Here is a 57,494-nt window from a genome sequence, read left to right as displayed (position 1 = left end):
ACGCCTGGCCGGCGACCCCCGCGCTGGTGCTCGGGCGCGCCCTGGACGTGCTGGCGGCCAACGCCCTGGCCGAGGAGCTGTTCTGCGCCTTCCCGACGACCCGCAACCTCGTCGAGCTCGTCCTCCTCGATCCGCTGGCGCGCTCGCTGTACCCCGAGCGCGACGTCGTGGCGCGCGACACCGTCGCCGCGCTGCGCCTGGCCGACGGCGCGCACCCCGGCGACGCGCGCATCCGCGCGGTCCGGGAGCGGCTGGGCGACGACCCGCGGTTCGCCCGGGCGTGGGACCGCCACGACGCGCGCGGCAAGACCGCCGAGCGCAAGAGGTTCGCGCACCCCCAGGCGGGCGAGCTGACGCTGCACGTGCAGGCGTTCGACGTGCGCGGGTCGGTCGGGCAGCAGCTCGTGGTCTACCACGCCGCCGCGGGCTCCCCCAGCGCGGACGGGCTGGCGCTGCTGGGTATCCTGGCAGCCCAGCGCACCGCCGCGCGCGCGCCCTCGGACGCGGGTCCGGCGTAGCGGCGCGCCGACGCCGCTGCGCAGGCCCGACTCAGGCCCCGCTCAGAGACCGCTCAAACACCGGCCAGGCCCCGGCGGCGCAGCAGCGGCTCGATGCGCGCGTCGCGGCCGCGGAAGTCGCGGTACGCCTGCAGCGGGTCCACGCTGCCGCCGCGCGAGAGCAGCGCGGCGCGGAACCGCTCGCCGTTCTCGCGGCGCAGCCCGCCGTTCTCGGCGAACCACTCCACGGTGTCGGCGTCGAGGACCTCGCTCCACACGTAGGAGTAGTACGCCGCCGCGTACCCGCCGCCGAAGACGTGGTGGAAGTACGTGCTGCGGTAGCGCGGGGGCACCGCCTCCAGCGCCACCCCGGCCTCGGCCAGCGCCGCGGCCTCGAAGCGCTCGACGTCCTCGGGCACCGCTGCGTCGAGCGCCCCGGGGGCGATCCGGTGCCAGGCGGTGTCCAGCAGGGCGGCCGCCAGGTACTCCAGCGTGGAGAAGCCCTGCCCGTGGGCGCGCGCGGCGCGCAGGCGCTCCGCCGCGCCCTCCGGCAACGGTTCACCGGTGGCGTGGTGGCGCGCGTAGCGCTGCAGCACCTCGGGCTCGAAGCCCCAGAACTCGTTGACCTGGGAGGGGAACTCCACGAAGTCGCGCGGCACGTTCGTGCCGGAGAAGCGCGGGTAGCGCACGTCGGAGAGCAGCCCGTGCAGCGCGTGGCCGAACTCGTGGAAGAGGGTCTCGACCTCGTCGACGGTGAGCAGGGTCGGCTCCCCGGCCGCCGGGCGCGGCACGTTCAGGCAGTTCACCACCACCGGCGCGGTGCCCAGCAGCCGGGACTGGTCGCTGAACGAGCTCATCCACGCCCCGCCGCGCTTGGACTCGCGCGCGTACGGGTCGAACAGGTACAGCCCGAACGGGCCGTCCTCGCCGGAGACCTCGAACACGCGCACGTGCCCGGAGTAGACGGGCAGGTCGGTGCGCTCGGCGAAGGAGAGCCCGTACAGCGCCGAGGCCGTGGCGAACACCCCGTCGAGGAGGACCCGTTCCAGCTCGAACCAGGGGCGCAGCGCCTCGGCGTCCACGGCGAAGCGCTCGCGGCGCTGGCGGGCGGCGTAGTGCGCCCAGTCCCACGCGCGCAGCGGCGCCGCCTCGCCGTCCGCGACGAGCAGCTCGGTCAGCTCCGCCTGCTCCGCGCGGGCGTTGGCGACGGCGGCCGGGGCCAGCCGGCGCAGCATCGCCTCGGCGGCCGCGGCGTCGCCGGCGGTCTCGTCGGCCACCACCCAGGAGGCGTGGTCGGCGAAGCCCAGCAGCCGCGCCCGCTCCGCGCGCAGCGCGGCGATCCGCTGCAGCAGGGCGCGGGTGTCGTGGGCGCCGCCGCGGCCGCCGCGCGAGACCGAGGCGCGGTGCACGCGCTCGCGCGAGGAGCGCCGGCGCAGCAGCTCCAGCACGGGCTGGCCGGTGGGCAGGGACAGCGCCAGCAGGTACCCCTGCACGCCGCGGGAGCGGGCGGCCTCGGCGGCGCGGGCCAGCTCCGCGGCCGGCAGGCCCTCCAGCTCGGCGGCGTCCTCGAAGCGCACCGCCAGGTCGTTGGTGTCGGCCAGCAGCTCCACGTCGAAGCGGGTGGCCAGCGCGCTCAGCTGCGCGTTCAGCTCCCGCAGCCGCTGCGCGCCCGCCCCCTCCAGCAGGGCCCCGGAGCGGGCGGCGTCGGAGTGCAGCCGCTCCAGCAGCCGGCGCGCCTCGGCGTCCAGGTCCGCCGGCGGGTCCTCGCGCAGCGCGCGCACCCGCGCCAGCACGCGCGGGTCCAGGCGCACCGCGTCGTGGTGGGCGGCCAGCCGCGGCGCCCACTCCTCCTGCACCGCGCGCAGGGCGTCGTCGGCGTCGGTGCCCGTGAGGTTCCAGAACACCGCCTCGGCGCGCGCCAGGCGCTGCCCCGCCGACTCCAGCGCGTCGAGGAACGCGGCGGCGGGCGGGTCCGCGGCGATCAGCTCGTCGAGCTCGGCCAGGTGGGCGGCCACGCCCGCCTCGAAGGCGGGCGCGAAGTGCTCCGGGCGCACGCGGTCGAACGGCGGCAGCCCGAACGGCAGGTCGCTCGCGGTGGCGAAGGGGTCCTCGCCGTCCGGCGCCGCGGGGCCGGCGGATCGCTCGTTCGCAGCGTTCGGCGTCATGCGGTGATCCTGCCGCAACCCCCCGTGGAGCGGCGAGGAAGGCAAGGCTCACCGTGCTCGCGACTGGTCATCGACGGTTCACCCGCCGGTCACCCGCTGGTGGTCTTCGACGGGCTTCGTCGTCCCTACCGTGCGCCGCGCACGGCCGCCGCTCGGCGGCCCGCGGCCGGGGTCCCCGGCCGATCGCGATGCCCCGAGGAGAACACCCCCGTGACGACGGACGCCTGCCGCCCGACGCTGGACCTGCTGCCCTACGCCCCCGCCGGGCGCCGCAGCCCGATGACGTGCCACTACCGCTGCGGCACCGCGTGCGCCAAGCCCGTGGCGAACACGACGGCCAACGCCTACTTCGGCGACGTCGTCCGCGCGGCCGTCTCCCGCCGCGGGGTGCTCGCCGGCCTGGTGGGCCTGGGCGTGGCCGGTGCGGCCGTGGCGCGCGCCCCGCACGCCAGCGCCGGCGCGCCCGGCGCGCCCGGACGCGGCCCGCACGGCGAGCCGGGCCACCAGATCGAGTTCTCCCCCATCGCGCCGGTGCCGGGCGAGTCCGACACCTTCGACGTGCCCGAGGGTTTCACCTGGAGCACCGTCATCTCCTGGGGCGACCCCATCCTGCCGGGCGCGCCGGAGTTCGACATCGACGCGCAGACCCCCGAGGCGCAGGCCGGGCAGTTCGGCTACAACAACGACTACACCGACGTGCTGCCGCTGGGCGGGAACCTCAACCGCGCGGTCCTCGTGTGCAACAACGAGTACAGCAACGAGGAGATCATGTTCCGCGGCTGGGCGGAGCAGGACGGGCCCACCGACGAGCAGCTGCGCACCGCCATGGCCGCGCACGGCATGTCGATCGTCGAGCTGCGCCGTCGCGGTCCCCGCGCGCCGTGGACCTACCTGCGCGACGGCCGCGTCAACCGCCGCATCACCCCGCACACCCCCATGCGGTTCACCGGCCCGGCCGCCGGCTCGCCGCTGCTGCGCACCTCCACCGACCCGCAGGGCCGCACCCCGGTGGGCACCTTCAACAACTGCGCCGGCGGGACCACCCCGTGGGGCACCGTCCTCTCGGGCGAGGAGAACTTCAACGGGTACTTCCGCGCCCCCGCCACCGCGACCGACCCGGCATACAAGCGCTACGGCATCGGCGGCGCCGGCCGCGGCTGGGACCGCGTCGACGCGCGCTTCGACACCGCCCGCGAGCCCAACGAGCCCAACCGCCACGGCTGGATCGTCGAGGTCGACCCGTACGACCCCACCTCGACCCCGCGCAAGCACACCGCCCTGGGCCGCCTGAAGCACGAGGGCGCCACCATCAGCATCGCCGCCGACGGGCGCGCGGTGGCGTACATGGGCGACGACGAGCGCTTCGACTACGTCTACAAGTTCGTCTCCAAGCGCAGGTACCGCGAGGGCGACCGCGAGAACAACCTGCGCCTGCTGGAGGAGGGTGACCTGTTCGTCGCCCGCTTCACCGGCGACGGCACCGGCGACGGCCGCTACGACGGCACCGGCGAGTGGGTCCCGCTCGTGCAGGGCGGCGTCTCGCGCGTGCCCGGCTTCTCCGTCGAGCGGGTGCTCGTGCACACCCGCCTGGCCGCCGACGTCGTGGGCGCCACCAAGATGGACCGCCCCGAGGACGTGCAGCGCAACCCGGTCAACGGCCGCGTCTACGTCGCCTGCACCAACAACACCCGCCGCGGCACCGGGACGAACCCGGGCGTGGACGAGGCGAACCCCCGCCCGGCCAACAAGGACGGTCACGTCGTGGAGATCACCGAGGAGCGCGACGACGCCGCGGCGACGCGCTTCTCGTGGAACCTCGTGCTGGTGTGCGGGGACCCGGTCGACGCCTCCACGTACTTCGGCGACGTGGACCGCTCGCTGGTCTCGCCGATCTCGTGCCCGGACAACCTGGCGTTCGACACCGCCGGGAACCTGTGGATCTCCACGGACGGCAGCACCCTGGGCACCAACGACGGTCTCTACGAGGTCGTCGTCGACGGCCCGGACCGCGGCCTGGTGCGGCAGTTCCTCTCCGTGCCCACCGGCGCGGAGACCTGCGGCCCCGTCATCCACCGCGACGGCACCGTGTTCGTCGCGGTGCAGCACCCCGGCGAGGTGGAGGGCGCCAGCGTCGACGCGCCGGCGTCGTTCTTCCCGTACGACGGCACGGGCCAGCCGCGCCCGTCGGTCGTGCAGGTGCACCGGGTCTGAGACCGGCCCGCCCGCGGGCGGGGGCGCCCCCGGGGGGCGGTCGGCGGAGCGAGCGCTCCGGCGGCCGCCCCCGCGCGCGTCAGGGGCCGGTGACCAGCGCGCGCACCAGCCGCTCGAGCTCGGCGGCCGGGTCGGCGGTCAGCCCGCAGTGCACGGGGGACGTCTGCAGCACCGTGCTGCGCGGCGCCGTCAGCCAGCGGAAGCGCGCCCCGCGCGCCTCGGCGACGGCGGCGCCGGCGGCGGGGTCCCCCGCGCACACGCCCTCCAGCGCGGCCAGGTGCCGCCCGACGGCGGCGGCGTCCACGTCCGGGGCCAGGGCGCGCAGGCGCGCCCCGTCCAGCGCGGTGCGCGCCGCGAGGTGCTCGCGCGCGCGGCACCACAGCACCACCCCGGCGTTGAGGAACTCCGCGCGTTCCACGCGCGGCACCACCCGCACCACGGCGTACTCGTAGACGTCCAGGCCCTCAGCCACGGCGCGCCCCCCGCTGCGCCCGCTGCACCTCGGCCAGCTGCGCCACCCAGGGCCGCGGCGGGGCCAGCCGGGCGGTGAACCACTCCAGGTACGCGGCGCGCACCTGCGCGACCGAGGCGAACCCCGGCTCGCCCTCCAGCCACACCTGCGGCACCTCCTCGACCGCTGCGCGCAGCACGGCGGGCGTCAGCGCCGCGGCGCAGTCGCCGTCCACGTCGCCGACGCCGGCGGCCGCACCCAGCAGCAGGTGGTCCTCCGCGTGGCGCAGCGGCCGGGCGGTGCCGGCCGCCGCGCGCGCCCAGTCGTGGTGGAAGTACAGCGCCGCGCCGTGGTCGATCAGCCACGGGCGCCCGCCCCACCACAGGGCGTTGGGGTTGCGCCAGGAGCGGTCCACGTTGAGCACGAGCGCGTCGAACCACAGCACCCGCGCCGCCCAGAGCGGGTCCACGGGGTCCACCGCCGGGTCGAAGGACAGCGCCCCGGGCAGGAAGTCCATCCCCAGGTTCGCGCCCGGCGAGCGCAGCAGCAGGTCCTGCACCTCCTCGTCGGGCTCGCCGCGGCCGATGACGGGGTCCACCTCGGCCAGCACCAGCTCGGGCACCTCCAGGCCCAGCGCCGCGGCCACGCGGGCGGCGAGCACCTCGGCGACGAGCACCCGCCGGCCCTGCCCGGCGCCGTGGAACTTCACCACGTAGGTGCCCAGGTCGTCGGCCTCGCACAGGCCCGGCATGCTGCCGCCCTCGCGCAGCGGCAGCACGTACCGGGTGGCGGTGACGGGGCGCAGCACGGCGGCGAGTCTGCCAGCCGCGCGCCGGTGCGGCGCCCGGCGGGTCCCCAGCGATCTCCCAGCCTCACGGAGCACACTCGCGGGGTGAGGAGCACGCACACCGCGCCCGAGGCGCGCCTGCTCGTCGTGGACGACGAGCCGAGCATCCGCGAGCTGCTGGCCACCAGCCTGCGCTTCGCCGGCTTCGACGTCACCTCCGCCGGCGACGGCGCGCAGGCGCTGGAGCTGGCAGAGAAGGTCCGCCCGGACCTGGTGGTCCTGGACGTGATGCTGCCGGACCTGGACGGCTTCACCGTCACCCGCAAGCTGCGCGAGCGCGGCCGCCCCGTGCCGGTGCTCTTCCTCACCGCCCGCGACGACACCGCCGACAAGGTCAACGGCCTGACGGTCGGCGGCGACGACTACGTCACCAAGCCGTTCAGCCTGGAGGAGGTCGTCGCGCGCATCCGCGCGGTGCTGCGCCGCACCGGCGGGCCCACCGGCCCCGACTCCGGCCGGCTGGTCCTGCACGACCTGGAGCTGGACGAGGACTCGCACGAGGTGCGCCGGGCCGGGCGCCCGGTGGAGCTGTCCCCCACCGAGTTCAAGCTGCTGCGCTACCTCATGCTCAACCCCAACCGGGTGCTGTCCAAGGCGCAGATCCTCGACCACGTGTGGGACTACGACTTCGCCGGCGAGGCCGGGATCGTGGAGTCCTACATCTCCTACCTGCGGCGCAAGCTGGACACCGAGGACGTGGTCCCGCTCATCCACACCAAGCGCGGCGTCGGCTACGTGCTGCGCGTGCCGGCGGCCGCAGGGTGAGCGCGCCGGGCGCCGCGCCGGCCCGGGCCGGCGCGGTGGAGGTCGTGCGGGCACGGGTGCGCGCGCTGGTGGACCGCCTCTCCCTGCAGGCGCGGCTGCTCGTCATCGCGGTGGCGCTGCTGCTGGTGGCGATGACCGCCTTCGGCGCGGCTTCCCTGGCGCTGCTGCGCGGCAACCTCATGGACCAGGTGGACGAGGAGCTGGCCAGACCCGGCTCCGAAGCGGCCGACTTCGCCCTGGGCGGGTCCAGGTGGGGCTGGGGCGGCTTCGATCCCAGGGGCGTCGACCCGGGCCGCTTCTCGTCCTTCTACGTCCTGCTGGCGGACGCGAGCGGCGCCACCGTCTACCAGGTGTGCCCGAGCGGGGTGCAGGACGGCACCTGCCCGGCGCGCCCGGAACTGCCGGCGCTGACCGCCGAGGTGGTGGGCGAGCGGGCTGGCGCGCCGTTCACCGCACCCGGGGTCGACGGGCAGCAGTGGCGCGTGCGGGTCTACGCCGTCCGCGGCTCCGACCAGGTCGAGGCAGTGGCCGTCGCGGAACCCCTGACCCGCGTGGAGCAGACGCTGGCGGACTACCGCACGGTCGCGCTGCTCGCGGGTGCGGGGGTGCTCCTGGTGGGCACCGGTCTGGCCGCGGTGGCCATCCGGCGATCCCTCCGGCCGCTGGGCGACATCGAGCGCACCGCCTCGGCCATCGCCTCCGGCGACCTCTCGCGCCGGGTGCCCCCGGCGGCGCCGAGCACCGAGATCGGCCGCCTGTCGCGGGCGCTGAACGCGATGCTCACCCAGATCGAGCAGTCCTTCCGCGCCCGGCAGCGCTCCGAGGAGCAGATGCGCCGCTTCGTCGCCGACGCCAGCCACGAGCTGCGCACGCCGCTGGCCGCGATCCGCGGCTTCGCCGAGCTGCACCGCCAGGGCGCGGTGCGCGAGCCCGGCGAGGTGACGCACGTCATGGGCCGCATCGAGGACGAGTCGACCCGGCTGGGGCGCCTCGTGGAGGACCTGCTGGCCCTGGCGCGCCTGGACGAGGCGCAGCACCGCGGCGAGCAGCGGCCCGCCGAGCCGGTGGACCTGGCGGTGGTCGCCTCCGACGCGGTGCACGACGCGCGCGCGCTGGCGCCGCAGCGCCGGGTGCGCCTGGACGGGGTCCTGCCCGGCACCGGCCCGTCCTCGGCGGTGGTGCTGGCGCAGGAGGCGGGCCTGCGCCAGGTGGTGACGAACCTGCTGGCCAACGCCCTGCACCACACGCCCGCCGGCACGCCGGTGGAGGTGGCCGTGGGCCTGGTGGCCGGCCCCTCGGGACCGGAGGCGGTGCTGGAGGTGCGCGACCACGGCCCGGGCCTGGACCCGGAGCAGGCCGAGCGCGTCTTCGAGCGCTTCTACCGGGTGGACGCCTCCCGCCGGCGCGGCACCGGCGGCGGCTCCGGGCTGGGCCTGGCCATCGTGGACACCATCGTGCGCGGGCACGGCGGCACCGTGGCGGTGGTGCCCACCCCCGGCGGCGGGGCGACCTTCCGGGTGCGCTTCCGCGCCGCTCCCCGTCAGCTGGCCGCCGAACCGGGCGACGAGCCCGTCGACGAGCCCGTCGACGAGGGCGTCGACAGGACGGGCGGGAGCGGACGGACCGGCGGGGCGGCGCACGGGATCCACAGCTGACACCCAGCGTCCTCCACGAGCACCCGCAGGTGCGCGGTGCCCAATGGTGGTGAGGGTCCGCACCTCCCGGGCGGGCCTCCACGACGCAGCAGAGGTGGACGAGGATGACCCGCTCCGACGAGCAGAACGGCACCACCGGCACCTGGTGGCCCGCCACGTCCGGCGGTTCCCCGGTCGGCGGGACCGGTGTCGAGGACCGCGAGCGCACCGCGCGCGACACCGGGCACGGGGACGGCCCCGGGTACGGCCCCGGGTACGGCCCCGGGTACGGCCCCGGGTACGGCGAGCCCGGCGAGGACGCCACGCAGCCGGTGCCCGGTGCGCACCGCGACCCGTGGGCCACCCCCGCCGGGCCGACGCCCCCCGACGCCCCCGGCGGGGGGCCGGGCGGCTCCGGCGGCGGGCGCGGCCGGCGGCGCGGACCGGGCTGGCTGGGCGTGGCGGGCGCGACGCTCGCCGGTGCCGTGGCCGCCAGCGCGCTGACCGCCGCCCTCCTCGGCGCTCCCGACCAGAGCGCGGGCTCGGCGACCGCCGGCCCCGCCGCGGTGCAGGGCGTCAGCGAGACGACGGTGAACTGGCAGGCGGTGGCCTCCGCGGTCTCCCCCAGCGTCGTCGCGGTCGCCGTCACCTCCTCCCAGGGCTCGGGCGAGGGCTCCGGCATCGTCTACGACGGGCAGGGCCGCGTCGTGACGAACAACCACGTCGTCGCCGGCGCCGGCTCCGGGGGGCGCATCACCGTGACCCTCAGCGACGGGCGCCAGTACGCCGCGAGCGTCGTGGGCACCGACCCGGCCACCGACCTGGCCGTCATCCAGCTGCAGGACCCCCCCTCGGACCTGCGCCCGGCCACGTTCGCGGACTCCGACGCGGTCGTGCCCGGGCAGGCCGTCATGGCGCTGGGCAACCCGCTGGGCCTGGCCGGCAGCGTCACCACGGGCATCGTCTCCGCGGTGGACCGGCCGGTGCTGACGACCGCCGAGAGCGAGGGCTCGCAGAGCCCGTTCGGGCAGCAGTCGACCGCGGAGACGGTGGCGACCAACGCCATCCAGACCGACGCGGCCATCAACCCCGGCAACTCCGGCGGCGCGCTGCTGGACGCCACCGGCGCGGTCGTCGGGGTGAACTCCTCCATCGCGTCGCTGAGCAGCTCCTCCAGCGGCCAGGCCGGCAGCATCGGGCTCGGCTTCGCCATCCCCTCGAACGAGGTCCGCATGATCGCCGACCAGCTCGTCGCCGACGGCACCGCCGAGCACGCCTGGCTGGGCGTGAGCCTGGCGCAGCAGGACGCCACGGTCACCGCCGACGGTGTCACGCGCACCGGCGCGGAGGTCGCCGCGGTCACCGACGGCACGCCGGCGGCCGAGGCGGGCGTGCGCGCCGGCGACGTCATCACCGCCGTCGACGGCGGTCGCACGGCCGGCTACGAGTCGCTGACGGCGACGATCCGCGAGAAGGCCGTGGGCAGCGAGGTGCAGCTGACCGTCGTGCGCGACGGCCGCGAGGAGACGCTGACGGCGACCCTGACCGCCCGGCCGGAGGAGTAAGCGCGAACCGCACCGCGCAGGGTCCGGCCGCACGGCGCGGCCGGGCCCTCGCGAGGCGCGGGCGGTCCACCGCGGGAGCCACCGCGGTGCGCCGCGGGCCGCGAGCGGCGGCGCTGTGGACGAGCGGGGCCCCCGGCGCGCACGGCGCCTAGCGTCAGGCACCGGCGGGGAGGGACGGCCCTCCCCACGGGGCGCGGGCGTGCCGCGCGGAGGAGGGGTCCATGAGCAGGTTCGAGGTCGACAGCGCGCGCGTGGAGCAGGCGAGCGCGGCGGTCTCCGCCTCGGCGGCCAACCTCGCCACCGAGGTCGACGGCATGATGCGCCACCTGCTCGACCTGGAGTCGTGCTGGAAGGGGCAGGCGGCGTCGGGCTTCCAGGCGCTGAGCGCGCAGTGGCGCGGCACCCAGGACCGCGTGCGGGCCTCGCTGGAGGACATCCAGCGCGCGCTGGCCCAGGCGGGGAGGCAGTACGCGGACGTGGAGGCGGCCAACGCCCGGATGTTCGCCGGCTGAGCCGCCGGCACCCCACCGGGGCTCCACCGCCGCCGGTCGCGGCCGCGGCCTGTGCCGCACGTGCGAGGAGGGGGTGCCCGGCCGCCGCTGGCCGGGCACCCCCTCCTCAGGACCGCTGAGCGACGCTCGTCAGGCGGCGCGACGCAGCGGGACCGGCCGCGGCACCGCGGCCGGCGCGCTCCAGCGCATCTCCATGCGGGTGCGCCCGCTCGCGTCGCGCACGGGCACCCACTGCGCCTGCAGCGCGCGGGGAGCTCCCACCTTCTTGGCCTGGATGTCGTTCATGTGGCACCTCCCGTTCATCTTTCGTTCACCTTGAACTTAGCTCTCTTCTCGGTCGAAAGCCAGTCACGATCGAGTCACAACCGCGTCAGCGGCAAAATCGTGACGGCTCCGTTACACGCAGTCAGAACCTGGGGCGACGAGGGGTCGCACGCGGCGGTGCCGCTTAGGGTGTGGAGGTGATGAGCGTGGACCTGGGGCTGCCCGCGGTGCGACCGGCCGGCGCTCCACCCGCCCGCGCCGCCGACGCCGCCGAGCGCTTCGCCTCCGGGCCCCTGCGCGACCGGCACGGGCGCACCGCGCGCGACCTGCGCGTGTCGCTGACCGACCGCTGCAACCTGCGCTGCCACTACTGCATGCCGCCGGAGGGCCTGCCCTGGCTGGAGCGGCCCGCCGTCCTCGACGACGGCGAGGTCGTGCGCCTGGTCACCCTGGCGGTGCGCGAGCTGGGCGTGCGCGAGGTGCGCTTCACCGGCGGTGAGCCGCTGCTGCGCCGGGGCCTGGAGGACGTCGTGGCCGCCACGGCCGCGCTGCGCACCCCCGAGGGCGAGCGCGTGCGCACCTCGCTGACCACCAACGGCATCGGCCTGGTCCGCCGCGCCCCCGCGCTGGCCACCGCCGGCCTGGACCGCGTCAACGTCTCCCTGGACACCCTGGACCCCGCCCGCTTCGCCGCCCTGACCCGCCGCGACCGGCACGCCGACGTCCTGGCCGGGGTGCGCGCGGCCGCCGACGCCGGCCTGGCCCCGGTGAAGGTCAACGCCGTGCTGCTGCGCGGCACCAACGACGACGAGGCGGTGCCGCTGCTGCGCTGGGCGCTGCGCGAGGGCTACCGCCTGCGCTTCATCGAGCAGATGCCCCTGGACCCGCACGGCACCTGGCAGCGCAGCGACATGGTCACCGCCGAGGAGATCCTCACCGCGCTGCGCGGCGAGTTCGAGCTGCGCGAGCGCCCCGGCACCAGCCGCGGCTCGGCCCCCGCCCAGACGTGGGACGTCACCGACCGCGAGGGGCGCACCGGCGACGTCGGCGTCATCGCCTCGGTCACGCGCCCCTTCTGCGGCGACTGCGACCGCACCCGGCTGACCGCCGACGGGCAGGTGCGCACCTGCCTGTTCTCCACCACCGAGACCGACCTGCGCGACGCCATGCGCGCCGGCGCCGGCGACGCCGAGCTGGCCGCGACCTGGCGCGCGGCGATGTGGGGCAAGCGCGCCGGCCACGACATCGACGACCCCGGGTTCCTGCACCCGGACCGTCCCATGAGCTCGATCGGGGGCTGAGCGTGACCACGGACGCGACGGGCACCACGGGCACCACGGGCACCACGGGCACCGGGGCGGGCGCGCCGGCGCAGCCGGTGGGGGTGCGCTACTTCGCCGGCGCCGCCGAGGCCGCCGGCGTGGAGGAGGAGCGCGTGGCGCTGCCCACCGGCGCCACCCTCGCCGACCTCCTCGCCGCCCTGGGCGCCGCCCGCGGCCCGGCCCTCGCCCGCGTGCTGGCCGCCTGCACCTTCCTGCTCGACGGCGTCGGCGCCGAGCGCGGCGACCCGCTGCCCGCCGGGGCCGTGGTGGACGTGCTGCCGCCCTTCGCCGGCGGCTGAGCGGCCGTGCTCCCCGACGGCACCGCGACGCGCGGCCAGCGTCGGCGCGCCCTGCGCGCGTGGCTGCTGGCCGAGAGCTCGTACGCGGACGGACACCTGGCTGACGAGGTGCTCACGCTGGTGCAGGACGCCACCGAGCAGGTCTTGGGCGTGAGCGGCACCGCGGCCGTCGGCGCGCACCTGGGGGCGACCGGCGTCACGTCCGGAGCGGCGCTGGACGCGGCGGCCGGTGACTCGGTGCGCGTCGACGAGCTCGTCGACGTCGGCGCACACCTGGCGTCCCGGCTCGACCGCGCCGCGCCCCGTCGAGGAGGCGCCGCTGCACTGGTCCGCCACCCCGCCGGACGGAGTGCGTCCCGCGCTCGACGTCCCGGCCGCGCCGCTGGCCACCGCGCCGCCGGCGCAGCTGGTGGTGCAGGCCGCCTGGACGGGCACCGGGGTGTGGGACGGCCCGGACGGGCCCTCGCGCGCCGGGGCCGTGGACGTCACCGCCCTGGGGGCGAGCGCCGCCCTGGCTGCGGACCTGCGCGCGTGGAACGGGCTGCTGAGCGGTCCCGACGGCCCCGAGCACGGCTGGAGCGACCCGGTGGCGCACGCCGAGTGGGGCACCCGCGGCTGGCAGCTGGCCCGGCGCCTGCGGCACGAGGTGGGGCGCTTGCCGGTGACCTACCACGCCGGGGCCCCGATGACCGTCCCGCCCGACGGCTGACGCGCCCCGCTCAGGCCGCGAACGCCGCCGGGTCGAAGGTGCCGTTGCGCTCGCGGAAGGCCGTGGCGGTGTCCGGCCACAGCAGGGTGAGCCGGCCGCTGCGCGGGTCCACGTACCAGTTCGAGCAGCCCCCGCGCAGCCACACCGTGCCCGCCGCGGCCTCGTCGATGCGCCGGGTGTAGCGCCGCTGCGCCTCCGCGCTGACCTCCAGGGGCGCGCCGGTGCGGGCCAGGTGGTCCAGCCCGCCGAGCAGGTACCCGATCTGGCTCTCGATGACGTGCACGGCGGAGTTGTGCCCCAGCGTGGCGTTCGGCCCGTCCAGCACGAACATGTTGGGGAAGCCGTGCACCACCGTCGAGGCGTGCGAGACCATCCCGTCCTCCCAGGCGCGCGCCAGGGTGCCGGTGCGGCCGGTGACCAGCTCGGCGTACGGCTGGGACGTCGTGGTGAAACCCGTGGCCAGCACCAGCGCGTCCAGCGGCGCGCGGGTGCCGTCGGCGGCCACCGCCGTGCGCCCCTCCAGGCGCCGCAGCGCCGAGGGCACCCACCGCACGCCGGGCCGCTGCAGCGCCGGGTAGAAGTCGTCCGAGAGCAGCACCCGCTTGCACCCGACCTCGTAGCCGGGCGTCAGCGCCGCGCGCAGCGCCGGGTCGGGCACCTGGGCGGCCAGGTGGCCCAGCGCCCGCGCGCGCAGCTCCTCCACCTCCGCCGGCACCCCGCGGCGGGCGGCGATGCCGCCCTCCATCCGCGCGAAGACCTCCTCGCGCAGCCGGCGCAGCGCGGCGGGGTCGGCGGCGAACGCGGCCCGCTCGGCCGGCGCGTAGGGACGGTCGCCGCGCGGCACCACCCACGGCGCGCTGCGGGCGAAGACCGTCAGCCGCGCCGCGCGCCGCGCCAGCTGCGGCACCAGCTGCACGGCGCTGGCGCCGGAGCCGACCACGCCCACGCGCGCGCCGTCCCAGGCGACGTCCTCGCGCCAGCGCGCCGAGTGCACCACCGGCCCGTCGAAGGAGTCCAGGCCCTCCACCCCGGGCGCGCGCGGCTCGGTCAGCCGGCCGGCCGCCAACACCAGCACGCGCGCGCGCAGCGGCCCGGCGGAGGTGAGCACCGCCCAGCGCTGCGCGGCGGCGTCCCAGCGCGCCGAGCGCACCTCGGTGCGCAGCCGCACCCGGTCGGCGACCTCGCCGGCGACCCGGCGCAGGTAGGCGTGCACCTCCGCGCCCGGGGCGAACACCCGCGTCCACGACGGGTCGGGCGCGAAGGAGAAGGAGTACAGGTGCGCCGGCACGTCGCACGCCACGCCCGGGTAGGTGTTGTCGCGCCAGGTGCCGCCGACGTCGCCGGCGCGCTCGAGCACGACGAACGACTCGCGCCCGCGCCGCGCCAGGCGCACCGCGGCGCCGATCCCGGCGATCCCGGCGCCCACGACCGCGACGTCGACCTCCTCGACACCGCCGCCGCCACCGACGCAGCCACCGGCGGGGCCGGGGGAGTGGCCCGTGCTCACCCCGCCCCCGCTGCGACGGGCGGGACGCCCGGCCCGAGGTCCTCGTAGCGGGTGCTGCGCCGGCGCAGCGGGCGCCCGGCGGCCGCGGCCAGGCGCGCGGCGTCCGCGACGCCCATCGTCACCCCCTGCTCCTGCCCGGCGGCCGGGTCCAGCAGCCCGTCCAGCAGCAGCCCGCCCAGGTCGTCCGCGCCGCCGCGCAGCAGCCGCACCACCAGCGCCGCGTCCAGCTTCGGCCACGGCGCCTGGACGTGGTCGACGCGGCCGGCCAGCAGCAGGCGCGCCACCGCCACCACGGCCCGCACCTCGCGCGCGTCCGGGCCCGGGCGGCAGCCCGCCGGCAGCACCGCCCCCGGCGGCGGCACGAACGGCATGGGGATGAACTCCGTGAAGCCGCCGGTGCGCTCGGCGATCGAGGCCAGCAGCCGCAGGTGCGCCACCTGCTGCGCGGGGCTCTCCACGTGCCCGTGCACCATCGTGGCCGTGGACGTCAGGCCCACCGCGTGGGCGGTGGTGACCAGCTCCACCCACCGCGCCACCGGCAGGTCCGGGCGGCCGGCCAGGCGCTCGCGCACCCCGTCGTCGAGGATCCGCGCGGCGGTGCCGGGCACGGAGCTGAGCCCGGCCGCGCGGGCGGCCTCGAGGAACGCGCGCACCGTGCTGCCCCGGCGCGCCGCGGCGTCGGCGACCTCCGGGGGGCGGAAGGCGTGCAGGTGGATCCCCGGCGCGCCGGCGGCCACGTCGCGCACCAGGTCCAGGTAGCCGTCGGCCGGTGCGCCGGCCGGCAGCGGGCCCTGCACGCACACCTCGGTGGCGCCCAGGCGCTGCGCCTCGGCGGCCAGCTCGCGCACCCGGGCGCGCGCGGCGGGCGTGCCCGCGCCGACGCGCTCGGTGTCGAGGTTGCGGTTGACGACGACGGTGACCGCCTCCCCGGCGCGCGCGGCGCGCACCGCGTCGGCGGTGGCGCACAGCTCCTCCAGGGCCGCGCCGTCGGCGCCCAGCAGCGCCTCGGCCTGCGCGTCGTCCAGCCGGTCGGGGTCGGAGGCCGCGGTCCGCAGCGCGGCGCGCAGGTCGGCGGGTGGCACGCGGCGAGGCTAACCCCCCGGGTGCCGCGCGACCTCAGGGGCGCTGACCTCAGAGGCGCTGACCTCGGCGGCGCGACCTCAGGGGCAGTCGACCCACTCGGCACCGCCGTCGGCGAAGCGCTGGTGCTTCCACACCGGCAGCTGCGCCTTGACCTCGTCCACCAGGCGCGCGCAGGCGGTGAACGCCTCGGCGCGGTGGGCGGCGGAGACCGCCACCGCCAGCGCCACCTCGCCCACTGCCAGGTCGCCCAGGCGGTGGCTGACGGCCACGGCGTCCACCGGGCACGCGGCGGCGACCTCGCCGGCCACCCGCTGCAGCACCGCCGCGGCGCTGGGGTGCGCCACGTAGCGCAGGTCGTGCACGCCGCGGCCGCCGTCGTGGTCGCGCACCACCCCGGCGAAGGTGACCACGGCCCCGGCGGCCGCGTCGCCCACCAGCGCGGCGTGCTCGGCCACGTCCAGCGCGGCGTCGGTGACCAGCGCGCGGGCCACCCGGCGGGCCGGGGCGCTGGTGCGGGAGGTGTCCGGTGCGGTCGCCACGGCACGAGGGTAGGCGCGGGCGCAGCCCGGGGGCCCGGCGGCGGCACCCGGGGCCCGTGGGGGAGACTCGCCGGGTGCACCCGGGCAGCTGGCGCGTCGTCGTGCCCGTCAAGGGCGGCGGCGACGCCAAGACGCGCCTGGCCCTGCCGCCGGGCCCGCGCCTGGCCCTGGCCGGCGCGATGGCCCTGGACTGCCTGGAGGCGGCGCTGCGCTGCCGCGCCGTGGCGCAGGTGGTGTGCGTCAGCGACGACGAGCGGGTGCGCGCGGCGGCGGAGGCCGTGGGCGCGCGGGCGGTGCCGGCCGGCGGGCCCGGCCTGGCCCGCGCCGTCGACGCCGGGCTGGCCGCGCTGGGGCCGGGCCCGAGCGCCGTGCTCGTGGCCGACCTGCCGGCCCTGCGCCCGGAGGACCTCGCCGCGGCGCTGGAGCAGGCCGCCGCCACCGCGGGCCCGGTGCTCGTGGCCGACGCCGACGGGGACGGCTCGGTCCTGGTCGCCGACCGCGACGGCGCCCCGCCGCACCGCTTCGGGCCCGGCTCGGCCGCCGCGCACCGCGCCGCCGGCGCGCGGGCGCTGAGCGCCGCCCTGCCCAGCCTGCGCCGCGACGTGGACACCCTGCAGGCCCTCCAGCGCGCCGCCGCCCTGGGCGTGGGCCCGCGCACCGCGGCCGCGCTGGGCGGTACCGGCGTCGTCGCGCCCCGCTCCCCCGGCTCGCCCGGCTCCCCCGTCCCGCACGCCCCCGCGCGCACCCCCGCAGCGCGCACGCCCTCCAGCCCCTCGACCCCCGGAGGCCCCCGATGACCAGCACCTCCCTGCCCGCGCCGCGCCGCCGCGCGGCGACCGGCACCGGGCCGACCGCCCCGGCCGCTGCGGCCCCCGGACCGGGCGCGCTGCGCTCGGCCCTGGGCGCCGCGGCCGCCGGGGAGCTGGACGCCGCCTCCGCCGAGGTGCTGCTGCACGCGCGCGGCGCCGAGCTGGGGCGGCTGTGCGCGCTGGCGGCGCCCGTGCGCGACGAGGCCGTCGAGCGCGCCGGGCGCGCCGGGGTGGTCACCTACTCCAAGAAGGTGTTCGTGCCGGTGACGCGGCTGTGCCGCGACCGCTGCCACTACTGCACCTTCGCCACCGTGCCCGGCCGGGTCCCGGCGGCGTACCTGAGCCCCGAGGACGTCCTGGCGATCGCGCGCTCGGGCGCGGCGGCCGGCTGCAAGGAGGCGCTGTTCACCCTCGGCGACGCCCCGGAGGACCGCTGGCCGGCCGCCCGGCGCTGGCTGGACGAGCGCGGCTTCGGCAGCACGCTGCAGTACGTGCAGCACCTGGCGCGGCTGGTGCTGGAGGAGACCGGGCTGCTGCCGCACCTGAACCCCGGCGTCATGACGTTCGAGGCGCTGCGCTCCTCGCGGGCCGTGGCGCCCTCGATGGGCATGATGCTGGAGACGACCGCGACGCGGCTGTGGAGCGAGCCGGGTCAGGTGCACTTCGGCTCCCCCGACAAGGACCCCGCGCTGCGCCTGCGGGTGCTGCACGACGCCGGCCGCGCCCGCGTGCCGTTCACCACCGGGATCCTCGTGGGCATCGGAGAGACGCCGGCGGAGCGGGTGGACTCGCTGCTGGCGATCCGCGACGTCGCCGCCGAGCACGGCGGGGTGCAGGAGGTGATCGTGCAGAACTTCCGCGCCAAGGACGACACCGCGATGCGCGGGGCCGACGACCTCGGCCACGAGGAGTACCTGGCGGCCATCGCCGTGGCCCGGCTGCTGCTGGGCGCGGGCGTGTCCCTGCAGGCGCCGCCGAACCTGTCCGACCCCGGGCAGCGCGCGCAGCTGCTGGCCGCCGGCGTCGACGACTGGGGCGGGGTCTCCCCGCTGACCCCCGACCACGTCAACCCCGAGCGGCCCTGGCCGCAGCTGGACGACCTGGCCGCCACCACCTCGAGCGCGGGCTTCCGCCTCGCCGAGCGCCTGACCGCCCACCCGCGCTTCGTGCTGGACGCGCTGGCCGGCGGCGAGGAGTGGGTCGACGCCGCCCTGCACGCGCCGCTGGCGGCGCTGGCCGACCCGGTCACCGGCCTGGCGGTGGAGTCGGCGCGGCCGGTGGGCGTGCGGGTGGCGCGGTGAGCACCGAGCCGCCCGCCCCCTCCGACGCCGAGGTGCGCATGGCGCGCTTCGCCGCGCGCGAGCTCGGCCCGCACGCCGCGCCGGAGTTCTCCGAGTTCTGCGACAGCACCGGCCGGCGCTGGCTGGACGTGCTGACGGTGCGCGGGGCCCCGCGCCCGGACCACGTGTCGGTCTCCACCCTCTCGATGCACCGCTGGGTCGACCTCGTCGGCTCCGGCGCCGACCGGCACGACGAGCGCGTGGAGCTGGTGACGGTGCTGGCCGGGGTGGACCCCGCCGACGCCGCGGCCCTGCTGGTGGCCAGCGCGTTCACCGCGGTCGCCGAGGGCTGGCCGGTGCGCGCCGGCGCGGTGCTGCCCGGCATCGCCGGGGAGGTGTTCGGCACGCCCACCGAGCACCTGCTGCTGACCGCCCCGGGCTCCTTCCCCCGGCTGGCGCGCTACCGGCTCGACGACGGCCCGCCGGTGCGCTGGCTGCAGGCGGTGCCCCTGCACGAGGCCGAGCGCGCGTTCCTCGACGCGCGCGGCCTGGAGGCGCTGGAGGACCGCTTCGTCGCCGGGGAGGTGGCCGTGGCCGACCCCGCGCGCCCGCCGGTCGCGCTGGGCTGAGGGGCCCGCGGGTCAGCCCGTCAGCCCGATCCGGTCGGTGAAGTCGTTGGCGAAGACGCGCTGCGGGTCGCGGCGGGCCACGAGGGCGCGCGCGTCGGCGAAGCGCGGGTACAGCCCGGCCAGCGCGCCGGCGCCGGCGACGAACAGCTTGCCCCAGTGCGGGCGCGCCCCCAGCGGCAGCAGCGCGTCCTCGACGCGCTGCAGCGCCGCCAGCACCTCCGGCTGGCGCTGGCGGAAGGTGAAGTGGAACGCCACCGCGTCGCGCTCGTGCGCGGAGGAGAGCCACAGGCCGTCGGCGGCGACGGTGCGCACCTCGCACATGTGCAGCAGCGGGGCGGTGGCCGGCCCCAGCGCGCGCAGCGCCTCGATCCCGGCGAGGGCGTGCTCGCGGGCGAGCAGGTACTCCGCCTGCAGCTCCTCGCCGTCGCTGGGCTGGAAGCTGTCGCGGAAGTGCGGCAGCCGCTCGTGCCAGGGCCCGGGCACGCCGAGCTGCTCGGTGGCGTTGCGCACGTCCACCTCCGGCAGCGGGTGCAGCGGCTCGCCCGCCCGCCGGGCGCCGAACAGCTCGGCGGGGGCGTCGGGCGAGTCCGCCGTGCGGGACTTCAGCCACACCTGCGCGGTCTCCTCGCCCACCCAGGTGGTGTAGACGCTGACGCTGTACGCGGCGGAGGTCACGGCGTCGAAGTGCTCGGTGAACGCGGCGAAGGACAGCCCCGAGTAGACGTCCTGGCGCACCTCGTAGGTGGGCACGACGTCCAGCTCCAAGGCGGTGACCACGCCCAGGGCGCCCAGGGCGACGACGCTGCCGTCGAACTCCTCCTCGCCGCGCTCGACGCGGCGCAGCGCGCCGTCCGGGCCGACGAGCTCCAGCGCGCGCACGTCGGCGGCGAGGTTCTGCGTGCGGTCGCCCGAGCCGTGGGTGGCGGTGGACACCGCGCCGGCGACGCTGATGTGCGGCAGCGACGCCATGGTGCGCAGCGCCCAGCCGGCCGCGTGCAGCCGCCGGGCGAGCGCGCCGTAGCTGGTGCCGGCGCTCACCCGGGCCACGGCGCGGGCGGCGTCGACGTCCACCTCGAGGGGCAGGTCGGCCACGCTCACGAGGTCGCCCGGGGAGTCGGCCACGTCGTTGAAGCAGTGCCGCGTGCCCAGGGCGCGCAGCCGCGTCGAGGTGGCGACGAGCTCCTGCAGCTGCTCCACGCTGCGCGGGCGGTGCAGCCGCGCGGCGCGGTAGCGCAGGTTCCGCGCCCAGTTCAGGCCGGGGTCGAGGGTGCCGCTGGACGTCGTCGTCGGGGTGCTCACCCGCGCACGGTAATCGATGCAAACACGATCCCGCAGCACTCCCCCGGATCCCGCGCCCGGCCCGGGACGCCGCCGGGGCGGCCCTCCTGGTGGAGGACCGCCCCGGTGGGTGGTGCAGGTGGTGCGGGTGGAGCAGCGGGACTCAGAAGTCCATGCCGCCCATGCCGCCGTCGCCGCCGCCGGCGGCCGGAGCGGCCTTCTCCGGCTTGTCGGCGATGACGGCCTCGGTGGTCAGGAACAGGCCCGCGATGGACGCGGCGTTCTGCAGCGCCGAGCGCGTCACCTTGACCGGGTCGTTGATGCCCGCCTCGAGCAGGTCCACGTACTCGCCGGTCGCGGCGTTCAGGCCGTGGCCGGTGGGCAGGTTGCGGACCTTCTCCGCCACGACGCCGCCCTCGAGGCCGGCGTTGACGGCGATCTGCTTCAGCGGGGCCTCGACGGCGACCTTGACGATGTTCGCGCCCGTGGCCTCGTCACCGCTCAGCTCGAGCTTCTCGAAGGCGATGGTGCCGGCCTGGATGAGGGCCACGCCACCACCGGCGACGATGCCCTCCTCGACGGCGGCCTTGGCGTTGCGCACCGCGTCCTCGATGCGGTGCTTGCGCTCCTTGAGCTCGACCTCGGTGGCCGCGCCCGCCTTGATCACGGCCACGCCGCCGGCGAGCTTGGCCAGGCGCTCCTGCAGCTTCTCGCGGTCGTAGTCGGAGTCGCTGCGCTCGATCTCGGAGCGGATCTGCGCCACGCGGCCGGCGATCGCGTCGGCGTCGCCGGCGCCCTCGACGATGGTGGTCTCGTCCTTGGTGACGACGACCTTGCGGGCGCGGCCCAGCAGGTCGAGGTCGGCGGTGTCGAGCTTGAGCCCGACCTCCTCGGAGATGACCTGGCCACCGGTGAGGATGGCGATGTCGCCGAGCATGGCCTTGCGGCGGTCGCCGAAGCCGGGGGCCTTGACGGCCACGGACTTGAAGGTGCCGCGGATCTTGTTGACGACCAGGGTCGCCAGGGCCTCGCCCTCGACGTCCTCGGCCACGATCACCAGCGGCTTGCCGGACTGCATGACCTTCTCCAGCAGCGGGAGCAGGTCCTTCACCGTGGAGATCTTAGAGTTGAGGATGAGGACGTACGGGTCCTCGAGCTCGGTCTCCTGACGCTCGGCGTCGGTGACGAAGTAGGGCGAGATGTAGCCCTTATCGAAGCGCATGCCCTCGGTGAGCTCGAGCTCGAGGCCGAAGGTGTTGCTCTCCTCGACGGTGATGACGCCTTCCTTGCCCACCTTGTCGAGGGCCTCGGCGATCAGCTCGCCGATGGAGGCGTCACCGGCGGAGATGCCGGCGGTCGCGGCGATCTGCTCCTTGGTGGTGACCTCCTTGGCGGCGCCGAGCAGCTGCTCGGTCACGGCCTCGACGGCCTTCTCGATGCCGCGCTTGAGGCCCATCGGGTTCGCACCCGCGGCCACGTTGCGCAGGCCCTCGCGCACCAGCGCCTGGGCCAGGACGGTCGCGGTCGTCGTGCCGTCGCCGGCGACGTCGTCCGTCTTCTTCGCGACCTCCTTGACGAGCTCGGCCCCGATCTTCTCGTACGGGTCCTCGAGCTCGATCTCCTTGGCGATGCTCACACCGTCGTTGGTGATGGTGGGGGCGCCCCACTTCTTCTCCAGGACGACGTTGCGGCCCTTGGGGCCGAGCGTCACCTTGACGGCGTCGGCGAGCTGGTTCATCCCGCGCTCGAGACCGCGACGGGCCTCTTCGTCGAAGGCGATGATCTTGCTCATGCCTGGTGTTCCTCCCAGAAGGCGGGCGGTGGTCGGCCGGAGCGGTGCCCGCGACGGACGACCGGCGGCGGCGGGGTCACGTCCCCCGCACCACCGGCCTCACCGGTCCGGCCCGGAGCTTTCGCTCCCGGGTCGAGGTGCTGCTGTGCTGTCACTCTCGACTCGAGAGTGCCAACGCCAATGTTGGCACTCACCCACCCCGAGTGCAAACCCCCCGGGTCCCCCGTCCCACCCGCCGCACCGGCGGCCGCCCCGCGCCCCGGAGGGGCGGGCGCCGGCGCGGGCGGCTCACAGGCCGCGCACGCTCTCGGCCTGCGGGCCCTTCTGCCCCTGCCCGACCTCGAACTCGACGCGCTGCCCCTCCTCGAGGGAGCGGTAGCCGTCCGCGACGATGGCCGAGTAGTGGACGAACACGTCCGCCCCGCCGTCGTCGACGGTGATGAAGCCGTACCCCTTCTCGGCGTTGAACCACTTCACGGTGCCCTGAGCCATTGCCTTCTCCTGTGGTGCAGCGAGCGGGACGCCCCCGGCATCGCCCGGGGACGGGTCTCACGCTGCCCGCGGCGGTGAGGCCGTGGGCGACCCCGGCGCGGCGCTCCCGAGGGGGGCGTGCCCGTCGAGCTGATCGACCGCTGCTCAGGCTAGTGCGGCGAGGGGCCCGCGGGGCAGGGTTCTCCCAGGCCGACGCACGGGACGCGCGGGGGCACCGGGGCGGCACCGCACCGGCACCGCAGTGGCGGGCGCCGGCGGGCGCAGCGGCGTGCGCACCTCCTCAGGGGACGCCGGGCAGCCCCTCCAGCAGCGGCCCGAGCAGCCGGCGCACCGCCAGCACGAGCGCGGCGAGGGCGGCGGCGGCGAGCAGCGCCCACACCAGCACGAGCAGCAGCACGCCGGCCGGGCCGCGGCGGGTGCGGTGCGCACCCCGGCGCGCGGCGAGCTGGCGCGGGCGCGCCGCCCGGCCGCTCAGGGCTGCACGCCCAGGCGGCGCGCGGAGCGGGCGCGCTGCCGGCTGGAGCGCATGCGTCGCAGCCGCTTGACGAGCACCGGGTCGTGCGCGAGCGCCTCGGGGGTGTCGATGAGGGCGTTGAGCACCTGGTAGTAGCGCGTGGGCGAGAGGTCGAACAGCTCGCGCACCGCCTGGTCCTTGGCGCCGGCGTAGCGCCACCAGCGCCGCTCGAAGGCGAGGACCTCGGCGTCGCGCGGGCTCAGCGCGGCGACCCGCCCGCCCTGCGCCTCGCCGCCGTCGGCGACCTCCGCGCGCACCGCGGCGCCGTCCTGCGCCTGCGGCCCGCCTGCGACCCGTCCCTCTCCCAGCACGCCACCCACTGTAGGAGGCGCCCCCGACACCGGCCCGTCGCGGCGCGCGGGCGCGCCCGCCCGGCGCTAGCGTCGCCGCGTGCCCGACGACGCGTCCCCCGCACCGCCGCCCGAGCCCGCCCAGCAGGCGCTGCCGCTGGGGCCCGCGGGCACCGGCGACGACCCGGCCGGGCTGGGGCTGGACGACCTCGAGGAGGGCTGGGCGCGCGCCCTGGCGCCCGTGCGCGGGCAGCTGTCGCAGGTCTCGGCGCGGCTGGCCGCCGAGCCGGGCCCGTGGCTGCCGCGCCCGGACCTGGTGCTGCGCGCCTTCCGCCAGCCCTTCGACGAGGTGCGCGTGCTGCTGGTGGGGCAGGACCCCTACCCCACGCCCGGTCACCCGATCGGGCTGGCCTTCGCCGTGGAGCCGCACGTGCGCCCGCTGCCGCGCAGCCTGGTCAACGTCTACCGCGAGCTGCGCGAGGACACCGGCGTGGTCCCGCCCGCCCACGGCGACCTGACGGCGTGGACGCGCTCGGGGGTGCTGCTGCTCAACAGGGCGCTGACCGTGCGCGCCGGCGACGCCGGCTCGCACCGCCGCCTGGGCTGGCAGGCGGTCACCGACGCGGCCGTGCGCGCCCTGGCCGCGCGCGGCGGGCCGCTCGTGGCGCTGCTGTGGGGCCGCGACGCGCAGTCGGTGCAGCCGCTGCTGGAGGGGGTGCCCACCGTCACCGGGGTGCACCCCAGCCCGCTGTCCGCCTCGCGGGGCTTCTTCGGCTCGCGCCCCTTCAGCCGCGTCGACGCCCTGCTGCGCGAGGCCGGCGGCGAGGGCGTCGACTGGCACCTGGACCCCGGGCCCCGCTGACGGCCGGGCCGGGCGGGCACGGCACGATGCTGCCGTGAGCGCACCGGGCACCGCCACCAGCACGCCGTTCGGCCGCACCCGCCGCGGGGAGCCCGTGGAGTGCTGGGAGCTGCGCCTGCCCTCCGGGGCGAGCGCGCAGGTGCTCACGTTCGGCGCCGTGCTGCACCGCCTGCGGGTGCCGGACGCCGCCGGTGCGCTCGGCGACGTCGTCGTGGCGCTGCCCGACGTCGCCGCCCGCGAGCGCGCCGAGGGCTACCCCGGGGCGGTCGTCGGGCGGGTGGCCAACCGCATCGCCGGCGGGCGCTTCAGCGTCGACGGCGTGGAGCACCGGGTGCCGCTCAACGACGGGCCCAACGCCCTGCACGGCGGCGAGGAGGGCTTCGACCGGCGCGTCTGGCGGGCCGAGGAGGTTCCCGGCGCCGAGGGGCCGGCGGTGCGCCTGACGCTGCGCAGCCTCGACGGCGACATGGGCTTCCCCGGGGAGCTGACCGCGCAGGTCACGTACACGCTCGCCGAGGACGGCGACGGGGTGCGCCTGCGCCTGGAGCACCGCGCCACCACCACCGCGCCCACGCCGGTGAACCTGACCAGCCACGCCTACTTCGCCCTGGACGGCACCGGCACCGTGGAGGACCACGTGCTGCGCCTGGCGGCCTCGCGCTACCTGCCGGTGGACGAGCACCTCGTGCCCACCGGCGAGCTGCGCGACGTCAGCGGCACGCCCTTCGACTTCCGCAGCGCCACCCGCGTCGGCGAGCGCCTGCGCGAGGCCGACGAGCAGCTGCTGCTCGCCGGCGGCTACGACCACTGCCTGGTGCTGGACGGGGCGGGCACCGGCGAGCGCGTGGTGGGCGAGCTGGCCGGCCCGCGCAGCGGCCGGCGCATGCAGCTGCGCACGGACGCGCCGGGGGTGCAGCTGTACACCGGCAACTTCCTCGACGGCTCCTGGCGCACGCCGGACGGGCGGCCGGTGCGCCAGGGCGACGCGCTGTGCCTGGAGACGCAGCTGCTGCCGGACGCCGTCAACCGCCCGGCCTTCACCGGCGGCGGGCTGGGCGAGGCGGTCCTGCGCCCGGGCGGGGTCTTCGCCACGACCACGACCTTCGCCTTCAGCGCCTGAGCGCCGCGCCCGGCGGTCCCGGGCGCGGCGATCCCGGGCGCGGCGGGCTCGGGCGCGGCGGGCTCGGGCGCGGCGGGCTCAGGCGCGCCGGACGGTGACCGTCGGCGGGTGCTGCAGGGTCTGCGCGATGACGCAGTAGCGCTCGGCGAGGGCGACCATCTTCGCCTCGGTGGCCTCGTCGGCGTCGGAGGTGAAGTCGAAGGTGACGGTGACGTCGGTGATGCCCACGGGCACCGAGCGGTCCACGCCGAGCGTGCCGCGCGCGTCCCAGGTGGCCTCGGCGGTCACGCTGGCCCCGCGCAGCTCCACGCCCATCGCGGTGGCCACGCTGCGCAGCGTGACCCCGGCGCAGGCCGCGACGGCCTCGCAGAGCATGTCCGCCGAGCAGGCCTCGGTGCCGTCGCCGCCGGCGGCCGGGTGCAGGCCGGCGCGGGTGGTGCCGGCGAAGCCGTCGACGGAGACGCCGATCGACTGCCCGTCCAGCACCGCCACGGCGCGGGCGGGCACGAGGGCCGCGGAGGGCTCCTCGCGGTACTTGTCCTTCAGGGGCTTCTGCAGGGCCCGGAGCTCGGTCGCGTCCACCGGGGCACCTTAGGCCCCGCCGGCGCCCGCCCCGAAACCACGGCGGGGCGGCGGTCGCGGGCGGGACGGCGGGTGGGGGCGCGGGCGCGGGCGGGGGCCGTGCGCAGGGGAGACTGGCGCGGTGAGGTGGACGACGGCGGTGCGCACCGCCGAGCAGGTGGCCGAGCGCTGCGCGCACGTGGCGGCGCAGCCGGCGGGCATCGTGCGGCTGCGGGTGGTGGAGGCCTGGCTGTGGGGGCCCCTGCTGGGCCCGCCGGCCGAGGAGGTGCCCGACGACGGCGGGGTGAACGTCGCCCTGGTGTGCGCGGTCGGGCCCGAGGAGTGCGCCTGGGGCACCACCCCGCCCGGCGGCGGGCAGTGGCTGGCCGCCTCCGGCCTGGCCAAGCGGCCGGTGCGCCTGGTCTTCCGCCCCGCCGGGCAGCCGGTGTGGAACCACGCCGTCACCGCGCCGGTGCTGCTGTGGAGCCTGGAGGCCGGCACCGCGGCGCCCGTCCTGCGGGCGCTGGCCGACGGGGAGGGCGAGCGGCTGCGGCCGGCGCCGCCGTCGCCGCAGCGGCTGCGCGAGCACCTGGCGCAGGAGCTGGCCGCCAGCCTGGCCGCGGTGCGCCGCACCAGCGCCGACTACGCCGCGCACCGCTGGGACCCGGGCTCGCCGGTGGCGCGCGCCGACGCCCTGGCCGCCGCCGTGGCCGGGCAGCTGGAGCTGCTCGACGCCGGGGCGGGCTGAGCGGCGTCAGGGGCAGACCGCCCGCCAGGCGTCGGCGTGCATCTCGAAGCGCTCGCGGCGCTGCGGGGGGTGCACCTCGCCGTCGGAGTTGAGCCGGAAGGTGCCCTCCAGGGCGGTGATCTCCACGATCCGGCCGCTGCTGAGGCTGACGTCCTGGCGCTCCACGTGCACCCCGCGGCGCAGCCCGGCGGCGAAGCCGGCGCGCGCCAGCGGCCCGGTGGAGGTGGAGACGACCACGTCGGCGACCCCGTCGTGCGGGGAGGCGCCGGGCACCAGGCGCGCACCGCCGCCGATGGTGCCGCCGATGCCGATGCCGACGACGAGCAGCGGGCGCTCCCCCGAGGCGACGACGCGCCCGTCGACCTCCACCCGCAGCCGGAAGCCGCGCCCGGCGCCGACGCCGGCCCACAGCGCGCCCACGGGGTACGCGGCGGCGCCCAGCACCCCCTTGAGCCGCTGGGCCTTGGCGGTCGCGGAAGCGCCGATGCCGGCGTGCACGGTGTTGACGGTGGTGCGCCCGTGCCCGTCGACCAGCAGCTCCAGGTCGCGCGGGCGGCCGCTCAGGGCGACGCGGGCGGCGGCCACGGGGTCCAGCGGCAGGCCCAGCGAGCGGGCCAGGTCGTTGCCGGTGCCCAGGGGCACCACGCCCAGCGGCCCCACCGAGCGCGCGGCGCCCGCGTCGTGCAGCAGCTGCAGGGCCGCGTGCAGGGTGCCGTCCCCGCCGACCAGCACCAGGCGGCGGCCGTCCGCCGACAGCAGCGCCTCGCGCAGGTCGTCCAGGTCGCGGGTGCGCCGCAGCTCCACGTCCGCCCCGCGGCCCAGCTCGCCCACGACCGCGTCGACGGTCGCCGCGCTCGCCGAGCCGGCGGCGGCGTTGACCACGGCCAGCACGCCCCCGACGCGCTCGCCGCCGGGGTCCCCCGGTCCCTGCGGCGCCCCGGTCCGCTCCACCTCCCGCTGCCCTCCCACGCCCGCCCAACGCGCGCCCGCCGCCGCGCGTGCCCGGGGTGCGCGAGGTCACCCCGACGGCGCCGCCCCGACGGCGCCGCCCCGACGACGCCGCGCGGGTGGCGTCAGGGCGCGGGGCGCGGGTCGGCCACCAGGCCGCGCCCGTCGGCCCAGCGGTAGACCCGCCGGCCGCGCACGAGCACGTGCAGGGCGCGCGAGGCCGCCTCGAGCGGTTCGCCGGACCACACGACGACGTCGCCGTCGAGGCCGGGCGCCAGCGAGCCGACGCGGTCGTCCAGCCCCAGCGCGCGCGCCGGGTTCACGGTCAGCGCCCGCAGCGCCTCGTCGGGGTCGAGGCCCTCGCGCACCGCCAGCGCCGCCGACAGCAGCAGGTGCTGCACCGGCACGACGGGGTGGTCGGTGGTCAGGGAGACCGCGACGCCGGCGCGGGCGAGGACCCCGGCGACGGCCGGGGTGCGGTGGCGCAGCTCCGGCTTGGAGCGCGAGGTCAGCAGCGGGCCGACGACGGCGGGCACGCCGTGCGCGGCGAGCACGTGCGCCACCAGGTGCCCCTCGGTGGCGTGGTTGAGCACGAGGCGGTAGCCGAACTCGGTGGCCAGGCGCACCGCGGTGGCGATGTCGTCGGCGCGGTGCGCGTGCTGCTGCCAGACGAGCTCCCCGGCGAGGACGCGCGCGAGCACCTCCGCGTCGCGCTCGTCGCCGACGGGCTCGTCCCACGGCTCCCCGGCGGCCAGGGCGCGCTCGCGCCGGGCGGCGTGGCGGCGGGCGGCGGCGAAGCCGTCGCGCAGGGCCGCGGCCACGCCCATCCTCGTGGTGGGCCCGCCGTTCTTCTTGGGGTTCTCCCCCAGGGCGCTCTTCACGCCCACGGGGGCGCGCACGAGCATCTCGTCCACCGTGGCGCCCCACGTCTTCAGCGCCGCGGTCTGCCCGCCGACGACGTTGGCCGAGCCGGGCAGGACGACGGCGGTGGTCACGCCCACCGACAGCGCGTCGGCGAAGCCGGCGTCGGCGGGGTCGACGCCGTCCAGGGCGCGCAGCCGGGCCCCGCGCGGGGCGCCCTTCTCGTTGACGTCGGCGCCGTGCCAGCCCTCCCCCTCGGCGTGCACGCCCAGGTGCGTGTGCGGCTCGACGAAGCCGGGCAGCACGAGGCAGCCGGTCGCGTCGAGCACGTCCGCGCCGGCCGGCACGGGCAGGTCGGGGCCGACGGCGGCCACGCGCCCGTCGCGCAGGAGCACGGTGGCGCGCTCGCGCTCACCGGCCCACCCGGGGGTCAGGCGCAGCACGGCGCCTCCGACGACCGCGACGTCGCGCGGTGCAGGGGTGTCCACGCGGGCAGTGTGGCCGGTGGCGCGGGGCGCGGGCGACGCGGGTCCGGCAGGGTCCGGACGGGGCCGGTCAGGGACCGGACGCCGCCTTCCGGAAGGGGTGGTGCGCCTTCCCGGGAACCGGTCGGGTGTTCCTGCAGCGCCGCGAGCCCGCGGAACGCTAGCGTGACCACCCTCACGCCCGGGCGCGACGGCCCGGGGAGGACGAGGAGGTTCTGGTGAGCACGACGGACCACGGCTCCAGCGGCCCGCCGAGCGGTGCGAGCCGCAGCGGCGCGAGCGCCGCGGGCGCGGGCACCGCCCGCACCCCGTACGAGGAGGTGCGCGACTCCCCCGAGTTCCAGGCGCTGCGGCGCAGGTTCCGCCGCTTCGTGCTGCCCCTGTCGGGGCTGTTCCTGGTCTGGTACGCGACGTACGTGCTGCTCGCCGACTACGCGCCGGGCTTCATGGGCACCCGCCTCGGGGACAGCAACATCACGGTCGGGCTGCTCTTCGGCCTGGGGCAGTTCGTCTCCACGTTCGCCATCACCACCCTGTACGTGCGGTGGGCGAACAAGAACTTCGACCCGGCGGCCGAGGAGCTGCGCGAGCGCGTCGAGGGCCGCGCGGGTGGTGGTGCCCGGTGAGCCTGCCCGCCGCCCTGCCCGCCGCGGCCGCCCCGACCACCGACATCGGCAACCCCGCGGTCAACATCGCCATCTTCGGCGCCTTCGTCGTCGTCACGCTGGCGGTCGTCATCAAGGCCAGCCGCAACAACCGCTCCGCGGCGGACTTCTACGCCGGCGGGCGCGGGTTCACCGGTCCGCAGAACGGCGTGGCCATCGCCGGCGACTACCTCTCCGCGGCCAGCTTCCTGGGCATCGCCGGGGCCATCGCCATCTACGGCTACGACGGGTTCCTGTACTCCATCGGGTTCCTCGTCGCCTGGCTGGTGGCCCTGCTGCTGGTCGCCGAGCTGCTGCGCAACACCGGCCGGTTCACCATGGCGGACGTCCTCAGCTTCCGGCTGCGCGAGCGGCCGGTGCGCACCGCGGCGGCCATCTCCACGCTGGCGGTGTCGTTCTTCTACCTGCTGGCGCAGATGGCCGGCGCCGGTGGCCTGGTGGCCCTGCTCCTCGGCATCGACTCGCGCGCCGGGCAGAACGTCGTCATCGCCGTCGTGGGCGCCCTGATGGTGCTCTACGTCCTCGTCGGCGGCATGAAGGGCACCACCTGGGTGCAGATCATCAAGGCGTGCCTGCTCGTGGTGGGCGCCGGCGTGATGACGGTGTGGGTGCTGGGCCGCTACGGGTTCAACCTCTCCGAGGTGCTGGGCGCGGCGGTCAGCGCGCCCGGTTCCGCCGGTGAGGCGCTGCTCGGGCCCGGCGCGCAGTACGGCGTCAGCGAGGTCTCGAAGCTGAACTTCCTGTCGCTGGCGCTGGCGCTGGTGCTGGGCACCGCGGGCCTGCCGCACGTGCTCATGCGCTTCTACACGGTGCCGAGCTCCAAGGAGGCCCGCCGCAGCGTCGTGTGGGCCATCTGGATCATCGGGGTCTTCTACCTGTTCACGCTCGTCATCGGCTACGGCGCAGCGGCCCTCGTCGGGCCGGACGCGATCCGCGCCGCTCCCGGCCGGGCGAACTCCGCCGCCCCGCTGCTGGCCTACGAGCTCGGCGGCACCATCCTGCTGGGGATCATCGCGGCCGTGGCGTTCGCCACGATCCTCGCCGTCGTCGCCGGCCTGGCCATCACCGCCAGCGCCTCCTTCGCGCACGACATCTACGCCAGCGTCATCAAGAAGGGCGAGGTCGAGCCCAACGCCGAGGTGCGCGTGGCGCGCATCACGATCGTCGTCATCGGCGCCGTCGCCATCGTCGGCGGCATCTTCGCCAACGGCCAGAACGTGGCGTTCCTCGTGGCGCTGGCGTTCGCGGTGGCCGCCAGCGCGAACCTGCCGACGATCCTGTACTCGCTGTTCTGGCGGGGGTTCACCACCCGCGGTGCGCTGTGGAGCACCTACGGCGGGCTGATCTCCTGCCTGGTGCTCATCACCTTCTCCCCCGTCGTCTCCGGCAAGGTGGACCCGGTCACCGGGGCGAGCCTGTCGATGATCACCGACACCGGCGTCGACTTCTCCTGGTTCCCCCTGGAGAACCCGGGCCTGGTGACGATCCCGCTGGCGTTCTTCCTGGGCTGGCTCGGGTCGGTCACCGGCCGGGAGACCGGCAACGAGAAGCGCGCCGCCGAGATGGAGGTGCGCTCCCTGACGGGCGCCGGCGCGGAGAAGGCCGTGCAGCACTGACGCCGGACGCACCACCCGGCTCGACGCACCACCCGGCACCACCCACCACGACGGCCCCCGCGGACGCGCTCCGCGGGGGCCGTCGCGCGTGCGGCGCCTACTCGGGCACGGGGCGCCCGGAGCGGCGCAGCTGCGCGCGCGAGCGCCACCACGCCACCGGGCCCTCCAGGGTCCCGCGCGCCTCGACGGCCAGCGCGTCCGCGGGGTGGTCGTCCAGGCGGCGCAGCACGTGCACGGCCCGGCGCGCCTGGTGGGCGGGCAGCTCCAGGGCGATGCGCGCCAGCCCGCGCGGGTCGCCGTGCCGCGCGGCGACCTGCAGGTGGTACGAGACGTGGCCGCTGGAGTACGCGCGCAGCTGGCGCAGCAGCGAGGCGCGGTCCTCGCGGTGGTGGTGCAGCACCACCGCGGTGGGCTGGTAGGCGATCGTCCACCCGGCGCGCAGCACGCGGTAGAAGTAGTCGGTGTCCTCCCCCACCCCCGAGGGCCGGCCCGGGCCGAGCACCTCGTCGAAGGGGCCGACCCCCGAGAGCACCTCGCGGCGCACCGCGGCGTTGGCGGTGGCCCCGATCCACCACGTCGGCGCGGCCCGGCGGCCGGAGAGCAGCCACGCGCGGTCGTAGGTGCGCCGGTGCGGCCCGCGGCCCAGCCCGCCGTAGTCCTCGAACACCTGCGGCTCCAGCAGGTGCGCGTTGGCGGGCAGCACGGCGCCCGTGACGGCGCCGACGGCGGGGTCGGCGAAGGGCGCCAGCAGCTCCTCCAGCCAGCCCTCGGCGGTCTCGACGTCGTCGTCGACGAGGACGACGACGTCGCCGCCCAGGTGCGGCAGGCCCGCGTTGCGGGCGGGCGAGAGCCCCGGCCACGGCTCGTGCACCACCTGCACGCCGGGCAGGCCGGCGGTGGCGCGCAGCGTCGCGGCGGGGTCGGCGGAGTTGTCGACGAGGACGACCTGCAGGGGCCGGTCGGTGCCGGCCAGCAGCGCCTGCAGGCTGCGCCGCAGCGGGCCGGGGCGGTCGCGGGTGGCCATGAGCACGCTGACGCGCACCTCCTCCCCCAGCCGCTCGGGCGCCCGCGCCGCGGCGGCCCCCAGCGCGTCGCGCAGCGGGTGCGCGCCGCCGGCGGGGGCCGCGGCCAGCTCCTGCCAGGAGGTGCCCGGCACCAGCAGCGCCGGGCCCAGGTGGGCGACGAGCTCGCGGGCCAGGCGGGCGCGCGAGAGCCCGGCGCCGCCGGTGTGCACCGTGAACACCGACTGCGGCCGCCCGCCGCGCAGGACGCGCACCCGCACCCGCGGCGTCGCGGGAGCACCCGGCGCCGGCAGCACCGCCGCGGCGGGGTCGAGCACGTCGACCTCGACGACGGGGTCGGCGGTGCGGGGCGCGCGCGGGCCGGCGCGCCGGCGCACCGGTGCGGGCGCGGCGGGTTCGCCCGGGTGCAGCAGGTCCTGCCGGGCCGCCTGCGCCCGCGCGCGCCGGTAGTAGCCGCCCAGCACCGCGTCGAGCGCGCCGCGGGTGTCCGCCGCGATCAGGTCCGGCGGGTACAGCTGCGGCCACAGCAGGCTGCGCACGTGGGCGCGGGTGTGGTGGCGCGCGAACCAGGCCGTGCCGAAGAGGGCCAGGTCGGCCGCCTGCACGGCGCCGTAGCCCCGCCCGGCGCCGGTCAGGACGCTGTACGAGCCGGTGCCGTTGCCGCGCAGCTGGGTGCGCAGCTGCTCGTGGGTGGTGCGGTGCCGGTGCAGCACCAGCGCGCCAGGTTCGTAGACGACCAGCCCGCCCGCGGCCAGGACCCGGAAGTACGCCTCCAGGTCGCCGCCGCCGCCGGTGGCGGTGCCCACGTCCAGGGCGGTGTCGAACCCGCCCAGGGCGAGCACTTCCTCCCGGCGCACCGCGGTGCTCGCGCCGGTGCCGGCCTCGCCGGTGCCCGGGTACCGGCGGGCGGCGACCTGCCCGGCGTCCACGGCCACGGAGAACCACCGGCGCCGGTAGCCGCGCCCGAAGCCGCCGATCGCCTCGAACATCACCTGCGCGGGGGTGGACAGCTCCGCCGGGGCCACCAGCCCCGTGACGACGACGGCGCCGGGCTCGTCCTCGAAGGCGCGCGCGACGCCCTCGGCCCAGCCGGGGTCGACGAGCACGTCGTCGTCGGCGAAGGCGACCACGGGGGTCCTCGCCTCGAGCAGCGCGCGGTTGCGCGCCCAGTCCAGCCCGGCGCGCGGCTCGCGCACGTACCGCGCGCCGTGCTCGAGCGCGACGCGGCGGGTGCCGTCCCCGCGCGAGGCGTTGTCGACGACGAGGACCTCGGCGACGGGCGTGCGCAGCCGCCCGACCGCCTCCAGGCAGCGCCGCAGGTCCTCGGGCCGGTCGCGGGTGCACACGGCCACCGTGACGACGGAGGTGTCCACGGGCCGGACGGGGTGCTCCACGCGGTGCAGGCCCTCGCGCAGCGCGCGCCGCACCCCGCCGGGGGTCTCCAGCGCGTCGAGCAGCAGGTGCTCGAGCACCTCGCGCTCCAGCGCGCGGGCGGCGCGCGCGGGCAGCGCGGGCAGCACGACCGCGGGGTCGCCGGGGACGGTGAGGTCGCCGACCGGCACGCCGTGCAGGCGCACCAGGGCGTGCACGCCCTCCGGCTCGCCCTCCGGGGCGGTGATGGGCGCGCGCAGGACGGCGGTGCCGGCGTCCAGGTCGACGTCGGCGACGGCGAGGCGGTGGTAGCGCCGGCGCGCGCCCGGGGGGCGGTAGCGGTCCAGGCCGGCCGGGCGCCGCACGGCGGCGACGGCCTGCTGCGCGGCGGCGCGGGCCAGGCGCCCGGCCCTCACGGCGCGGGCCGGGCGGGTCGGGCGGCACCACCGCGGGCACCGGACCGCGCGGTGGTGCTCGCGGGGGTGCTCGCGGTGGTGTGCGCGGGGGTGTCCGGGGGCAGCACGACGACCTCCGCGCCACCGGTGCGCGAGGCCCGGTGCAGCGGTGGCCAGCGCCGGCCCAGCAGCAGGGCCGCGCTCCAGGCGTCGCGGCGGGCGAGCAGCTCCACCAGGACGCCGAAGGCCAGCCCGGCGAGCGTGCCCAGGACCACGTGCACGGTCACCGAGCCCACGCCCAGGCGCTCGAGCACCGTGCGGGTGCCCGCGGTGGCGAAGACGTGGGTGGTGTAGACGGTGAAGGAGAAGCCGCCGAGCACCACGAGCGGTCCCACCCGCCAGGGCACCAGCAGCAGCGACAGGCAGGCGAGCACGCCCAGCGCGACGGCGAGCGGGTCCCCGCGCGGCGGCACCCGCTCCACGACGCCGAGCAGCCCGAGCTGGGTGGTGGCGGTCAGGGCGAGCGCGAGGACGACGGCGAGGACGTGCGCCGGGCGCGGCGCCGAGCGCCAGCCGAAGCGCTGGGCGGCCAGGCCCGCGAGGAAGAACGGCAGCAGGTACACGGCGGTGCGCCACCCCAGCACGTTGCCGGGGCTGGGCACGAGCACCTCGGCCAGGCCGGCGAGCACCACCGCGGCGAGGGCCCCGCCGAGCCGGTCCAGCAGGTGCAGGCGCTCCAGGACGGCCACGAGCAGGAAGACCCAGAACACCGACTCCAGGAACCAGAAGTGCGCCACGGGGTGGAGGTGCCACAGGTACCAGGGCCCGTCGCTCGTGTCGCCGCCCAGGCGGCGGCTGAGCGCGAAGGCGGTGCCGACGACGAGCACCGGCACGAGCAGCCGGCGCGCCTTGCCGCGGGCGAAGGCGCCCAGCGGGCCGGACAGCGGGCGGCGGGCGTGGACGACGCCGGAGAGGAACGTGAACAGCGGCATCCGCAGGTACGTCAGCGAGTCGACCGCGTACGACCACGGGTTCGAGGCGTCCAGGCGCAGGCCCGCGTCGGGGCCGTCACCGCGCACGTGGAAGAGCACGAGCAGCACGCACGCCAGACCGCGCAGGGTCTCGACCACCGGGTCGCGGCGCGGGTCGGGGCGCAGGAGGGCGGGCAGCGAGCGGACGGTCGCGGATCGCGGCACGCGGTGTCCTCCAGGTCGTCGGGCGGTGGTGTCGGAGCGCAGCGCCATCGCTACCCGGAGTGCGCAACGCTACCGCTGTCCAGGGGACCCGCCCAACCCCGGATCAGCGCGGGTCGCCGGCGGCCACGGCCCGGTCGTACAGCAGCTTCTTGCTCAGGCCGGTGCGGGCCGAGACGTCCGCGGCCGCGGCCTTGAGCCGCTCGCCGCCGGCGACGAGGCCGAGCACCTCCGTGACGGCGCGCTCGACGTCCTCCTCGCCCAGCTGCCGCTCAGGCCGGCCGGCGACGACGAGGCAGACCTCCCCGCGCACGTCCTCGCCCGCGGTGCTCTCCGCCAGCGAGGCCAGGTCGCCGCGGCGCACCTCCTCGTACGTCTTCGTCAGCTCCCGGCACAGCGCCGCGGGGCGCTCGCCGCCGAAGGCCTCGGCCATGGCCGCCAGCGTGCCGGCGGTGCGGTGCGGGGACTCGAAGAAGACCATGGTGCGGCGCTCCTCGCGCAGCCCGGCCAGCGCCCGGGCCCGCTCGCCCGCCTTGCGCGGCGGGAACCCCTCGAAGGTGAAGCGATCGGTGGGCAGGCCGGAGACGGCCAGGGCGCTGAGCACCGCCGACGGGCCCGGCAGCACCGTGACGCGCAGGCCCCGCCCCGCGCAGGCGCGCACGAGCCGGTAGCCGGGGTCGGAGACGGCGGGCATGCCCGCGTCGGAGACGAGCACGACCGTCGAGCCGGCCGCGACCGCGTCGGTCAGCTCCTCGACGCGGGCCTCCTCGTTGTGCTCGTAGCAGCTGACGACCCTGCCGCGGGGGGCCACGCCCAGCGCCTGGCACAGCCGGTGCAGCCGTCGGGTGTCCTCCGCGGCCACCACGTCGGCGCTGCCGAGCAGCTCCACCAGGCGCGCCGAGGCGTCCCGCGGGTTGCCGATCGGGGTGGCGGCGACCACCAGGGCACCGGCGGGGACGGCGTGCTCGGGTGCGCTCACGGGGTCCGATGATGCCCCAGGGACCGGGCTCGGCCGCGGGGTAAGGTTCCTCAGTGCCTCTGAGTAGTCGATTGGTGACGGAGACGACGAAGGCCCCGGTGAGCCCACCGGCCGCATGGGCCCGATTGGACTGGGTGGACACCGCCCGCGGGGCCGCCCTCCTGCTGGTCCTGGCCTACCACGCGGTGTTCTTCAGCGAGTCGATCGGCCTGGGGTCCGGTCCCTGGAAGCAGCTCGTCTACACCCTCAGCGTGGTGCGCATGCCGCTGTTCTTCTTCCTCTCCGGCACGCTCGCCGTCCGCGCGATCGACCGCGAGTGGCGGACTCTGCTCACCGGGCGCATCGGCGCGAACCTGTGGTTGTACGTGGTGTGGGCGACGCTGTGGTACGCGGTCTTCTCCCTGGTGCCCTACGAGCGCGCCGGCGCCCCGGACGGCTGGTGGCGCTGGGTCACCTCCACCTTCCTGCTGCCGCAGAACGCGGCCTGGTACTTGCTGGGCCTGGCCGCCTTCACCGCACTGGCCCGCGCAGTGCGCGGGGTGCGCACCGGGGTGGTGCTGACCGTCGCCGCCGGCGTGTCCGCGGTCGCCGGGACAGGCGTGGTGCACCAGCACAGCTTCGTGTGGAGCAACCTGTTGAGCCTCTTCGTCTTCTTCGCGGCGGGCTCGCGGTGGGCGGTGCGGACACCACGGCTCACCGCGCGCGTCAGCCGGCCCGGGCTCGCGGTGCCCCTGGCCACCGCCGTGGTGCTCGTCGCGTTCGTCGCCAAGGAGGCCGGCGCCTACCCGTTCCCCGGCGTGCAGCTGCTCCTCGGTGCGGGTGGCGTGCTGGCGGGGCTCGCCGTGTGCGGGTGGATCGCCGCGAGCGCTCCGGGCCGGGCCCTGGCTGCGCTGGGCAGCCGTACTCTGGGCGTCTACCTGCTGCACGAGATCGTGTTGGGAGTCTTGGTCCTCGCCTTCACCGGGCTGGACGGGACAGCGCTGGACCGGGTGGCGCGCTGGGTCCTGCCGGTGGTGCTGGTGGCTGCCACGCTGCTCGTGGCGGTGCCGTCGGCGCGGCTGCTGCGCGCGGTGCCTGGTGCGCTCGTGGCCCCGTGGCAGCGACCGCGCCCGGCAGCTGCGTGACGTCCGCGCGGGCTCAGGCGCCGAGCCCGCGCCCGGCGAGCGAGCGCAGCTCGCGCAGGCTCCCCTCGTCCAGGCAGAGCACGAGCCCCGTGAGCACCGCGGCAGTCAGGAGTACTGCGGGAGCGTAGGAGCCCTGTCCGCCCAGCGGCGCACCGAGTCATCGCGGTGGTGGCAGGTTGGTCGCGTGAGGGATCACCCGGTGCAGGCACGGGGCCCTGGTGCCACCGCATCAGCGCGGCGAACGGCTCCACAGGAGGACCGGGGCGTCGCACGGCTCACCGATCGAGCTGGCGGTGATCACGACCGTGCGGCGGCGGGCACGCCGGCCGCGCGCCCGAGGGGGTCAAGCGCTTCGACGAGCGCGGTGGCCACACGAGTACGACACCACCCGGTCAGCGTGCCCAGCGATCCGCACGTCCGGGAAGCAGCCGAGCAGGTACGAGACCGAGCACATCGCGCAGGACGTCCTTCGCCAGGAGACGGAGGAGGACGGGGTAGATCGAAGCTCCAGCGATGACTTGCGCACCGAGAGCGAGGGGAGCATCGCGTTCGAGACCGAGCGCCAGCGGGAGGCCCCACACGGCGCCGCCCATGAGGACGGACACCGACAGCACGGGAGCGATGTCGGCGAAGACGCGCCGAGCGCGCAGCCCGATCGTGCCGCAGGCGAAGTGGAAGCCGATCGGCTGCCAGAGCCACATCTTGACGAGCACCCCGACGGCCACTCCCAGCACTCCCCACTGCAGGCCGACGACGATGGCGACGATGGTCACCGCGGTGCTGGCGAGACCGACGCGGAACATGGTGGTCGTTCGCCCCTGCGACTGGTAGAGCCACCCTTCACTGCTGCTCAGGCACTGCGGCAGTCCAGCCAGGCACAGGACTTGCAGCATGGGGACGGTCGCCAGCCACTGCTGGCCCCACAGCAGAGGGACCAAGCCGTCGGCGGTGACGGCCATGCCCACCATGACGGGCATGATGATCGCGCTCATGGTGGTGATGCTTCGCCGGTAGACGTTCTGCAGCCTGGGGAGGTCATCACGCATGGTGGCCAGCGCCGGGAACATGACTCGCCCCAGCACCTGACTCACCTGCTGCAGCGGCAGCAGCATGAGCGTGTACGCGCGGTTGTACAGGCCGAGCGCCGATGCTCCCAGGATGCGCCCGACCAGCAGGTTGTCGGTGTTGCGCCCGGCGTAGTTGACGACGTTGAAGCCGAGCATGCCGCCGGAGAAGCGCCACAGGTGCCGCACGGACGAGCGCGTGATGAAGCCGCGGGGACGCCAGCGCACCAAGGACCACATGAGCACGGTGGAGGCCACCGCTTGCACCGTCGGCCCCACCACGAGGGACAACGCTCCCCAGCCGGCGAGCGCTGCCACCAGCGTGCTGGCGTTGCCGGCCACCGCGCACGCCAGTTCGATCAGCGCGATGCGCTTGAACTGCATGCTCCGCTGGAGGAGCGCGCTGTGGCACACGTTGAGCGCGAGGGCGAACCCCAGGCCGGCCAGCGGTGTGATGTAGACCAGTCGCTCATCACCGTAGAAGTCGGCGACGAGGGGGCCGATGGCCGCCAGCAACCCGACGAAGACCAAGCCACCCAGCGCGTTCAACCAGAACGCCGTGTCGAGGTCCTGTTGGCGCAGGTCCCTCTGGTGCACCAGCGCTGCGCCGACCCCCATGTCGAAGAGGAGGACCGTGAACCCGGTGACGACGTAGACGCTCGCCAGCAAGCCGAAGTCGGCTGGGACGAGCAGACGGGCGAGCGCGAGACCGACGAGGAACTGCAGTGCCTGAGCGCCGGTGCGCCCCACGGCGGACCAGCTGGCGCTGTTGACGACGCTCGAGCGGGACACGGCCGCCGACGGGGCCGGGCGGGCCACCGCCACCTCGTCGCCCACTCGGAGCGAGTCCTCCACCTCGCCCGCTGGGCCGACGGGCTCAGGCACCGTCACACCCCACCACCCTCTCCTGTCGTCACGAAGACGAGCACTACGACTACGAACGGTACAGGGGCCACGGCGGGTGCTGGGCGCACGCTCCCGGCTCACCGCACGAGCGCCGCCTACGATGGAACGCGTGATCTGCAGCTGCGAGGACCTCACGTGATGGCGCTGAGGGTCGCGCGGTGAGCGCCACGAAGGCGGGGGCGGCCGGCGTCGAACACCGGAGGAGCGAGACGGAGGTGCGCGAGCGCCTGCTGGGCGGCCCGGCGGAGACCACCGGGGAGCCGTGGTGGCGCGGCTGGGTGCCGCTGCTGGTGGTCACCGCGATCGGGGGGCTGCTGCGCTTCTGGCGCCTCGGCGAGCCGCACCAGCTCGTCTTCGACGAGACGTACTACGTCAAGCAGGGCTACTCGCTGCTGCGGCACGGCGTGGAGCTGGCCACCGACAGCGCCGTGCCCACCCCGGACGCGCTGTTCACCGCCGGCACCCCGGACGTCTTCGGCACCACGGGCGACTTCGTGGTCCACCCGCCGGTGGGCAAGTGGATGATCGCCGCCGGGCAGTGGCTGTTCGGGGTGGACTCCTCCTTCGGGTGGCGCTTCTCGGCGGCGCTGGTGGGCACGCTGTCGATCCTGGTGCTCGGGCGCGCGGCGCGGCGGCTCTTCCGCTCCACGCTGCTGGGCGTGACCGCCGCGGTGCTGCTGGCCAGCGACGGCCTGCACCTGGTGGAGAGCCGCACCAGCCTGCTCGACGTCTTCCTCGCCTGGTGGGTGCTGGTGGCGTTCGCGTGCCTGCTGGTGGACCGTGACCGCGCCCGAGAGCGCCTGGCGCGCCTGGTGGCCGAGCACGGCGTGAGCGGGCCGGGCCCGCGGCTGGGCTGGCGCCCGTGGCGGCTGGCGGCCGGGGTGAGCCTGGGGCTGGCGTGCGGGGTGAAGTGGTCGGGGCTGTACGTGCTGGCCGTCTTCGGGCTCCTGACGGTGCTGTGGGACGCCGGCGCGCGCCGGGCGGTGGGCGTGCGGGCGTGGCTGGCAGCGGCCCTGCGGCGCGACGCGGCACCGGCCTTCGCCTCGACGGTCCCGGTGGCGGTGCTGGTCTACCTCGCCTCCTGGTCGGGCTGGTTCGCCTCGGACGCCGGCTGGGGCCGGCGGTGGGGGGCCGAGCACCCCGCGACGGGGGCGGGAGCGCTGGTGCCGGACGCGCTGCGCTCGCTGTGGCACTACCACCAGCAGGCGTACTCCTTCCACGTCGGGCTGAGCAGCCCCCACCCCTACGCGGCCAACCCGTGGTCGTGGCTGGTGCAGGGTCGGCCGACGTCGTTCTTCTACGAGGGTTCCGCGCGCGGGGAGGGCGGCTGCGCGGCGGAGCAGTGCTCGCGGGCGATCACCTCGCTGGGCACGCCGGCGCTGTGGTGGGCCGGCGTCCTGGCGCTGGTGGTGCTGCTGTGGTGCTGGGCGCTGCGCCGCGACTGGCGCGCCGGCGCGGTGCTGGCCGGGTACGCGGCGACGTACCTGCCGTGGTTCCAGTACCAGCAGCGCACGATCTTCACCTTCTACGCGGTGGTCCTCGTGCCGTTCGTGGTGCTGGCGGTCACCTACGCGCTGGGCGTGCTGCTGGGCCCGGAGCCGGGCGCGAGCGTGCTGCGCAGTGGGGCGGGCGCGGAGGCGGCGCTGCGCCGGCGCCGCCTCGGAGCGCTGGCGGCGGGCGCCGTGGTGGTCGGCTGCGTGGCCTGCCTGGCCTTCTTCTGGCCGGTGTACACCGCCCAGCTGATCCCGTACGAGTCCTGGCAGGACCGCATGTGGCTGCCCAGCTGGGTGTGAGCCGGGGGCGGGAGGGCCTGCGGCAGCCCCGGCACCCGCGGAGCGTGCCACGATCGGCCTCGTGCAGGTGACGTACCTGGTGCTGGCGCACCACCGCCCGCAGCAGCTGGCTGCGCTGCTGGACCTGCTGCTGACCGACGGCGGTGCCGCGGTCGTCCACGTCGACGCCCCGGTGGACGAGGCGCCCTTCCGCCGCGCGGTGGCCCACCACGGAGCCGGGGCGACGTTCACCACCCGCCGCCACGACGTGCGCTGGGGCGGCTTCGGCGCCGTGGCGGCGGCACTGACGGGTCTGCGCGAGGCGACGCGCACGCGTCCGGCCGACTACTACGCGCTGCTCAGCGGCGTGGACCTGCCGATCAAGCCGGCCACCGCTCTGCACGCGGAACTGGCGTCGGGGGCGGTGTACATGAACTGCTGGCCCATGCCGTCGCAGGAGCACGGCAAGAGCCTGGAACGGCTCGAGCGCTACCACCTGGCGGCGAAGGACCGCGACAGCCGCGTGGCGCGCCTGGTCAACGGGCGACTGCTGCCGCTGCTGCCGACGCGCGACGTGGCACGAGGGCTGGAGGGTGCGCAGCCGTACGCGGGCTCGCAGTGGTGGCTCCTGCCGCACGACTGCGCGGTGCAGGTGCTGGGGTTCGCCGACCGCTCCCCCCGCGTGGTGCGCTTCTTCCGCCGCTCCGCCGTTCCGGACGAGATGTTCTTCCAGACGGTCGTCAAGGCGCTGCCGCACCCGTGGGAGGTGCGGCCCAACCTCACCTACACCGACTGGTCCCGCCCGGAGGGCGGCGGCGTCAGCCCCGCGACGCTCACGAGCGCCGACCTGCCGACACTGGCGCGCGTGCCGCAGTTCTTCGCCCGCAAGTTCGACCTGACCGTGGACCCGCAGGTGCACCGCAGGGTCAGGGAGGTCCTGCTCACCGGTCCCTGAACGGAGGTCGATCGGGACGGGGTTGACGCTCGGTGCCCCGCCTCACCCGGAGTGGGTGACCCCTTCGGAGCGAGGTGACGCTCGGTCACCGTCACCACGTGGGCTGAAGGGGTGAGGGGGGTTCCCGCGGATCCACCGGGACTCGTCCACCCCCGGTGACGCTCGTGCGGTCAAACGTCGCAGCGGGGTGATTCAGGGGCACGGCCCTGAAGGCGTCGAGGTGCACGGCCCGATGCGTGGGGGGTCGATGCACCGCGACGCACCACGTCGAACCCCCCTGGAGACCCCCGTGCTCAGCAAGCGCCTCGTGACCGCCCTGCTCGCCGCCGTGGCGAGCACCTCCTTGACCGCCGCCGGTGCGGTTCCCGCGCAAGCCGCCACGGCCACCGCCGCGACCACGGCCTCCACCACTGCCCCCGTGGTGCCCACGACCGTGAAGGACCTCATGCCGGCGGGTGGCGTCTTCAGCGCCGGGACCGCGTGGAAGCTCGACGTGCGCAACGCGCCGCTGCACGCCAACTCCGCCGGGATGGTGCGCAACCTCGCGGCCCAGACGGCCGCCCAGTACAGCGGGGTCGCAGCCTTCAACGCCTACCAGTACAGCACCAGCTTCTACACCGTGCCCGCCGACCAGCCGCGCGTGGACGTGAAGTGGGTCGACTGCCAGAAGAAGGGGTACACCCCTCCCGGGCTGATCGGACCCGGCGGCCAGTTCACGCAGGTCCCCATCCCGGCGGAGGCCGTGCCGGCCAAGGGCACCGACAGCCAGCTCACCGTCTACTCGCCCGCGACCGACCAGCTCTGGGAGTTCTGGGTCGCGAAGAAGACCGACGGCGCCTGGTCGGCGTGCTGGGGTGGCCGCATCGACGGCGTGTCGTACAGCGACGGTTTCTTCCTCGACGGGTTCGGCGCGAGCGCCAGCGGGCTGTCCCTGGCGGGCGGCACCATCGGCATCGAGGACGTCCGCTCGGGTGTGATCGACCACGCGCTCGCCCTGCACATGACCGCTCCGGGCACGTGGAAGGAGTTCAGCTACCCCGCCCAGCGCAGCGACGGCTACGACACCTCCGTGGACCGGATCCCCGAGGGCACCCGGCTGCGCCTGGACCCCTCGGTGAACGTGGACGCGCTGAAGATGCACCCCATCGCCAAGATGGTCGCCAAGGCCGCGCAGAAGTACGGGTTCATCGTCACCGACAAGGCCGGCTGCACCGCCGTGATCGCCGAGAGCCCGGAGGCCGAGATCGCCGCCACCGGGATCGACCCGTGGAAGCAGCTCATGGGCTCCACCCCCTCCTACTCGATCATGAAGGGTTTCCCCTGGAGCCAGCTGCAGGCCCTGCCGAAGGACTACGGCAAGCCGGCGCCGATCACGGCCCAGCCCGTCGGCAGTGGCGCCACGCCGACCGCCACGCCCACCGCCACGCCCACCGCCACGCCCACCGCCACGCCCACCGCCACGCCGACCGCCACGCCGACCGCCACGCCGACCGCCACGCCGACCGCCACGCCCACCGCTCCCTCCGGCCCGGCCCGCTACGTCTCCGACAGCGCGTTCCGCACGGTGCGCAACGGCTGGGGGCCGGTGGAGAAGGACCGCAGCAACGGCGAGATGGCCGCCGGGGACGGGCGCACCTTGAAGATCGCGGGCGTCTCGTACGCCAAGGGCCTGGGTGTGCACGCCTCCTCCGAGGTCGTCGTGCCCGTCCAGGGCGCGCGCACCTTCACCGCCCGGGTCGGCGTGGACAGCGAGGTCGGCACGGCCGGCTCGGTCGTCTTCCAGGTCTGGAACGGCGGTACCAAGCTGGCCGACAGCGGCGTGCTCAAGGGCGGCCAAGCGGCCACGACGCTCACGGCCGACGTCACCGGCGCCAGCGAGATCCGCCTGGTGGTCACCGATGCCGGCAACGGCACCACCCAGGACCACGGCGACTGGGCCGACGCCCAGCTGATCGGCTGACCGGCGGCCACCCGCCCCATCCGCACCGCGGAGCCCGCGCGAGAGGGCTCCGCGGACCGGTGGCTCTGCGTGACGTGCTGTCGGTGCTCGGGCCGCTCACCGTGCTCAACCTCGAGGAACGGTCCTCACGCTCCGTGAGGTGGACGACCGCCCGGCCCAAGACGGGTACTGTCTGCTCCAACCCGACTACTGGAAGCATCCACCGCCGAGTCAGATGGAGCAGCGTCCGTGGCCCAGCCCACCAGCACCCCCTCGAGCCCCCTGGCAGCCTTGACCCGGCGCTGGAAGCTCGCCGCGCTGCTCGTCGTCCTCGGCGCCGGCGCCGGGGTGGGCGCGGCCCAGACGACTCCCACGACGTACACAGGGGAGGCGCGCGTCGCGGTGGGCAGCCAAAGCCTGGACGCCCGCGTCGTGGCCGGCTACTCGCTGGCGGCCACGCAGCTGGCCTCCGACGTCGCGCGCTACGTCAACGACAGGCAGGCGCAGAACGACCTGCAGCCGGTGCTCGGCGAGCAGGCGGACACCGTGGGGCGCATCTCCGCCTCCCCCATCGCCGGGTCGAGCGTCGTCCTCGTCGAGGTCGACGCCTCCAGCGCGGACGCGGCCACCCGCGGGGCGCAGACGGTCGCCGAGCAGCTGGTGGCGCAGGTGAACCAGGCCACCGACGCGGGGCCCGCGGAGCTGCTGCAGCAGTACACCGACCTCACCGACCGCGTGGCGGCCGCCGAGCAGGCGTCCTCGGCGGCCGAGGCGGCCCTCGGGGCCGCCGTCGGCGCGGGACGCTCGCAGGCGCAGGTCGACGAGGCCCGCGCCGCGGCGCAGCGGGCCGCCGCGGAGCTGGACGTCCTGGAGGTCCAGCAGCAGGCGCTCAGCGCGCAGTACCGCAACGCGGTGACCAACACGCCCCCGGCATCGGGGCTGACCATCGTGCGCGAGGCGGAGGTCTCCCGCACGGACGCCTCCAGCAAGCTGCAGCGCGCCGGCTTGATCGGCGCGGCGCTGGGCGGGTTCGCGGCCCTGGTGATCGCGGTCCTGCTCGACCGGCGCCGGCGGGCCGGCCGGAGCTCGCAGGCCGGCCCCGGTCCCGGCGACCCGCGGGTGGACGTCCACCGGTCGACCGAGCGGCAGCCCGAGGAGGCGCGCTCCGGTTCGTGGCGGCCGTGAGCGCGGCGCTCGAGCCGAGCGCCGCGCGGCCGGCGTCACCGTCGGCCGAGCAGGAGGTGCGACCGCCCGCCTACGTCTGGTTCTTCCTCGCGACGATCGTCCTCAACATCTTCTCGGGGCACTGGGACTTCCTGCGGGCGCCGATCGGCCTGGACCGCCTGACCTTCGCCGCCGGCGTCGTCCTGCTGCTGCTCGACCCGTGGGCGTGGCAGCGGCCCCTGCGCCTGCGGCCGGTCCACGTCGCCATGGCCACCCTCGTCCTGCTCACGGCTGTCTCGGCGATCGCGCACGGCACCCTGCTGGACCGCTACGGCCTCTTCGCGCTGCTGGACCGCGTGGTGGTGCCCTTCGTGATGTTCTGCATCGCACCGGTCGTGTTCTCCACGGCCGCCCGCCGCGACCTGCTCCTGAAGACCCTGGTGGGCCTGGGCCTGTACCTGGGCGTGACCGCCGTGCTGGAGACGCTCGAGGCGTGGTCGCTGGTCTGGCCGTCGTACATCGGCGACGAGTCGGTGGGCATCCAGTTCGGGCGTGCTCGCGGACCCTTCGCCGCGTCCGAGGCGATGGGCATGGCGTGCTCGGCGTGCTTCTTCGCCGCCGCCCTGGCCACCGCCCGCTTCCGCGGGTCGTGGCGCGCGATCAGCGCGGTCGCCGTCGTGCTCACGGCCGGCGGTGTGCTGATGTCGCTCACCCGATCGGTGTGGCTCGGCACCGTGCTGGGGGCCCTCGCGGTCCTGGTGACGAACCGGCGCTTGCGCCGCTTCATCCCCGCGGCCCTGGCCGGTGGCGCGGTGCTCGTGGTGGTCCTCTTCGCCGTCGTGCCCGGGCTGCGGGCCAGCGTCGACGAACGGGCCGGGACGGTGCGCTCGGTCCTGGACCGCTACAACACGAACAACGCGGCGCTGCGCATCGTGGAGCAGGAGCCCCTGACCGGGATCGGCTGGATGCGCTTCCTGGACGTGTCCGAGGACTGGGTGCGTCAGGCCGACGCGTACGCCCTGACGAACGTGAACATCGAGGTGCACAACGTCCTGCTCTCGCGGGCCGCCGAGCTCGGCGTCCCCGGGGCGTTGCTGTTCCTGGCCTGCGTGCTCTGCGGTCCCTGGCGCGCCGCTGTCCAGCGGCGCTACCCGCCGGGGGACCTCGCCCAGTGGTACGGCGTGTCGCTGGGGCTGACGGCCGTCTGGAGCGTGACCATCATGCTCAGCCCGGTGCCCTACCCGCTCCCCAACACGCTGACGTGGCTGATCGCCGGGATCGCGTTGATCCCCCACCTCTCAGGAGCTGCCGACGGTGACGAGCACCGACGCTGACCCCACCCCTCCCCCCGGTCCGGTGAGCACCGTGCGCCGGGCCCAGCGGCTGAGCGCGACGGCGATCTACCTCGGCTTGTCGCGCCACCTGCCGTGGTCCCCGCGGCCCGGCGGGCGCCTCGCCCGTCGCGCTCGGGCAGCCAGCGCCCGCTGGATGCTCGACGAGTGCGGTCGGGACGTCAACATCGAGCACGGCGCGTGGTTCGGCTCGGGCAAGGGCATCGTGGTGGGTGACCGCTCCGACATCGGCATGGACGCGCTCGTCATCGGGCCGGTGCGCATCGGTCGCGACGTCATGATGGGTCCGCGCTGCGTGCTGCTCGCCTCCGCTCACGAGACCCGTCGGCTCGACGTCCCCATGAACCAGCAGGGGTTCCGCGAGGACCGGCCCATCGTCATCGAGGACGACGTGTGGATCGGCGCGGCCACCGTCATCCTGCCGGGCCGCCGGGTGGGCACGGGCAGCATCGTGGGCGCCGGCTCCGTGGTCGTCTCGGACGTCCCGCCGTGGACCGTCGTGGCCGGGAACCCGGCACGGGTCGTCAAGAAGCGCCGGCCCGGGGACCAGGTGCCCGAAGCGGTCGAGGCGGCGGTGCTCCCGCCGTTGATGGACGCCTCCGAGGTGCGCGCGGACGTCGCCGCCGCACGGCGCGCGGTGAGTGGTCAGTCCGAGCGGTCCGGTCGCCCGTAGTCCTGCGGCAGCGCCTGCAGGTCCTCCCAGGGGAAGCCGTCCATCACGCGGTAGTGGGGCGCTCCGCCGAGGAGCTCCTCCCACGGGTCGACGGCTCCAGCGGTCGCCTCCCCCGTCTCACCGGTGACCGCCACGCTGCCGGCCTTGTCCACCACGATGAACCCGTAGCGCTGGGCGGCTTCGGCCACCATGCGGGCGACCGGTGTGAGCTCGAGGGACTCGACGTCGACGGCGGGGTCGAGCCGCAGGCGCAGCCCCTCGGGGATGGCGTCGGGATCGGTGGAGAAGCCGTCGCTGCGCTGGGCGGGCCAGCTGAACGTCGTCCACTTCTTCGGCTCCACGATCTGCAGCGCGACGGCGTGGTCGATGCGGCCGGCGCGCACGTCGTCGACGCGCACGGCACCGCCGGAGACGGCCAGGCCGCTGGCGCTCGACCCGAATCCGCCCGTGAAGTACCCGGGGCTCGTGGACACCGCGTCGATGCGACCGCCCCAGCACGCCTGCCAGCGACCGTCCACCCGCTTGGCCCGCCAGAACTCCCACAGCTGGTCGGTGGACGGGGAGTAGATCGTCAGCTGCCCGTCGCTGCCGCGCGCGGGGACCGCGTCGTCCGGGATCGGCACGCCGGTGAACTGACCACCCGCACCGAGCAGGCCAGCGGGCGTGTACTTCTTCTTCTGGCAGTCGTCGAAGGCGACGTCCACGCGCGGCTGTTCCGGCGGGACGCTGTAGAAGGACGTGGAGTAGTTGCTGACGTTGAAGGCGGCGACGCCGTCGTAGTGGTCACGGACCTGCCTCGCCAGGTGCGCCACCAGGCCGCTGGAGCGGGGGTGCAGGGGCGCTCCGCCGACCTCCTGGCGCCAGACGCTCGCCGCCCCGAAGGGGTAGTGCCCGCGCGGAGCCGTCCTCCCGTCCCCCGCGGACGGCTCCGGCTCCACCGACCACCAGCTCCACCGGTCGCCGCGGCCGACGAGCACGACGGCGACCACGGCGAGGACCGCCAGCGCCGCGGCCGCTCCCGGGTGACGCCACCACGGGGCTCGCGGCGTCGCAGGCGGTTGTTCGTGGGCCACGACCGTCACCTCGCTGCTCGGGAGCGTTCCGGCCCGCTGCGGCGCCGCGTCCGGGCGCGCGCTGACCCGACCGGGTGAGGGCCGGAGCCGCTAGTGCCTCCAAGGAGACCCACTGTACGGGGCCGCGACACCGCCGCGGAGCACCGAGGTCACCCCTGCCGCGGGTGCTGCACCCGGGCGAGCGCGCACTCGGGTGAGGGCACCACGGAGAGCGACGGTCACGTGGTGGGCCGTGCGACGGTGGCCGTTCGAGTGAGCGGGACGGTCCTGGCGACACCCACAGTGAGGTGGCGGGGCACCGCGTGCGCCGACCAGGTACAAGCTCCGGCGAGTTCACCCGGAGAGCAGCAGCCGTCCTGGTGCCGACCCGATCTGTGGTGCAGAGGTTCACCGACACCACCAGGAGAGCATCGTGCGCACCCCCCGCCGAACCGTCGCCGCCGTGGCGATCGCTGCAGCGCTGGCGACCGTCGCCACCAGCGCGGCCCCCGCCGCGGCGTCCACGACGGCTGCTGCGCCGGGCAACGGCCCCGTCACCGCAGCGGCGGCGCCTTCCGCGCCCGGGGGCGTCGTCCTGCGCGCGCAGCGCCGCGCTGCAGCGCAGCCGAAGCTCCCGGCCGCCTACGACCACACCGCACCGCGCGGCTCCTTCTTCGGGCCGACGAGCGTGTGGAAGCAGGACGTGCGCAAGGCGCCCGTGAACCCGCGCTCGGCCGCGATGGTCGCCGGCCTGCACCGGCAGGTCACCACGCTCTACAACGGCGTCGCCGCGTTCAACGTCAGCAACTACAGCACCAACGTGTACACGGTCAGCGGGGCTCAGCGCCGCGTGGACGTCGCCTTCGACGACTGCCAGAAGAAGAAGTACACGCCCGCTGGCCTGCTCGGTGCGGGTGGTCAGTTCACCGGCGTGCCGATCCCGGACGACGCGGTCCCCGCGCGCGGCAGCGACGGGCAGCTGACGATCTACTCCCCGTCCACCGACCAGCTGTGGGAGTTCTGGCGGGCCAAGCGGGTGGACGGTCGCTGGCAGGCGTGCTGGGGCGGTCGCATCGACGCGGTGTCCACGAGCCCCGGGTACTTCAGCGGCGGGTTCGGAGCAGCCGCCACCGGGCTGTCCTTCTCGGCGGGCGCCATCGGCATCAAGGACGTCCAGGCAGGGTCCATCGACCACGCCCTGTCGTTGCAGATCGTGGAGCCGAAGAAGTGGACGACGTTCAGCTGGCCCGCCCAGCGCAGCGACGGCTTCTCCACCGATCCCGACGCCATCCCCGAGGGGCTGCGCCTGCGGCTCGACCCCGCCGTCGACGTCGAGTCCCTCAAGCTCACGCCGATCGGCAAGATGGTGGCTCGTGCAGCGCAGAAGTACGGGTTCATCGTCACCGACAAGGCGGGAGCGGTCGCGCTGACCGCGGAGAGCGGCACCGCGACGGCGAACGCGACCGGTGTCGACCCGTGGCCGGCCCTGATGCGGGGCAAGCCGCACTACGAGATCATGCGTGGTTTCCCCTGGGACAAGCTGCAGGCCCTGCCCGAGAACTACGGCAAGCCCTGACGGCGGGACGGGTGGCGCCGTCAGCCCGGTGGCGCCGTGCCGGCCGGACTCGTCGTGCGGGTCGAGCGCCCGGTGCGCGCTCGGTGGTGCGCCACCCAGTAGCCCCAGTCGAAGCAGGCGCCGGCGAGGGGCACGAAGCGCTCGGCGCGTGAGTCGGCCCCGAGCGGCAGGGAGCCGACGAAGCGCAGAGCCGCCCTGGTGCTGCGTGCCGCCAGGCGCCAGGTGGGCAGCGGGTCGACCACCGGCAGCCCCCGGTCGGACCACTCGCGGCGCAAGCCGTGGTGGCTCCTGCCGTAGCGGTAGTTCTGCTCGAGGAGCTCACGCGCGCGGTCCCGCGGGATCCACTCCATGAGCACCTCGTCCACCACGTCCATGCGGTGGCCGGTCGCGCGCTGCAGGCGCCAGCAAAGGTCGGCGTCCCCTCCGCTGCGGACCGTCGAGAAGCCCCCGACGGCGTCGAAGTCGGCTCTGCGGACGGCGAGGTTGCAGGTGGGGAGGTAGGGCAGGAAGAAGGGCGCGCTGACGTACTTGTCCAGACGGCTGAACTGCTGGACCTCGCTCGCCCGCTCCGCCAGGGAGGTTCCGCCACGCACGAGCGTGTCCGAACCCACGATGCCCACCGACGGGTCCTCGAAGCGCTCGAGCGTGCGCTCCACCCAGGTGGGTCGCGGCCTGCTGCGCGCGTCGAGGAACAGCACGACGTCGGCGTCGACGGCCGCCACGCCGAGGTTGCGCGCGGCGTACGGCCCCGCTCCCCCGCTGTGGACCACGCGCACGGGCGGGTCGAGGTGCAGCACGGGCTCGGGGCTGTCGTCGACGACGACGACCTCGTCCGGTGGCCGGGTCTGCTCCGCCAGGGCGCGCAGCGCACCGTCCAGCAGCGCGGCGTGACCCCGGACCGGCAGCACCGCCACCGCGCGCAGCGCGCTCTCAGGCACGACGATCCTCCTGCTCCTCCGGGACGATGCGCGGCTGCGGCACCGCACCCTTGCGCGACTGTGCTCCCGCGTCCCACCGGGCCACCACGTCGAGCAGGCGGGTGCGCCCGAAGCGGCGCGCGCGGGAGACGAACGGGTCGTGCGGGGCGGGACGCGCCCAGTCGGCGATCGCATCGCTCACGCGGTAGCGCTCCAGGGGGCGCATGTGCTCGAGCGCGCGGATCTCCGCGACCATGCGGCGGTGGTAGGCCCGCACCCCCGCCGTGCGGCGGTGACTGCCGCTGACGGTCAGGCGCGGGTCGACCACCAGGTGCCCGCCGCCGGCGACGGCGCGCCAGGACCACTCCTGGTCCTCCGTGGCCACCAGCGACTCGTCGAACGGGTGGACGCGCCACACCTCGGAGCGCCACACGCTCGCCGTGTTGGTGAAGCCCCAGTAGCGGTGGCGGGCGAGGTAGTCGGCATCGGCGCGCAGCGGCGCGGTCAGCGGCCGGTCGTCACCGTCCACCTCACCGCCGCACGCGGCGACGGCCCCGGCCTCCAGGTGCCGTCGGCCGATCTCCACCCAGTCCCGGCGAGGCAGCAGCGTGTGGCTGGAGAGCGCCCCGTGGAACGGGGCCGCAGCGGCTCGAGCTCCCGCGTTGAGGGCTCCGCCGTAGGAGAAGTCCTCGTGGGCGATGGTCACCACCTGCTCGGCACGCTCGTGCGCGATGCGCAAGGTGTCGTCCGTGGACCCCGAGTCGACGATCACGACCTCCACAGGACAGCTCTGGGCACGCACCGAGTCGATCGTGGCGTTCAAGGTGACAGCGGAGTTGTACGTGCGGATGATGATGCTCACGACCGGCGGCACCACGTGCGTCTGATCCTCCTCAGGTCTGGGCAGTCGGCTCACGACCACGAGTCGACGCATGGTACCGCGACGTCCTGTGACAGCTACGACGCGCTTGGTCACCACCGCACCTCTCGTTAGGGTGCGGGCATGGGTTCGCCACCGGCACCGGTCACTCCACCCGGCGACGCCTCGACCGGGGCGCCGGGGGCACGGCGCACCGGTACCCGGAGAGCCCTCGCCTACCTCGTCAGCGAGTACCCGACGTTGTCGCACACCTTCATCGAGAGCGAGGTGGAAGCGCTGCGCGCTCGCGGCGTGGAGGTCCACACCTTCTCCGTGCGCCCCACCGCCGAAGAGCAGCACCGGTCCACGCGCAGCCGCCGGGAGGCTGCCCGCACCACCGTCCTGCTGGGCCGCGAGCGCCTGGCGGGCCTGCCCCGCACCGGGGTCGCCTCGCTGCGGCGGCCCCGGACCCTGGCCGCCGGGGCGCGCCTGGCCGCCAGGTCCGGGCCGAGCGGTGCGCGCAACAAGCTCTGGCAGTGCTTCTACCTGGCCGAGGCGCTCGTGCTGCTGGAGGAGATGCGGCGGCGCGATCTGCGCCACCTGCACGTGCACTTCGCGAACAACGGAGCCGACATCGCCCGCCTCGTCGTGGCGATGGGGCGCGCGCAGGACGGGCCCGGCAGCGGCTGGCGGTGGACCATGTCCATGCACGGACCCACCGAGTTCGAGTTCGTGGACACCTTCGACCTGCCGGCCAAGGTCCGCTCAGCCGACGCCGTCGCGTGCATCAGCGACTTCTGCAAGGGGCAGCTGATGCGCCACACGTCGCCCGAGCACTGGTCGAAGCTCGGCCTGGTGCGGATGTCCGTGGACGTCGAGCGTTTCGCCGATCGTTCGGGCGAGAGGGCCGCGCGCCCGAACACGCCCCTGCGGGTGTTGTTCGTGGGGCGCCTGGTGCCGGAGAAGGGGCCGTCCGTCCTGCTGGACGCCGTCGCAGCGCTCCGCCGGGGCCCCGAACCGCTCGACGTGCAGGTGCGCGTGGTCGGCGCGGGCCCCCTCGCGGGCGAGCTCGCGCTCCAGGCGCAGCGGCAGGGCACCGCGGACGTCGTCGAGCTCGTGGGCCCGGTCGCCAACGAGGCCCTGCCCGACCACTACGCGTGGGCGGACGTCTTCTGCCTGCCGAGCTTCGCCGAGGGCGTTCCCGTCGTGCTCATGGAGGCGCTGGCGACGGCGCTCCCCGTGATCACCACCGCGGTCGCCGGCATCCCCGAACTGGTGCGTGACGGCGTCGAGGGCTGGGTGATCACCTCGGGTGACGTACGGGCCCTGGAGGTGGCGCTCCGTACCGCTGCCGCCGCCAGCAGCGTCGAGCGCACCGAGATGGGCCGCAGGGGACGTCAGCACGTGGCCGAGGAGTTCGATCCCGATCTGAACGCGCGCAGGCTGGTGCACGTCCTCAGGACGAGCGGCTGGGACGCCCCTCCGAGCGAGGTGCAGCCGCGTGCGTGAGGCCATACCCCGGGTGGTCTACCTCCCACGGGACTACCCCAGCCTGTCGCAGACCTTCGTGCGCAACGAGGTGCTGTCACTGCGTCGCACGGGTCTGCGGGTGGACGTCATCGCCCTGCGGCACAGCTACACCGAGAACGTGCCCGAGGGTTGGGCCGGCGAGCACGCGTTGGCTCGTCGGCTGCCCTGGCCGCGCAGCCTGCGCGACACCTCGTGGTGGGCGTTGCGGCACCCGTTCCGCTTCCGCCGGATGTGGAAGCTGATGCGCCGCGGGCCGGCCTACGTCCGGTGGACCGCGGTGCGCTACCTGCCGACCCTGGCGCGCGACCTGCGCACGCGCGAGGTGCTGGCCTGCCACACGCACTTCGCCTTCGAGCACGCCTGGTGCACGCTCTACCTGGCGACGCTCCTCGACGTGCCGGCCACCATCACCGTCCACGCCGCGGACATCTACAGGGACACGGAAGCCGCTGTCGATTTCCTCGAGCAGTTCGACGCAGTGGTCAACGTGTGCACCTACAACGAGGACCTGCTGCGCTCGCACGGGCTGTCGAAGCCCTCCACGCACCTGGTGCCCTGCGGCGTCGACGTCCCGGCTGAGCCGCCAGCGCCTCCGAGGCAGTCGCGTCGAGTCGTCTCGGTGGGCCGGATGGTCCCCAAGAAGGGTTTCCCCGGGCTGATCCGGGCGATGGCGCTCGTGCACGAGCGGGTCCCCGACGCGACGCTGGAAATCATCGGAGGGGGGGAGCTGGAGGAGGAGGTCCGTGCGCTCGTGACCGAGCTCGGCCTCGACGACGTGGTGGAGATGCGTGGACCACGCTCGCACGACGAGTCGCTCGCCGCGATCTCCGCGAGCTCCGTCTTCGTCCTGAACTGCGCCGTTCCCCCGGACGGTGACACCGACGCCCTGCCCGTCGTCCTGCGCGAAGCCATGGCGCGGGCGAAACCCGTCGTCACGACCGCCGTGGCAGGGATCCCCGAAACGCTCGACGACACCTGCGGGTGGGTGGTCGCTCCTGATGAGCCGCACCGCCTGGCGGACGCGCTCGTCGAGGCGCTGCTCGATCCTGCCGGAGCGGAGGAACGCGGCCGCCGGGCCAGGGAGCGCGTGATCGAGCGGTTCACCCTCGAATCCACGGCCGAGCGCCTCTCAGGCGTCTTCCGGACGGTCGCGACCCGACGGGCTGCGCGACGCCCCTGAGGACCTCAGCGGCTGGTCACCCGCACGGGCAGGGCGCGCAGGAGCTTGGCGCCCAGCACGTAGTACCGCATCCACACCGCGACGACGACGTACCGCAGCCGCAGAGCCGGTGAGGCGTCGACCAGCTCAGCGGAGCGGCGGTACGTGGAACGCAAGCTCGGGTTGATGCTGGACCGCAGCACACCGGGGTCGAACAGGGGCGCGCCCGCGCGACGCCTGGTCTCCACGTCGCCGCGCGTGACGCGGCGCGCCTTGGCGTGCAGCTCGGCCATGCGGCGGCGCGCGGGATGGCGGACGACGGCAGCAGCGCAGTAGAGCGCTCGGACCCCCTGCCGCACGGCGCGCTCGCCCCACTCGCGGTCCCCCCCGCTCTTCAGCCGCTCGTCGAACGGACCGACCCGTTCGAACGTCGAGCGGAGCGTGACCATGTTGGCCGTGGCGGCCCAGCCGCCCGTGGTGACGTACGCCTCCTGCTGCAGGAAGTTGAGGGAGTCCCACAGCTCGGCGAGGGTCGGGTGCGCGGGGTCGGCGCTGAAGAGGTGCACGGCGCCCCCGACGAACGCAGCGCGGTCGCACTCCCGCAGGGCACGGACCGCTTCGCGCAGCCAGCCGGGGTCTGGCAGGCAGTCGGCGTCCGTGAACGCCAGCACCTCGCCGGCGGCGTGGGCGACCGCGGCGTTGCGGGCGGCGTAGGAGCCGGGGCGCTCTTCACGGACCAGTCGCACCGAGGGCAGGGCGTCCAGGGACTCCTGCAGCGAGCCGTTGTCGCCGTTGTCGGCCAGGACCACGTCGACGGACCCGGGGTAGTCCTGAGCCGCCAGGGCACGGGCGGTGCGCACCAGCAGGCCGCGGTCGCCGTGCACGGGCACGACGACCGTCACGCTCGGCCACGCAGCACGGGTCGTGTCCTCGGCCGTTCGAACCTGCACGCCAGAAACGTCGATCACCTGTCCATCAGCCATCATCCCGCGCGACTGCCCACCCGCCGACGAGCGGACCGCACCACCAGACCGGTGGCGTAGGGAACACCGTGCACAAGGTAGCGCTTGGCCATGCGGCGCGGCTCCTTGGCGAGGCGGTGCACCCACTCCAGGCCGCTGCGCTGGACCCACTCGGGCGCGCGCGACACCTCACCGGCCACCATCGTCAGCGCGCCGCCGCACCCGACGAACCACGCGCCGGGCAGTTCCGCGCGCAGCAGCTCCATGAGCCTCTCCTGCTTGGGGAACCCCAGCCCGACGAACACCAGGTCCGGCTTCGCCTCGACGGCGTCGCCGACCGTCCGCGCGAGCTGCTCGGGCCGCGCCTCGAAGCCGAGAGGGGGGCAGTCCCAGCCGGCGACCTCGAGACCCTCCACGTCCTGCCGCAGCTCCTGCGCGGCGCGCTCGGCGATCCCCTCGGCGCCGCCGAGCAGGTACACCGAGCGGCCGGCGGACGCGGCCGCGCGCGAGAGGGACCAGATCAGCGAGGACCCGGTCACCCGCTCGGGCAGGCCCTCGCCCTGCAACCGGCTCGCCCACACGATCGGCATGCCGTCGGGGACGACGAGTTCGGCCCGCTCGGTGATCCCGCGGTTCTCCGGGCGGCGCAGCTGGCGCAGGATGTCGACGTTGGGGGTCACGACGCTGCCGCCCTCGCCGCGCTCGAGGGCGGCCAGGACGTGCTCGACGACCTCCTGCTCGCGCAGCGCGTCGAACGCTACCCCGTCCACCACGACGCGCCGGCGCGCGGCGCGCTCGCCGCCGGTCGCGGGGTCGGGGACCACGTGCTCCGCCACGGTGCTCAGCGCGTCGAGGAGTCCCGCTGCCAGGCGGAACCCCGCCCGGTGCGCGCGAGCACCCGGGACGCGACGGTGACGGCCGTGTAGACGGCGAGGGACGGGATGAGCGCGGGGCGCCGCACGACGAGCTTGAGCAGGGCGGAGGAGGTGCTGGAGGTGGTGCGGGCGAAGCGCTCGGGGACGGCGGCGTCGGTCCCCGCCAGCCCCGTGCTCGTCGCGGCCGGTTCCGCCGCGCTCAGCTGCGCGTTGCCCGCGGCGGTGCGCACGCGCACCTTCAGCAGGTTGCGCAGGTCCTTGGGGACGTCGACGACGAACGCGCCGCCGCTGGTCCCGCGCTCGTGCTCGGCGAAGAGCCGCTGCACGAACAGGTCGTCGCTGGTGACGTCCGGGAACTCGGCGAACCGCGTGCGGCCCTCGCGCGACATCCCGTAGACGCCCAGGCCGACCAGGCCCTCGCGCACGTAGGGCAGTTCGCGGTAGGCGGCGTAGAACGCCCGCACGGCCCACGAGCAGGATGAGGTGTCGAACTGCACGTGCGGGGACGCGGCGAGCAGGTCGCCCTCGCGCAGGCTGCGCGCCAGCGCGTCCAGGGTGCCCGGCAGCAGGGTGATGTCCGCGTCGAGGTAGATGCGCGGGAAGGCGCCCGCGACGACGTCGCCGGCGCGCAGAGCGGCCGACTTGGAGGCCTCGTCGAGCTCGACGACCTCGACGCCGGCGGCGCGGGCGACCTCGGCGGTGTCGTCGGTGCAGCCGTTGGCGACGACGACCACCTCGGGAACCTCGTCGACGGCGGCGCTGGCGAGGGCCTGCAGGCCGCGGCGCAGGGTGGTGGCCTCGTTGTGGGCGGGGATGACGATGGAGAGGGTGGGGGTGCGGTGCGTGCGGATGGTCGCGGGGGCGCGCCGTTCGAGCATCGCCCGGGGGGCGGGGACGTCGAGGGTGTCCTGCGTACTCATCACACCTCCTCTGTCGAGGTCGTCCGAGCAGAGCATTGCTGTTTACTTGACGTAGCGGGGTACTAGCACATGGTAACCACGTCACGACCCCCGGGGGCAAATCGGCCGAACGGGTCAGGTGCGCCTGGGCCGAACGGGCAGGCGCGGGCGCAACCCGGCGCGGGGCATCGCGGCAGAACGGGGCGAGCGCGGACCCGTTGCGGGGCAGAGGTCTTCTAGCCGGCCGGGCGGGTGCGCCCGGCCGGTGGCCCGGGGGTTGCTCAGTACGCCCCGCGCCCCCCCAGCACCGCCTTGACCGTCTTGGCCAGGATCATCGCGTCGAACGCCGGGGACCAGTTCTCCACGTACTGCAGGTCCAGCCGCGTGGACTCCTCCAGGTCCAGGTCGCTGCGACCGCTGACCTGCCACAGACCCG

At 75.9% G+C, this 57,494-nt stretch carries 51 protein-coding genes and 1 pseudogene (1 of these 52 running past the window's edge); 27 read left to right on the top strand and 25 right to left on the bottom strand.

The window, feature by feature from the left end; translation table 11 throughout:
- On the top strand, positions 1-518 hold the 3' portion of the coding sequence (locus ACRYMN_RS00930) for a helix-turn-helix domain-containing protein (protein ID WP_432491008.1). 334 nt of this gene lie to the left of the window's left edge; the window shows 518 of its 852 coding nt (coding positions 335-852); its start codon lies beyond the left edge, outside the window; its stop codon occupies positions 516-518.
- A gap of 53 nt (positions 519-571) precedes the next feature.
- On the opposite strand, the gene ACRYMN_RS00925 is transcribed toward ACRYMN_RS00930, so the two are convergent.
- Complete coding sequence (locus tag ACRYMN_RS00925; protein ID WP_432491006.1) at positions 572-2,662, bottom strand: M3 family metallopeptidase; 2,091 nt, start codon at positions 2,660-2,662, stop codon at positions 572-574.
- A 279-nt stretch (positions 2,663-2,941) separates the two neighbouring features.
- On the opposite strand from ACRYMN_RS00925, the gene ACRYMN_RS00920 reads away from it, so the two are divergent.
- Complete coding sequence (locus tag ACRYMN_RS00920) at positions 2,942-4,873, top strand: PhoX family protein (protein ID WP_432491166.1); 1,932 nt, start codon at positions 2,942-2,944, stop codon at positions 4,871-4,873.
- A 79-nt stretch (positions 4,874-4,952) separates the two neighbouring features.
- On the opposite strand, the gene ACRYMN_RS00915 is transcribed toward ACRYMN_RS00920, so the two are convergent.
- Both ACRYMN_RS00915 and ACRYMN_RS00910 read right to left on the bottom strand, forming a co-directional pair.
- Complete coding sequence (locus tag ACRYMN_RS00915) at positions 4,953-5,345, bottom strand: DUF3037 domain-containing protein (protein ID WP_432491004.1); 393 nt, start codon at positions 5,343-5,345, stop codon at positions 4,953-4,955.
- A complete protein-coding gene (locus tag ACRYMN_RS00910; RefSeq protein ID WP_432491002.1) occupies positions 5,338-6,132 on the bottom strand; it encodes a HipA family kinase in 795 nt (264 codons plus the stop codon). Before ACRYMN_RS00910 ends, ACRYMN_RS00915 begins: the two co-directional genes overlap by 8 nt.
- Before the next feature lie 84 nt (positions 6,133-6,216).
- On the opposite strand from ACRYMN_RS00910, the gene ACRYMN_RS00905 reads away from it, so the two are divergent.
- The 4 genes from ACRYMN_RS00905 (at position 6,217) to ACRYMN_RS00890 (ending at position 10,647) form a co-directional block, all read left to right on the top strand.
- Positions 6,217-6,936 carry a response regulator transcription factor gene (locus ACRYMN_RS00905; protein ID WP_432491000.1) on the top strand — a complete coding sequence of 240 codons (720 nt, stop codon included), beginning with the start codon at positions 6,217-6,219 and terminating at the stop codon, positions 6,934-6,936.
- A complete protein-coding gene (locus ACRYMN_RS00900) occupies positions 6,933-8,591 on the top strand; it encodes a sensor histidine kinase (protein ID WP_432490998.1) in 1,659 nt (552 codons plus the stop codon). The genes ACRYMN_RS00905 and ACRYMN_RS00900 overlap by 4 nt, the downstream gene beginning before the upstream one ends.
- A 104-nt stretch (positions 8,592-8,695) precedes the next feature.
- Positions 8,696-10,135 carry a S1C family serine protease gene (locus tag ACRYMN_RS00895; protein WP_432490996.1) on the top strand — a complete coding sequence of 480 codons (1,440 nt, stop codon included), beginning with the start codon at positions 8,696-8,698 and terminating at the stop codon, positions 10,133-10,135.
- Between the two features lie 221 nt (positions 10,136-10,356).
- Positions 10,357-10,647 carry a WXG100 family type VII secretion target gene (locus ACRYMN_RS00890; RefSeq protein ID WP_432490994.1) on the top strand — a complete coding sequence of 97 codons (291 nt, stop codon included), beginning with the start codon at positions 10,357-10,359 and terminating at the stop codon, positions 10,645-10,647.
- Positions 10,648-10,776: 129 nt separating this feature from the next.
- On the opposite strand, the gene ACRYMN_RS00885 is transcribed toward ACRYMN_RS00890, so the two are convergent.
- Entirely contained in the window at positions 10,777-10,932 is a 156-nt protein-coding gene (locus tag ACRYMN_RS00885; protein ID WP_432490992.1) for a hypothetical protein, read from the bottom strand.
- 179 nt (positions 10,933-11,111) lie between these two features.
- On the opposite strand from ACRYMN_RS00885, the gene moaA reads away from it, so the two are divergent.
- The 3 genes from moaA to ACRYMN_RS00870 all read left to right on the top strand — a co-directional run bounded on the left by moaA (position 11,112) and on the right by ACRYMN_RS00870 (position 13,241).
- On the top strand, positions 11,112-12,212 hold the full coding sequence (gene moaA / locus ACRYMN_RS00880; RefSeq protein WP_432490990.1) for a GTP 3',8-cyclase MoaA: 1,101 nt from the start codon (positions 11,112-11,114) through the stop codon (positions 12,210-12,212).
- Between the two features lie 77 nt (positions 12,213-12,289).
- Positions 12,290-12,532, top strand: a complete 243-nt coding sequence (locus ACRYMN_RS00875) for a MoaD/ThiS family protein (RefSeq protein WP_432491164.1) — start codon at positions 12,290-12,292, stop codon at positions 12,530-12,532.
- A 229-nt stretch (positions 12,533-12,761) separates the two neighbouring features.
- A complete protein-coding gene (locus ACRYMN_RS00870; RefSeq protein WP_432490988.1) occupies positions 12,762-13,241 on the top strand; it encodes a hypothetical protein in 480 nt (159 codons plus the stop codon).
- Positions 13,242-13,251: 10 nt separating this feature from the next.
- Here ACRYMN_RS00870 and ACRYMN_RS00865 read toward each other — a convergent pair whose 3' ends face one another.
- The 3 genes from ACRYMN_RS00865 to ACRYMN_RS00855 form a co-directional block, all read right to left on the bottom strand.
- Positions 13,252-14,748, bottom strand: coding sequence for a flavin-containing monooxygenase (locus ACRYMN_RS00865; protein WP_432490986.1), 1,497 nt, complete (start codon positions 14,746-14,748; stop codon positions 13,252-13,254).
- The gene (locus ACRYMN_RS00860; protein WP_432490984.1) at positions 14,745-15,830 is read right to left on the bottom strand and encodes an FO synthase; all 1,086 of its coding nucleotides are present in this window, start codon (positions 15,828-15,830) and stop codon (positions 14,745-14,747) included. The genes ACRYMN_RS00865 and ACRYMN_RS00860 overlap by 4 nt, the downstream gene beginning before the upstream one ends.
- Positions 15,831-15,908: 78 nt before the next feature.
- The gene (locus ACRYMN_RS00855; protein WP_432490982.1) at positions 15,909-16,370 is read right to left on the bottom strand and encodes a molybdenum cofactor biosynthesis protein MoaE; all 462 of its coding nucleotides are present in this window, start codon (positions 16,368-16,370) and stop codon (positions 15,909-15,911) included.
- A gap of 74 nt (positions 16,371-16,444) precedes the next feature.
- On the opposite strand from ACRYMN_RS00855, the gene cofC reads away from it, so the two are divergent.
- From cofC to ACRYMN_RS00840, 3 genes and pseudogenes are all read left to right on the top strand, one after another.
- A complete protein-coding gene (cofC, locus tag ACRYMN_RS00850) occupies positions 16,445-17,167 on the top strand; it encodes a 2-phospho-L-lactate guanylyltransferase (protein WP_432490980.1) in 723 nt (240 codons plus the stop codon).
- Positions 17,164-18,462, top strand: a pseudogene (gene cofG, locus ACRYMN_RS00845) (7,8-didemethyl-8-hydroxy-5-deazariboflavin synthase CofG); the annotation flags it as partial. The gene cofC and the pseudogene cofG, both read left to right, overlap by 4 nt.
- A gap of 14 nt (positions 18,463-18,476) precedes the next feature.
- Positions 18,477-19,088, top strand: a complete 612-nt coding sequence (locus ACRYMN_RS00840) for a suppressor of fused domain protein (protein WP_432490978.1) — start codon at positions 18,477-18,479, stop codon at positions 19,086-19,088.
- A gap of 12 nt (positions 19,089-19,100) precedes the next feature.
- Here ACRYMN_RS00840 and ACRYMN_RS00835 read toward each other — a convergent pair whose 3' ends face one another.
- From ACRYMN_RS00835 to ACRYMN_RS00820, 4 genes are all read right to left on the bottom strand, one after another.
- Complete coding sequence (locus ACRYMN_RS00835; RefSeq protein WP_432490976.1) at positions 19,101-20,387, bottom strand: D-arabinono-1,4-lactone oxidase; 1,287 nt, start codon at positions 20,385-20,387, stop codon at positions 19,101-19,103.
- Between the two features lie 142 nt (positions 20,388-20,529).
- Positions 20,530-22,158, bottom strand: coding sequence for a chaperonin GroEL (gene groL / locus ACRYMN_RS00830; RefSeq protein ID WP_432490974.1), 1,629 nt, complete (start codon positions 22,156-22,158; stop codon positions 20,530-20,532).
- Positions 22,159-22,446: 288 nt separating this feature from the next.
- A complete protein-coding gene (locus tag ACRYMN_RS00825) occupies positions 22,447-22,650 on the bottom strand; it encodes a cold-shock protein (protein WP_179749831.1) in 204 nt (67 codons plus the stop codon).
- A gap of 471 nt (positions 22,651-23,121) precedes the next feature.
- A complete protein-coding gene (locus ACRYMN_RS00820; protein ID WP_432491162.1) occupies positions 23,122-23,421 on the bottom strand; it encodes a DUF3263 domain-containing protein in 300 nt (99 codons plus the stop codon).
- 226 nt (positions 23,422-23,647) lie between these two features.
- Here ACRYMN_RS00820 and ACRYMN_RS00815 point away from each other — a divergent pair, with 226 nt between their 5' ends.
- Positions 23,648-24,316, top strand: coding sequence for a uracil-DNA glycosylase (locus ACRYMN_RS00815; RefSeq protein ID WP_432491160.1), 669 nt, complete (start codon positions 23,648-23,650; stop codon positions 24,314-24,316).
- Positions 24,317-24,350: 34 nt separating this feature from the next.
- Positions 24,351-25,436 (top strand): aldose epimerase family protein, encoded by a 1,086-nt coding sequence (locus ACRYMN_RS00810; protein ID WP_432490971.1) that lies wholly within the window; start codon positions 24,351-24,353, stop codon positions 25,434-25,436.
- Between the two features lie 78 nt (positions 25,437-25,514).
- On the opposite strand, the gene ACRYMN_RS00805 is transcribed toward ACRYMN_RS00810, so the two are convergent.
- Entirely contained in the window at positions 25,515-26,018 is a 504-nt protein-coding gene (locus ACRYMN_RS00805; protein ID WP_432490969.1) for an OsmC family protein, read from the bottom strand.
- Between the two features lie 121 nt (positions 26,019-26,139).
- Here ACRYMN_RS00805 and ACRYMN_RS00800 point away from each other — a divergent pair, with 121 nt between their 5' ends.
- Positions 26,140-26,745, top strand: a complete 606-nt coding sequence (locus ACRYMN_RS00800; RefSeq protein WP_432490967.1) for a DUF7711 family protein — start codon at positions 26,140-26,142, stop codon at positions 26,743-26,745.
- Between the two features lie 6 nt (positions 26,746-26,751).
- On the opposite strand, the gene ACRYMN_RS00795 is transcribed toward ACRYMN_RS00800, so the two are convergent.
- Both ACRYMN_RS00795 and ACRYMN_RS00790 read right to left on the bottom strand, forming a co-directional pair.
- On the bottom strand, positions 26,752-27,696 hold the full coding sequence (locus ACRYMN_RS00795) for a diacylglycerol/lipid kinase family protein (protein ID WP_432490965.1): 945 nt from the start codon (positions 27,694-27,696) through the stop codon (positions 26,752-26,754).
- 122 nt (positions 27,697-27,818) lie between these two features.
- Positions 27,819-29,042, bottom strand: coding sequence for an amidohydrolase (locus tag ACRYMN_RS00790; protein WP_432490963.1), 1,224 nt, complete (start codon positions 29,040-29,042; stop codon positions 27,819-27,821).
- Positions 29,043-29,359: 317 nt separating this feature from the next.
- Here ACRYMN_RS00790 and ACRYMN_RS00785 point away from each other — a divergent pair, with 317 nt between their 5' ends.
- Positions 29,360-29,665, top strand: a complete 306-nt coding sequence (locus ACRYMN_RS00785; protein WP_432491158.1) for a DUF485 domain-containing protein — start codon at positions 29,360-29,362, stop codon at positions 29,663-29,665.
- Positions 29,662-31,320 (top strand): solute symporter family protein, encoded by a 1,659-nt coding sequence (locus ACRYMN_RS00780; RefSeq protein WP_432490961.1) that lies wholly within the window; start codon positions 29,662-29,664, stop codon positions 31,318-31,320. Before ACRYMN_RS00785 ends, ACRYMN_RS00780 begins: the two co-directional genes overlap by 4 nt.
- A 97-nt stretch (positions 31,321-31,417) precedes the next feature.
- Here ACRYMN_RS00780 and ACRYMN_RS00775 read toward each other — a convergent pair whose 3' ends face one another.
- The 3 genes from ACRYMN_RS00775 to rsmI all read right to left on the bottom strand — a co-directional run bounded on the left by ACRYMN_RS00775 (position 31,418) and on the right by rsmI (position 36,280).
- Entirely contained in the window at positions 31,418-34,129 is a 2,712-nt protein-coding gene (locus ACRYMN_RS00775; protein WP_432490959.1) for a glycosyltransferase family 2 protein, read from the bottom strand.
- Positions 34,126-35,304 carry an acyltransferase family protein gene (locus ACRYMN_RS00770; protein WP_432490957.1) on the bottom strand — a complete coding sequence of 393 codons (1,179 nt, stop codon included), beginning with the start codon at positions 35,302-35,304 and terminating at the stop codon, positions 34,126-34,128. Before ACRYMN_RS00770 ends, ACRYMN_RS00775 begins: the two co-directional genes overlap by 4 nt.
- Positions 35,305-35,407: 103 nt before the next feature.
- Positions 35,408-36,280 (bottom strand): 16S rRNA (cytidine(1402)-2'-O)-methyltransferase, encoded by an 873-nt coding sequence (gene rsmI, locus ACRYMN_RS00765; RefSeq protein ID WP_432490955.1) that lies wholly within the window; start codon positions 36,278-36,280, stop codon positions 35,408-35,410.
- A 134-nt stretch (positions 36,281-36,414) separates the two neighbouring features.
- On the opposite strand from rsmI, the gene ACRYMN_RS00760 reads away from it, so the two are divergent.
- Positions 36,415-37,404: an acyltransferase family protein gene (locus tag ACRYMN_RS00760; RefSeq protein WP_432490953.1), complete on the top strand. Its 990-nt coding sequence runs from the start codon at positions 36,415-36,417 to the stop codon at positions 37,402-37,404.
- 392 nt (positions 37,405-37,796) lie between these two features.
- On the opposite strand, the gene ACRYMN_RS00755 is transcribed toward ACRYMN_RS00760, so the two are convergent.
- Entirely contained in the window at positions 37,797-39,305 is a 1,509-nt protein-coding gene (locus ACRYMN_RS00755; RefSeq protein WP_432490951.1) for a lipopolysaccharide biosynthesis protein, read from the bottom strand.
- A 227-nt stretch (positions 39,306-39,532) separates the two neighbouring features.
- Between ACRYMN_RS00755 and ACRYMN_RS00750 the strand changes: the two genes are divergently transcribed.
- The 6 genes from ACRYMN_RS00750 to ACRYMN_RS00725 all read left to right on the top strand — a co-directional run bounded on the left by ACRYMN_RS00750 (position 39,533) and on the right by ACRYMN_RS00725 (position 47,229).
- The gene (locus tag ACRYMN_RS00750; protein ID WP_432490949.1) at positions 39,533-41,167 is read left to right on the top strand and encodes a dolichyl-phosphate-mannose--protein mannosyltransferase; all 1,635 of its coding nucleotides are present in this window, start codon (positions 39,533-39,535) and stop codon (positions 41,165-41,167) included.
- Positions 41,168-41,228: 61 nt separating this feature from the next.
- Complete coding sequence (locus ACRYMN_RS00745) at positions 41,229-42,101, top strand: beta-1,6-N-acetylglucosaminyltransferase (RefSeq protein WP_432490947.1); 873 nt, start codon at positions 41,229-41,231, stop codon at positions 42,099-42,101.
- A gap of 289 nt (positions 42,102-42,390) precedes the next feature.
- A complete protein-coding gene (locus ACRYMN_RS00740; RefSeq protein WP_432490945.1) occupies positions 42,391-44,061 on the top strand; it encodes an NPCBM/NEW2 domain-containing protein in 1,671 nt (556 codons plus the stop codon).
- Between the two features lie 228 nt (positions 44,062-44,289).
- Positions 44,290-45,225: a YveK family protein gene (locus tag ACRYMN_RS00735; protein WP_432490943.1), complete on the top strand. Its 936-nt coding sequence runs from the start codon at positions 44,290-44,292 to the stop codon at positions 45,223-45,225.
- Positions 45,222-46,538 (top strand): O-antigen ligase family protein, encoded by a 1,317-nt coding sequence (locus ACRYMN_RS00730; protein WP_432490941.1) that lies wholly within the window; start codon positions 45,222-45,224, stop codon positions 46,536-46,538. The genes ACRYMN_RS00735 and ACRYMN_RS00730 overlap by 4 nt, the downstream gene beginning before the upstream one ends.
- Before the next feature lie 22 nt (positions 46,539-46,560).
- Positions 46,561-47,229 carry an acyltransferase gene (locus tag ACRYMN_RS00725; RefSeq protein WP_432490939.1) on the top strand — a complete coding sequence of 223 codons (669 nt, stop codon included), beginning with the start codon at positions 46,561-46,563 and terminating at the stop codon, positions 47,227-47,229.
- On the opposite strand, the gene ACRYMN_RS00720 is transcribed toward ACRYMN_RS00725, so the two are convergent.
- Positions 47,202-48,302 carry a DUF4124 domain-containing protein gene (locus tag ACRYMN_RS00720; RefSeq protein WP_432490937.1) on the bottom strand — a complete coding sequence of 367 codons (1,101 nt, stop codon included), beginning with the start codon at positions 48,300-48,302 and terminating at the stop codon, positions 47,202-47,204. The two genes, ACRYMN_RS00725 and ACRYMN_RS00720, sit on opposite strands and share 28 nt — an antisense overlap.
- Positions 48,303-48,714: 412 nt before the next feature.
- Here ACRYMN_RS00720 and ACRYMN_RS00715 point away from each other — a divergent pair, with 412 nt between their 5' ends.
- Positions 48,715-49,857 (top strand): DUF4124 domain-containing protein, encoded by a 1,143-nt coding sequence (locus ACRYMN_RS00715; protein ID WP_432490935.1) that lies wholly within the window; start codon positions 48,715-48,717, stop codon positions 49,855-49,857.
- Between the two features lie 20 nt (positions 49,858-49,877).
- Here ACRYMN_RS00715 and ACRYMN_RS00710 read toward each other — a convergent pair whose 3' ends face one another.
- The gene (locus ACRYMN_RS00710) at positions 49,878-50,795 is read right to left on the bottom strand and encodes a glycosyltransferase family 2 protein (protein ID WP_432490933.1); all 918 of its coding nucleotides are present in this window, start codon (positions 50,793-50,795) and stop codon (positions 49,878-49,880) included.
- Positions 50,788-51,651, bottom strand: a complete 864-nt coding sequence (locus ACRYMN_RS00705; protein WP_432490931.1) for a glycosyltransferase family 2 protein — start codon at positions 51,649-51,651, stop codon at positions 50,788-50,790. The genes ACRYMN_RS00710 and ACRYMN_RS00705 overlap by 8 nt, the downstream gene beginning before the upstream one ends.
- A gap of 126 nt (positions 51,652-51,777) precedes the next feature.
- Between ACRYMN_RS00705 and ACRYMN_RS00700 the strand changes: the two genes are divergently transcribed.
- Positions 51,778-53,142 (top strand): glycosyltransferase family 4 protein, encoded by a 1,365-nt coding sequence (locus ACRYMN_RS00700; RefSeq protein ID WP_432490929.1) that lies wholly within the window; start codon positions 51,778-51,780, stop codon positions 53,140-53,142.
- The gene (locus ACRYMN_RS00695) at positions 53,135-54,343 is read left to right on the top strand and encodes a glycosyltransferase family 4 protein (RefSeq protein WP_432490927.1); all 1,209 of its coding nucleotides are present in this window, start codon (positions 53,135-53,137) and stop codon (positions 54,341-54,343) included. The genes ACRYMN_RS00700 and ACRYMN_RS00695 overlap by 8 nt, the downstream gene beginning before the upstream one ends.
- A 5-nt stretch (positions 54,344-54,348) precedes the next feature.
- On the opposite strand, the gene ACRYMN_RS00690 is transcribed toward ACRYMN_RS00695, so the two are convergent.
- The 4 genes from ACRYMN_RS00690 to ACRYMN_RS00675 all read right to left on the bottom strand — a co-directional run.
- Entirely contained in the window at positions 54,349-55,272 is a 924-nt protein-coding gene (locus ACRYMN_RS00690) for a glycosyltransferase family 2 protein (RefSeq protein WP_432490925.1), read from the bottom strand.
- Between the two features lie 32 nt (positions 55,273-55,304).
- Positions 55,305-56,120 (bottom strand): WecB/TagA/CpsF family glycosyltransferase, encoded by an 816-nt coding sequence (locus ACRYMN_RS00685; protein ID WP_432490923.1) that lies wholly within the window; start codon positions 56,118-56,120, stop codon positions 55,305-55,307.
- Between the two features lie 5 nt (positions 56,121-56,125).
- On the bottom strand, positions 56,126-57,079 hold the full coding sequence (locus ACRYMN_RS00680) for a glycosyltransferase (RefSeq protein ID WP_432490921.1): 954 nt from the start codon (positions 57,077-57,079) through the stop codon (positions 56,126-56,128).
- Positions 57,080-57,339: 260 nt separating this feature from the next.
- A partial coding sequence (locus ACRYMN_RS00675; RefSeq protein ID WP_432491156.1) for a sugar transferase occupies positions 57,340-57,494 on the bottom strand: 155 nt, incomplete at its 5' end.

Source organism: Kineococcus gypseus (assembly GCF_050871305.1).
GTDB lineage: Bacteria > Actinomycetota > Actinomycetes > Actinomycetales > Kineococcaceae > Kineococcus > Kineococcus gypseus.
The sequence above is the reverse complement of the archived record's forward strand: the minus strand, read 5'-3'. Positions and strand labels throughout refer to the sequence as shown.

What these genes read in the sequence shown, in the direction of transcription:
- ACRYMN_RS00920 (WP_432491166.1), top strand. Translation starts at nt 2,942, where the DNA reads ATGACGTGCCACTACCGCTGCGGCACCGCGTGCGCCAAGCCCGTGGCG.
- ACRYMN_RS00895 (WP_432490996.1), top strand. Translation starts at nt 8,696, where the DNA reads ATGACCCGCTCCGACGAGCAGAACGGCACCACCGGCACCTGGTGGCCC.
- moaA (WP_432490990.1), top strand. Translation starts at nt 11,112, where the DNA reads ATGAGCGTGGACCTGGGGCTGCCCGCGGTGCGACCGGCCGGCGCTCCA.
- ACRYMN_RS00825 (WP_179749831.1), bottom strand. Translation starts at nt 22,650, where the DNA reads ATGGCTCAGGGCACCGTGAAGTGGTTCAACGCCGAGAAGGGGTACGGC.
- ACRYMN_RS00700 (WP_432490929.1), top strand. Translation starts at nt 51,778, where the DNA reads ATGGGTTCGCCACCGGCACCGGTCACTCCACCCGGCGACGCCTCGACC.
- ACRYMN_RS00890 (WP_432490994.1), top strand. Translation starts at nt 10,357, where the DNA reads ATGAGCAGGTTCGAGGTCGACAGCGCGCGCGTGGAGCAGGCGAGCGCG.
- ACRYMN_RS00885 (WP_432490992.1), bottom strand. Translation starts at nt 10,932, where the DNA reads ATGAACGACATCCAGGCCAAGAAGGTGGGAGCTCCCCGCGCGCTGCAG.
- groL (WP_432490974.1), bottom strand. Translation starts at nt 22,158, where the DNA reads ATGAGCAAGATCATCGCCTTCGACGAAGAGGCCCGTCGCGGTCTCGAG.
- ACRYMN_RS00925 (WP_432491006.1), bottom strand. Translation starts at nt 2,662, where the DNA reads ATGACGCCGAACGCTGCGAACGAGCGATCCGCCGGCCCCGCGGCGCCG.
- ACRYMN_RS00680 (WP_432490921.1), bottom strand. Translation starts at nt 57,079, where the DNA reads ATGAGTACGCAGGACACCCTCGACGTCCCCGCCCCCCGGGCGATGCTC.